The 57,671-nt window shown below is 71.8% G+C and carries 50 protein-coding genes, 1 tRNA gene and 1 pseudogene (1 of these 52 running past the window's edge); 25 read left to right on the top strand and 27 right to left on the bottom strand.

Features of this window, described 5'->3' with window-relative positions; genetic code table 11:
• From VFV89_RS14575 to VFV89_RS14550, 6 genes are all read right to left on the bottom strand, one after another.
• Nucleotides 1-776, bottom strand: partial view of a hypothetical protein gene (locus VFV89_RS14575; protein ID WP_329706675.1) — the 5' portion only. 547 nt of this gene lie to the left of the window's left edge; 776 of the gene's 1,323 nt are visible here — the first part of the coding sequence; its start codon is at nt 774-776; the stop codon falls past the left edge of the window.
• 126 nt (nt 777-902) lie between these two features.
• The gene (locus VFV89_RS14570; protein WP_329706674.1) at nt 903-2,309 is read right to left on the bottom strand and encodes a hypothetical protein; all 1,407 of its coding nucleotides are present in this window, start codon (nt 2,307-2,309) and stop codon (nt 903-905) included.
• A 53-nt stretch (nt 2,310-2,362) separates the two neighbouring features.
• Nucleotides 2,363-3,583 (bottom strand): acyltransferase, encoded by a 1,221-nt coding sequence (locus VFV89_RS14565; RefSeq protein WP_329706673.1) that lies wholly within the window; start codon nt 3,581-3,583, stop codon nt 2,363-2,365.
• Nucleotides 3,580-4,488 carry a glycosyltransferase family 2 protein gene (locus tag VFV89_RS14560; protein ID WP_329706672.1) on the bottom strand — a complete coding sequence of 303 codons (909 nt, stop codon included), beginning with the start codon at nt 4,486-4,488 and terminating at the stop codon, nt 3,580-3,582. Before VFV89_RS14560 ends, VFV89_RS14565 begins: the two co-directional genes overlap by 4 nt.
• Entirely contained in the window at nt 4,485-5,978 is a 1,494-nt protein-coding gene (locus tag VFV89_RS14555; protein WP_329706671.1) for an oligosaccharide flippase family protein, read from the bottom strand. Before VFV89_RS14555 ends, VFV89_RS14560 begins: the two co-directional genes overlap by 4 nt.
• Nucleotides 5,975-6,994 (bottom strand): hypothetical protein, encoded by a 1,020-nt coding sequence (locus tag VFV89_RS14550; RefSeq protein WP_329706670.1) that lies wholly within the window; start codon nt 6,992-6,994, stop codon nt 5,975-5,977. Before VFV89_RS14550 ends, VFV89_RS14555 begins: the two co-directional genes overlap by 4 nt.
• Before the next feature lie 193 nt (nt 6,995-7,187).
• Between VFV89_RS14550 and VFV89_RS14545 the strand changes: the two genes are divergently transcribed.
• From VFV89_RS14545 to VFV89_RS14530, 4 genes are all read left to right on the top strand, one after another.
• Nucleotides 7,188-8,243: a hypothetical protein gene (locus VFV89_RS14545; protein ID WP_329706669.1), complete on the top strand. Its 1,056-nt coding sequence runs from the start codon at nt 7,188-7,190 to the stop codon at nt 8,241-8,243.
• A gap of 113 nt (nt 8,244-8,356) precedes the next feature.
• Nucleotides 8,357-8,851, top strand: coding sequence for a hypothetical protein (locus VFV89_RS14540; protein WP_329706668.1), 495 nt, complete (start codon nt 8,357-8,359; stop codon nt 8,849-8,851).
• Nucleotides 8,852-8,862: 11 nt separating this feature from the next.
• Nucleotides 8,863-9,777 carry a hypothetical protein gene (locus VFV89_RS14535; protein ID WP_329706667.1) on the top strand — a complete coding sequence of 305 codons (915 nt, stop codon included), beginning with the start codon at nt 8,863-8,865 and terminating at the stop codon, nt 9,775-9,777.
• Nucleotides 9,774-11,159 (top strand): O-antigen ligase family protein, encoded by a 1,386-nt coding sequence (locus tag VFV89_RS14530; RefSeq protein ID WP_329706666.1) that lies wholly within the window; start codon nt 9,774-9,776, stop codon nt 11,157-11,159. The genes VFV89_RS14535 and VFV89_RS14530 overlap by 4 nt, the downstream gene beginning before the upstream one ends.
• A 22-nt stretch (nt 11,160-11,181) precedes the next feature.
• Here the strand turns inward: VFV89_RS14530 and VFV89_RS14525 are convergent, their stop codons facing one another.
• From VFV89_RS14525 to VFV89_RS14510, 4 genes are read right to left on the bottom strand one after another with little or no spacing between them, the layout of a single operon-like run.
• The gene (locus VFV89_RS14525; RefSeq protein ID WP_329706665.1) at nt 11,182-12,252 is read right to left on the bottom strand and encodes a GNAT family N-acetyltransferase; all 1,071 of its coding nucleotides are present in this window, start codon (nt 12,250-12,252) and stop codon (nt 11,182-11,184) included.
• The gene (locus tag VFV89_RS14520) at nt 12,249-13,172 is read right to left on the bottom strand and encodes a glycosyltransferase family 2 protein (protein WP_329706664.1); all 924 of its coding nucleotides are present in this window, start codon (nt 13,170-13,172) and stop codon (nt 12,249-12,251) included. Before VFV89_RS14520 ends, VFV89_RS14525 begins: the two co-directional genes overlap by 4 nt.
• Before the next feature lie 27 nt (nt 13,173-13,199).
• Nucleotides 13,200-14,240, bottom strand: a complete 1,041-nt coding sequence (locus VFV89_RS14515; protein ID WP_329706663.1) for an SDR family oxidoreductase — start codon at nt 14,238-14,240, stop codon at nt 13,200-13,202.
• Nucleotides 14,241-14,252: 12 nt separating this feature from the next.
• Complete coding sequence (locus VFV89_RS14510; RefSeq protein WP_329706662.1) at nt 14,253-15,170, bottom strand: hypothetical protein; 918 nt, start codon at nt 15,168-15,170, stop codon at nt 14,253-14,255.
• Between the two features lie 167 nt (nt 15,171-15,337).
• On the opposite strand from VFV89_RS14510, the gene VFV89_RS14505 reads away from it, so the two are divergent.
• The 6 genes from VFV89_RS14505 to VFV89_RS14485 all read left to right on the top strand — a co-directional run bounded on the left by VFV89_RS14505 (nt 15,338) and on the right by VFV89_RS14485 (nt 19,413).
• Nucleotides 15,338-16,123 (top strand): SDR family NAD(P)-dependent oxidoreductase, encoded by a 786-nt coding sequence (locus VFV89_RS14505; RefSeq protein WP_329706661.1) that lies wholly within the window; start codon nt 15,338-15,340, stop codon nt 16,121-16,123.
• Between the two features lie 168 nt (nt 16,124-16,291).
• The gene (locus VFV89_RS14500) at nt 16,292-16,594 is read left to right on the top strand and encodes a PqqD family protein (protein ID WP_329706660.1); all 303 of its coding nucleotides are present in this window, start codon (nt 16,292-16,294) and stop codon (nt 16,592-16,594) included.
• On the top strand, nt 16,591-16,776 hold the full coding sequence (locus tag VFV89_RS24860) for a lasso RiPP family leader peptide-containing protein (protein WP_414690390.1): 186 nt from the start codon (nt 16,591-16,593) through the stop codon (nt 16,774-16,776). The genes VFV89_RS14500 and VFV89_RS24860 overlap by 4 nt, the downstream gene beginning before the upstream one ends.
• Nucleotides 16,777-16,895: 119 nt before the next feature.
• Entirely contained in the window at nt 16,896-17,999 is a 1,104-nt protein-coding gene (locus VFV89_RS14495; RefSeq protein WP_329706659.1) for an asparagine synthase-related protein, read from the top strand.
• 26 nt (nt 18,000-18,025) lie between these two features.
• On the top strand, nt 18,026-18,445 hold the full coding sequence (locus VFV89_RS14490) for a lasso peptide biosynthesis B2 protein (protein WP_329706658.1): 420 nt from the start codon (nt 18,026-18,028) through the stop codon (nt 18,443-18,445).
• Complete coding sequence (locus VFV89_RS14485) at nt 18,442-19,413, top strand: hypothetical protein (RefSeq protein ID WP_329706657.1); 972 nt, start codon at nt 18,442-18,444, stop codon at nt 19,411-19,413. The genes VFV89_RS14490 and VFV89_RS14485 overlap by 4 nt, the downstream gene beginning before the upstream one ends.
• A 25-nt stretch (nt 19,414-19,438) precedes the next feature.
• Here VFV89_RS14485 and VFV89_RS14480 read toward each other — a convergent pair whose 3' ends face one another.
• Entirely contained in the window at nt 19,439-20,569 is a 1,131-nt protein-coding gene (locus VFV89_RS14480) for a nucleotidyltransferase family protein (RefSeq protein ID WP_329706656.1), read from the bottom strand.
• 132 nt (nt 20,570-20,701) lie between these two features.
• Between VFV89_RS14480 and VFV89_RS14475 the strand changes: the two genes are divergently transcribed.
• The 5 genes from VFV89_RS14475 (at nt 20,702) to VFV89_RS14455 (ending at nt 28,186) form a co-directional block, all read left to right on the top strand.
• On the top strand, nt 20,702-22,606 hold the full coding sequence (locus VFV89_RS14475; protein WP_329706655.1) for an ABC transporter ATP-binding protein: 1,905 nt from the start codon (nt 20,702-20,704) through the stop codon (nt 22,604-22,606).
• A gap of 147 nt (nt 22,607-22,753) precedes the next feature.
• On the top strand, nt 22,754-23,956 hold the full coding sequence (locus VFV89_RS14470) for an NAD(P)-binding domain-containing protein (protein WP_329706654.1): 1,203 nt from the start codon (nt 22,754-22,756) through the stop codon (nt 23,954-23,956).
• Nucleotides 23,944-25,941 (top strand): thioesterase domain-containing protein, encoded by a 1,998-nt coding sequence (locus VFV89_RS14465; RefSeq protein ID WP_329706653.1) that lies wholly within the window; start codon nt 23,944-23,946, stop codon nt 25,939-25,941. The genes VFV89_RS14470 and VFV89_RS14465 overlap by 13 nt, the downstream gene beginning before the upstream one ends.
• 175 nt (nt 25,942-26,116) lie before the next feature.
• Nucleotides 26,117-26,833, top strand: a complete 717-nt coding sequence (locus VFV89_RS14460; RefSeq protein ID WP_329706652.1) for a polysaccharide deacetylase family protein — start codon at nt 26,117-26,119, stop codon at nt 26,831-26,833.
• Nucleotides 26,834-26,956: 123 nt separating this feature from the next.
• Entirely contained in the window at nt 26,957-28,186 is a 1,230-nt protein-coding gene (locus VFV89_RS14455; protein WP_329706651.1) for a class I SAM-dependent methyltransferase, read from the top strand.
• A gap of 31 nt (nt 28,187-28,217) precedes the next feature.
• On the opposite strand, the gene VFV89_RS14450 is transcribed toward VFV89_RS14455, so the two are convergent.
• From VFV89_RS14450 to VFV89_RS14425, 6 genes are all read right to left on the bottom strand, one after another.
• Nucleotides 28,218-29,309, bottom strand: coding sequence for a methyltransferase domain-containing protein (locus VFV89_RS14450; protein WP_329706650.1), 1,092 nt, complete (start codon nt 29,307-29,309; stop codon nt 28,218-28,220).
• Nucleotides 29,296-29,847 carry a dTDP-4-dehydrorhamnose 3,5-epimerase gene (locus tag VFV89_RS14445; protein ID WP_329706649.1) on the bottom strand — a complete coding sequence of 184 codons (552 nt, stop codon included), beginning with the start codon at nt 29,845-29,847 and terminating at the stop codon, nt 29,296-29,298. Before VFV89_RS14445 ends, VFV89_RS14450 begins: the two co-directional genes overlap by 14 nt.
• A 183-nt stretch (nt 29,848-30,030) precedes the next feature.
• Complete coding sequence (locus tag VFV89_RS14440; protein WP_329706648.1) at nt 30,031-30,663, bottom strand: PIG-L deacetylase family protein; 633 nt, start codon at nt 30,661-30,663, stop codon at nt 30,031-30,033.
• 80 nt (nt 30,664-30,743) lie between these two features.
• The gene (locus VFV89_RS14435) at nt 30,744-31,394 is read right to left on the bottom strand and encodes a hypothetical protein (protein ID WP_329706647.1); all 651 of its coding nucleotides are present in this window, start codon (nt 31,392-31,394) and stop codon (nt 30,744-30,746) included.
• Between the two features lie 51 nt (nt 31,395-31,445).
• Complete coding sequence (locus VFV89_RS14430) at nt 31,446-32,291, bottom strand: glycosyltransferase (RefSeq protein WP_329706646.1); 846 nt, start codon at nt 32,289-32,291, stop codon at nt 31,446-31,448.
• 89 nt (nt 32,292-32,380) lie between these two features.
• The gene (locus tag VFV89_RS14425; RefSeq protein ID WP_329706645.1) at nt 32,381-33,031 is read right to left on the bottom strand and encodes a helix-turn-helix transcriptional regulator; all 651 of its coding nucleotides are present in this window, start codon (nt 33,029-33,031) and stop codon (nt 32,381-32,383) included.
• Between the two features lie 510 nt (nt 33,032-33,541).
• Between VFV89_RS14425 and VFV89_RS14420 the strand changes: the two genes are divergently transcribed.
• The 4 genes from VFV89_RS14420 to VFV89_RS14405 all read left to right on the top strand — a co-directional run bounded on the left by VFV89_RS14420 (nt 33,542) and on the right by VFV89_RS14405 (nt 38,024).
• Nucleotides 33,542-35,005 carry a HAMP domain-containing sensor histidine kinase gene (locus VFV89_RS14420; RefSeq protein WP_329706644.1) on the top strand — a complete coding sequence of 488 codons (1,464 nt, stop codon included), beginning with the start codon at nt 33,542-33,544 and terminating at the stop codon, nt 35,003-35,005.
• Nucleotides 34,980-35,678, top strand: a complete 699-nt coding sequence (locus VFV89_RS14415; RefSeq protein WP_329706643.1) for a response regulator transcription factor — start codon at nt 34,980-34,982, stop codon at nt 35,676-35,678. The genes VFV89_RS14420 and VFV89_RS14415 overlap by 26 nt, the downstream gene beginning before the upstream one ends.
• A 52-nt stretch (nt 35,679-35,730) precedes the next feature.
• On the top strand, nt 35,731-36,426 hold the full coding sequence (locus VFV89_RS14410; RefSeq protein ID WP_329706642.1) for a response regulator transcription factor: 696 nt from the start codon (nt 35,731-35,733) through the stop codon (nt 36,424-36,426).
• Nucleotides 36,427-36,551: 125 nt separating this feature from the next.
• Complete coding sequence (locus tag VFV89_RS14405) at nt 36,552-38,024, top strand: exopolysaccharide biosynthesis polyprenyl glycosylphosphotransferase (protein ID WP_329706641.1); 1,473 nt, start codon at nt 36,552-36,554, stop codon at nt 38,022-38,024.
• A 19-nt stretch (nt 38,025-38,043) separates the two neighbouring features.
• Here VFV89_RS14405 and VFV89_RS14400 read toward each other — a convergent pair whose 3' ends face one another.
• Nucleotides 38,044-38,838 (bottom strand): 3'(2'),5'-bisphosphate nucleotidase CysQ, encoded by a 795-nt coding sequence (locus VFV89_RS14400; protein ID WP_329706640.1) that lies wholly within the window; start codon nt 38,836-38,838, stop codon nt 38,044-38,046.
• Nucleotides 38,839-38,996: 158 nt separating this feature from the next.
• On the opposite strand from VFV89_RS14400, the gene VFV89_RS14395 reads away from it, so the two are divergent.
• Nucleotides 38,997-40,484, top strand: coding sequence for a HAMP domain-containing sensor histidine kinase (locus VFV89_RS14395; protein WP_329706639.1), 1,488 nt, complete (start codon nt 38,997-38,999; stop codon nt 40,482-40,484).
• Nucleotides 40,471-41,160, top strand: a complete 690-nt coding sequence (locus VFV89_RS14390; RefSeq protein ID WP_329706638.1) for a response regulator — start codon at nt 40,471-40,473, stop codon at nt 41,158-41,160. Before VFV89_RS14395 ends, VFV89_RS14390 begins: the two co-directional genes overlap by 14 nt.
• A 9-nt stretch (nt 41,161-41,169) precedes the next feature.
• Here VFV89_RS14390 and pth read toward each other — a convergent pair whose 3' ends face one another.
• The gene (gene pth, locus VFV89_RS14385) at nt 41,170-41,799 is read right to left on the bottom strand and encodes an aminoacyl-tRNA hydrolase (protein WP_329706637.1); all 630 of its coding nucleotides are present in this window, start codon (nt 41,797-41,799) and stop codon (nt 41,170-41,172) included.
• Nucleotides 41,796-42,488, bottom strand: coding sequence for a 50S ribosomal protein L25/general stress protein Ctc (locus VFV89_RS14380; protein ID WP_329706636.1), 693 nt, complete (start codon nt 42,486-42,488; stop codon nt 41,796-41,798). Before VFV89_RS14380 ends, pth begins: the two co-directional genes overlap by 4 nt.
• A 190-nt stretch (nt 42,489-42,678) precedes the next feature.
• On the opposite strand from VFV89_RS14380, the gene pepN reads away from it, so the two are divergent.
• Entirely contained in the window at nt 42,679-45,066 is a 2,388-nt protein-coding gene (gene pepN, locus VFV89_RS14375) for an aminopeptidase N (protein ID WP_329706635.1), read from the top strand.
• Here the strand turns inward: pepN and VFV89_RS14370 are convergent.
• The 6 genes from VFV89_RS14370 to VFV89_RS14345 form a co-directional block, all read right to left on the bottom strand.
• Nucleotides 45,063-46,253 carry an ankyrin repeat domain-containing protein gene (locus VFV89_RS14370; protein ID WP_329706634.1) on the bottom strand — a complete coding sequence of 397 codons (1,191 nt, stop codon included), beginning with the start codon at nt 46,251-46,253 and terminating at the stop codon, nt 45,063-45,065. The genes pepN and VFV89_RS14370 overlap by 4 nt on opposite strands.
• 140 nt (nt 46,254-46,393) lie before the next feature.
• The gene (locus VFV89_RS14365) at nt 46,394-47,374 is read right to left on the bottom strand and encodes a ribose-phosphate diphosphokinase (protein WP_329706633.1); all 981 of its coding nucleotides are present in this window, start codon (nt 47,372-47,374) and stop codon (nt 46,394-46,396) included.
• Nucleotides 47,375-47,411: 37 nt separating this feature from the next.
• Nucleotides 47,412-48,875 (bottom strand): bifunctional UDP-N-acetylglucosamine diphosphorylase/glucosamine-1-phosphate N-acetyltransferase GlmU, encoded by a 1,464-nt coding sequence (glmU, locus tag VFV89_RS14360; RefSeq protein ID WP_329706632.1) that lies wholly within the window; start codon nt 48,873-48,875, stop codon nt 47,412-47,414.
• A gap of 54 nt (nt 48,876-48,929) precedes the next feature.
• Nucleotides 48,930-50,816, bottom strand: a complete 1,887-nt coding sequence (locus tag VFV89_RS14355) for an HAD family acid phosphatase (RefSeq protein ID WP_329706631.1) — start codon at nt 50,814-50,816, stop codon at nt 48,930-48,932.
• Nucleotides 50,817-50,935: 119 nt separating this feature from the next.
• On the bottom strand, nt 50,936-52,441 hold the full coding sequence (locus tag VFV89_RS14350) for a Ppx/GppA family phosphatase (RefSeq protein ID WP_329706630.1): 1,506 nt from the start codon (nt 52,439-52,441) through the stop codon (nt 50,936-50,938).
• The gene (locus VFV89_RS14345; protein WP_329706629.1) at nt 52,438-54,096 is read right to left on the bottom strand and encodes an MFS transporter; all 1,659 of its coding nucleotides are present in this window, start codon (nt 54,094-54,096) and stop codon (nt 52,438-52,440) included. Before VFV89_RS14345 ends, VFV89_RS14350 begins: the two co-directional genes overlap by 4 nt.
• Nucleotides 54,097-54,249: 153 nt before the next feature.
• Between VFV89_RS14345 and VFV89_RS14340 the strand changes: the two genes are divergently transcribed.
• Complete coding sequence (locus VFV89_RS14340; RefSeq protein WP_329706628.1) at nt 54,250-55,476, top strand: arginine deiminase; 1,227 nt, start codon at nt 54,250-54,252, stop codon at nt 55,474-55,476.
• 59 nt (nt 55,477-55,535) lie between these two features.
• Nucleotides 55,536-57,053, top strand: a complete 1,518-nt coding sequence (locus tag VFV89_RS14335; protein ID WP_329706627.1) for a YfcC family protein — start codon at nt 55,536-55,538, stop codon at nt 57,051-57,053.
• A 24-nt stretch (nt 57,054-57,077) separates the two neighbouring features.
• Here the strand turns inward: VFV89_RS14335 and VFV89_RS14330 are convergent.
• Nucleotides 57,078-57,156 (bottom strand) — tRNA-Gln (locus VFV89_RS14330).
• A 239-nt stretch (nt 57,157-57,395) separates the two neighbouring features.
• On the opposite strand from VFV89_RS14330, the pseudogene VFV89_RS14325 reads away from it, so the two are divergent.
• Nucleotides 57,396-57,671 (top strand): annotated as a pseudogene (locus VFV89_RS14325) (ATP-dependent DNA ligase); the annotation flags it as partial.

Here is a 57,671-nt window from a genome sequence, read left to right as displayed (position 1 = left end):
CGCAGGACGTCGTAGTTGCCGCAGCAGACACCCGGGCCGTCCGCAGTGCCGGCGTCGACGGTGCTGTCGGCGATGCTCACCGACCACCCGCTCCGGCCCAGGGCGTGCATCTCGTCCTGGTCCAGCCAGACGTTCCTGAGCGAGGAGTTGCGGATGACGACGTTCTTCGCCTTCACCGTGATCGTGCAGCCGACCGTCCTGGAGTCGATGACGGTGTTGTCGGTGGTGATGGTGCAGGGGCCGGTGTAGGGCTTGAGGGAGATCCCCGCCGGCACGCCGGTGCTGCCGGCGTCGGGGAAGCCCGAGGGGCCACCGTCGCCGCCGGCGCCGCCCCTGACGACCATCAGCTTCTTGTAGCGCGAGCTCGCCGCGTCGAGGGCCGCGTTGCCGAGGAACTCTGCGCGCACCTTGTAGAAGCCCCGCGGCAGCTTCGGGAGGCCCACCACCGTCCGGTGTCCGGCCATGGTGGCGAGCACCTGTCGCGTCTTCCCGCCGCCCCTGACGACGACCTTCACGCGCCCGAAGGTCTTCTGCTGCATCGCTTCGGTCGCGTTCGTCACCCCGGCCGGCGTGTCGACCACGACCCTGACCCGCGCGTGCTGCCGCGTGGTGATCCGGCTCTTCTCCAGGGCCACCAACACCTTGGGCGTCGTCGCGGCCCGGCTCGCGTCGGCGCCGGCCGGCGCCGCCGCGGCTTCCTGCAGCGGGACCAGCGCCAGCAGTGCGAGGACACCCAGCAGGCGGGCCGGGTGGGAGGCGGGAGATCTGTGCACCATGACTGACACCGGGGTACCACCTCGGCGGGTCCAGCCGCTGCGGACCGAACAGGGTCACCAAGTCTGGGGAGCAGGAACGCGAGGCGACCCCGCCCTTCGGCGGGGTCGCCTGCTGACGTCAGGCCGTCAGTTCGACGGCGTGACCGCCGAACCGTCGTCCCAGATGTTGCCGGACCAGACGTTGCCGGACCGGCTCTTGTCGAAGTTCGTCACCGGTCCATAGGAGCTGCACTTGCGGTTGCTGCCCCGCTGGAACACGTTGTTGGTGAACTTCTGGTTGGTGCCGTTGGTCGGGTCGCCGGAGTAGGGCTTCCCGGTGGTCGCGCCGCCGTAGGCGCAGAACGCGCTGCCCGGGCTGGCCACGAACAGGTTGCCGTCCACGGTGTTGTTCTTGATCGGCGCGAAGTCGGCATAGCCGGTCAGGTCCGCGGAGCAGCCGATCTCACCGTTGACGAACGGGCCGGTGTAGGAGCAGTGCAGCGAGTTGTGCCGCAGGGTGAGGTTCTGCTCCTCGCGCACCGAGGAGGCGTGCGCCTCGTTGCTCGCGTCCGGCCACAGGTTCGTGCCGTGGAAGTAGCTGTCCCGGATCAGGCACGGACCCGGTGCCTCGCAGTAGGCGGCCCGGTTGGAGTTGATGATCTCGGTGCGCAGGATGGTGAAGTTCGACCCGGTCACCCCGCAGTCGGTGGTGGCGTTGCCGGTGTCGCCGCAGGCGTACTTCCCGGCCGGGCAGGATCCGTTGCTGCACGCGGGGTACTGCACCCCGCTGTCGATGAAGGAGTCCTGGACCGTGAACGAGGGTGAACCGTTCGACTGGACGATCCCGCCGTTGAGGTAGGAGTTCTTCAGCACGAACCCGCTCGCGCGGACGTCGATGGTGCGGCAGTTGACCACCTTGGAGTCGATGACGGTGTTCGCCGCGGTGATGGTGCAGGACCCGTTGTAGGTCGCCATGCTGCTCGCCGGTGCCTTCGGCCCGGTGTTGGCCGTGCCGGGGAAGCAGCCGCCCCGCCCGTCGGGACCGTCGGGCGCGTACGGCGTGGCGGAGGCACAGCCGGCGGCTCCGGCCGCGCCCGCTCCGACGACCCTCAGGGTCCGGACCTGCGAGCGAGCCTTCCCGAGCAGTGCATTGCCGAGGAACGTCGCGCGCACCTGGTAGACACCGCGCCGCAGCTTCGGCAGCCGGACCTTCGCCTTGCCCCTGACCAGCTTGGCGCTTACCTGCTTGTCCTGCTTGCCACCCTTGATCGCGATCTTGACGACCCCCCTGCCGAAACCGGCCGACCGCGTCGTCCCCCGCTCCTGGGAGCGCGCCGCGTGAACGCTCAGCGCCACCTTGACCTTGGCTCGCTGCTTCGTCGTGACCCGGTGCTTGTCCAGCTTCATGAACACCTTCGGCGTCCGTGCGGATCGGTCGGTCTCGGCTGATGCTGACCTCGCGCCCTCGATGGACCCCTGCAGTGGCAGGACGACCAGGACGAGCAGCACGAGGATGCTCAGGGCGCGACGGGATATGGGGATGTTGGGGGACATGGGGTACCACCTTGGCGATTCGGGCCGCTCCGGACCAATCGGCGTCACCAAGTTTAGGGAACCGAGGTGCCCTCCCCCTCGCGAATCGCGATCTCGTGGGACCGTCCGCCGGGCCCCCGCCGCAGCCGCGCGCGGGCCGCCGTCAGCAGTGCAGACCACGACTTGTGACGCTGGAACGGCAGGTCGAAGAGGGCCGCGAACAGCCGGGCCGCGACCAGCGCCAGCGGGACCGCCAGAGCCAGCATGACCAGCAGCGTCGACACGCCGGTCCCCATCCTCGGACGCACCACAAGGGTCGCCACTGCCACCACGATCGGCGCGTGGATCAGGTAGAGCGAGTAGGAGAACCCGCCCAGGCTGCGGATCGGCGCGACGTCCACCGCCCGGCTCACCCGCGGGGCCCGGCCGGCACCGATCGCGGCCAGCAGGAGCGCGATCGCCGGCAGCACCGCGAGGTCGACCCAGAAGTAGTGCTCGACGGTCCACACCGAGCCCATGACGGCGATCAGGGCAACCGCCGGCACCGCCGCGGCCACGGAGAGCCACAGGAGCGGCAGCCGGTGCCACCGCTCGTCCTTCGCGACGCCCGCGGCCACGACACCCATCGTGAAGCCGACGGCCAGCTGGGGGGTGAACCTGGTGAACAGGTCGATCACCGGCACCGACGGCGCGAAGGTCCCGATGACCAGCACCGGGACCGTGACGGCCAGCAGCATCAGCGCGAACCCGCTCCTGCGGACGAGGAGGAGCAGCAGCGGCAGCAGGATGTAGAGCTGGGCCTCGATGGCGATCGACCAGAAGGCGCCGTTGGGGCTCGGCGCGCCGGTGACGTCCTGGATCAGGAGACCGTAGACCACGGCCGACCGGGCCGTCGGCGTGCCTTCGCCCGGCTGCGGGACGAAGACCCAGGCCATCACGAAGCTGAAGACCAGGGCCGGCCAGTACGCCGACAGGATCCGCCACGCCCGGCGGTGGGCGTACTTCCCGAGGCCGTCGAGGTGCCATCCGTGGCGCGCCGGCCCGATGGCCAGGGAGAAGCCGGACAGGACGATGAAGACGACCACGGCAAGGTGGCCGTAGATCATCCAGCCCGCCCACCACGGTCCGGTCATCCGTGGGTAGCCGGGGAACGACGCGAGGAAGCAGTGGTGGACGACGACGAAGAGCGCAGCCAGCCCGCGGATGCCGTCGAGCCCGATGATGCGCCTCGACAGCGCCGGGCGGGGAGCCGGACGCTCGAGGTCTCCGGTGGCGATGCCGGCCGTGGCGGTCATCGTGCGCCGCTCGGTGACAGGACCGGGCGGCCTGCCAGCCGCTCGAGCTTGGCGACTCCACGGAGCGCCTTGATCCGCTTGCCGCGCGCGTAGAACCGCGCGATCTCGGCCCGGGCCCGGCGCTGCTGCTCCGCATCGAGCCCGGACCGCCCGACCCAGTGGGACATCTCCCGGCACTGCAGCAGCACCCGCACGTGACGGTGCCAGGCAGGGACGCCGAGCAGCCCGGCTATGCCCGCCGCGGTGCCCTCCTCGCGGCGCCGGCCGGCGAGCGGGGCCGCCACGTGGCCCCAGGGCCCGGCGAGCGAGAGCCGGGCCGCGAAGATCTGGTCCTCGCGCAGCATGTTCCGCCTCGGGATGGTGGCGAGGTCCCGGCGCATCGTGCTGTAGAGCGGGTCGAGCATGGCGAAGTCGGTCGTGAGCAGCCGGAGCATCTCCGCGAACCGCTCGACCGGGTCGGTGGACGACAGCGCCGACGGGTCGTAGCCGGTGTCGAGGGTCTCGACGCCCGCGTCGTCGCGGTAGACGATCTGGGTGGTCACCACGACCCTGCGCTGGTCCTCCGCGAAGGCCTCCAGCACTCGCGCGACGTAGTCCGGCTCGAGCGAGTCGTCGTCGCCGATCCAGCGCACGTACCTCCCGCTGGTGTGGTCCGCTGCGCTCACGAAGTTGTTGAGCAGGCCGACGTTGGTGGCCTGCCTCAGGTAGACCACGCGCCGGTCCTCGCGAGCGAACTGCCGGCAGATCTCCTGGGTGCCGTCGGTGGAGGCGTTGTCGCTGATCACCAGCTCGATGTCCGGATGAGTCTGGGCGAGCACCGACTCGACCACGGCGGTCATGGTGTCGGCGCCGTTGTAGACCGGCAGCGCGATGGAGACCAGCGGGCTCCGCCGCGGCCCGGTCATGCCTGCGCTCCCCGGCGTGCGGCCAGGAACGACGAGACCCAGCGCCGCGCGGGCGCGCGCTGGTCCCGCGGCAGCGCGACCAGCGCGTAGACGACCATTCCCAGGCCGCCGCCCAGCACCAGCTGCGCGAACGGCGAACCGACCTCGTGGGCGACCGCGGCCATCGTCGCTCCGGCGGCGACCGCCGCGACGACGGGACGCACCAGCCTGCGCACGACCGGGCCCATGTGCACGCCGGCCCGGTGCAGCAGCCAGCCCGCCAGCGGGATCGCCACGGTCAGGGCGACCAGGGCGTGGCCGATCGCGGCCCCTCGGATGCCGTGGTGTGCACCGATCCACAGGGCCGGCAGCAGCGCGACCAGCCAGACGAGATTCAGCCCGACCGTGACCTTGGTGTTCCCGAGGCCGGTCTGGATGTCGAAGACCAGCGCGGTGAACATCCGGGCCACCATCACGAAGGCCAGGAAGCGGAGCGCCTCGGCCGCAGGCACCCAGTGCTCGCCGTAGAGGACGTGGATCAGCGCAGGTGACAGCGTCACCATCACGGCGGCGACGGGGGCCACGAACGTGAGGAGCATCGGCAGCGCACGCTGGACGCCGAGGGTGAACGTCTCGCTCTCACCCTCGGCGAGCCGGGAGAACGCCGGGATCGAGACGTAGCGGACGGCGGCGCCGACCATGCCGGGGACCCAGCTCGAGATGTTGAACGCCAGCAGGTAGAAGCCGAGTGCCACGGTGCCGAGCACGTGGCCGACGATCACCGAGTCGGAGTAGAGCACGACCGACTCCACGCCGAGACCCGCGGCGAGCGGGATCCCGAAGACGAGCAGGCGCCGGGCGACGGCCCGGTCGAGCCCCAGCCGGAAGGGCATCCGAGCGGCCCGCAGCACCAGGATCGCGACCACCACGGCCTGCACGAGCGAGCCGATGACGAAGCTGTAGGCGCCGGCGCCCGCGACGGCGAGGGTCAGGTTGACCACCGCACAGCACACGAAGCCGACGGCGATCGCCTTCATCAGCTTGTCCTGCTGGAACCGCCGCTGGATCACGCCCACCGAGACCGCGGTGACGCCGTCGAGGACGATCACCAGGGTCAGCAGCCGGATCAACGGTGCGGCGTCGGGGCTCCCGGCCGCGTCCGCGAGGATCGGGGCGCCGACCCAGAACAGCGCGTACCAGCCCACGCTGAACGTGATGGCCATGGTTCGCGCCGTCGCCGCCATCTCGTCCACGTCGCCGCGCCACTGCACGGTGGCCGCGATCAGACCCACGTCGTTGACGTGGATGAGGAACGCGTTCGCAGCCAACGCTACGGCGTAGAGGCCGAAGTCGTGGGGCGCGAGGAGGCGCACCATGGCCAGGCTCAGCGCGAACGAGCCGACCTTGAGCACCAGGTTGCCCGTCAGCGTCCAGCGCAGGCCCCTCCCTGCCCGACGTCCGATGGACGGGAGATCGTCGGTCACGACTGCCTGGGCCTGCTGGTCACTCACCCGGAGGCTCCAGGCTCCACCCGTTCCAGCCAGATCTCACGCCACCAGCAGACGAACTCGCGTGGGCAGTTGGCGCTGAACGCCCCCTCGCAGACGATGTCCTCGAGGATGATGCACGGGTTCTTCATCGTGAGCATCCGCCCGGTGCGCTCGTCCACGCAGCGGTTCGCCCGCGCCTTGACCCGGGCCGTGCGGCCGCAGAAGCGGGACATCTCCGCGTCGAACCCCATCCCGCGGTTGAGCAGGTTGGTGTCGAGCGTGGCGATGATCTCCTCGCGAGACTTGATCCGGACCAATTCGCCGGGGACGAGGTCGAGGTGCTCGGTCGGCGTCCGGCCGCTGACGACGCCGCCCTGGAGGAAGCCCCAGTGCAGGCCGTCCCGGAAGCGCAGGGCGCGCGGCAGGAACCGCCGGCTGAGGTCCTGGTAGCGGTTGAACAGGTCGACCAGGAAGGACCGGACGACCGCGAGGATCCCGGCGTTGCCGGAGACGACGTCTTCCTTGTACTGGCTGAGGTCCTTGCGGGGCAGGAGCTGCGGGGTGGCGCGGAGCATCTCCGTGGCCTGGCACGAGTAGCGCGGCTCGCCGTCCTCGAACGGCTCCTTCTGGGTCTTCTCCACGAGGAGCGGCAGGAGCGCGCGGTGGCCGGCGTCCGGGGTCGGCGTCACCGGGTCGTCGGGGTCGACCCGCTTGAGCCACTGCTCCTTCCAGTACAACGAGCAGGCGTTCTCACAGCCGCCGTGCGCGGACCCGTCGCAGCGCGACTCGGTCAGGTGGACCGCGTCGCTCATCCGGCGCAGCCCCGTCCGGCTGATGTTGTCGCACGACTTGTGCGCGACCTTGTGGACAGTCAGGCGGCGGCCGCAGTAGGCGAGCATCTCCGGCATGAAGGGCAGACCGGCCAGCTCGCCGTTCTCGTCGAGGGTGGCCCGGATCTCCTCGGCGCTGCGAACCTCCACGAGCTCGCCGACCTTCAGGCCGAGCAGAGCCGGCGCCGTGACCTCCGCCGTCGTCATCGATCGCTCCCCTTGTCGCCCGGGCGTCGCCGGGTCTCGCCTGGTCAGGACGTTTCGAGGCCACCCCGGTGGCCATCAGCACGCTAGGACTCGGTGGGTGGGCAACCCCTCCTGAGCGCACTGCCTCCCCTGAATAGGGGATGGCACCCGCGTTGGCCACCCTCGCCAAGGAGTCGTTGCGACCATCGGGAGCATGGGGCAGGAAAGCCGGATGGAGTTCTGGGTCACGATCGTCGGCCTGCTGCGGCGCAAGCGGGTGATCATCCCCGTCCTGCTGGTCGCGTTCGGGCTCGGCGCCGTCGCCTACGCCGGCACCCCGAACACCTACACGTCCCACACGACGATGGTGCTGACCCCGACCGAGTACGGCGGCACGTTGTCGCAGGACCCGACGAAGCCCTCCGAGCTGACCAACCCGATGCTCAACTTCAACGACAGCCTCAAGACCACCTCGGCGATCCTGATCGAGGCGATGAACACCAAGGGGGTCGCGGAGCAGCTCGGCGCCACCGGTGAGACGAGGCTGGTCATCAACGACGGCCGCACCAACCCGGACCTGCTCGGCCTCAACGGCCCATTCGTCTACATCGTCGGCGAGAGCACCTCGCCCGGCGCGGCCAAGGCGGTCGTGGTCAACGCGCAGAAGCTGATGGAGGCGAAGCTCAGGGAGTGGCAGAGCAACCTGAACGCGCCGCAGAAGACCTATGTCGGCCTCAGCGACGTCGTGGAGCCCACGACTCCGGTGGTTCAGCACTCGATGAAGCTCGGTCTGGTCGCGTTCGTCTTCGGCTTCATGGTCAGCCTGGGCATCGCCTACTTCGGCCACCAGGTTCGGGCCCGGCGGCGGGCACGCGCGGCAGCGCGGCGAGCCGAGGTGGGCGCCCGACCGCTCGGTGTGGCTCCCACGCGGCCCCGGCGACCGCGCCGGAGTGGTCCGCCGGTCGGGTCTCCCGCGGCTCACGACGCGGTGCCCGACCCGGCGCTGGAAGCTGTCGGCGAGCCTGTGGACGAGGCCATCCACGAGGAAGCCCACGAGCCTGCCGTCGACCCCGATCGCGCGCAGGCCCCCGACCAGGGTCCTGAGCAGCCGGGTGAGGACGAGGCCACGGCAGTCGTGGCTCCCACGCCCTTGAAGCGGCCGGAGCCGACCGCGGCGCCGATCCGGCTGGGGCCGGCGCCGTTGAAGAAGACCGCGCCTCCCGTCGTCCCGGTGCCCGTCAAGCTGAGGGTCAGGTCCAGGAACCGGTGACCGTCCGGTCCCACCAGCCCTCTTCCCCCGACAACGGAGCGGACGAGCGCTCAGGCACGACCGCACGCAGGGGACACCGAGCCCGGATCGCGAGGCGCCTCGCGGCGGTCGCGGTGGTGCTGGTCGTCGTCCTCGCGGCGGCCACGTTCCGGGTCTTCGTCCGGCCGAGCCTGCCCCCGTTGCCGGACCACGTCGACGCGATCATCGAGCTCGCCGGGCCTGGAGACAGGGACGCGGTGACCATGGCACTCGCCGAGCAGCACCTGGCGCCAGTGGTGATCCAGTCGACCCTCCCGCAGGACGTCACAGCCGAGAGCTGCCTGCCACCGGTCCCCGACGTCACGATCGAGTGCTTCACCCCCGAGCCCCCGACCACGAGGGGCGAGGCCCGCTACATCGGCGAGCAGGGCGCCGCGCAGCACTGGCACTCGGTCGTCATCGTGACGACCCCCGACCACGCCTGGCGGGCGCGGCTGCGTGTCGAGCGCTGCTTCCCGGGCCAGGTCTACGTGGCGACCAGCCCGTTGCCGAAGTGGGACTGGCTGCGCCAGATCCCCTACCAGTGGGCGGCCACCGTCAAGGCAGAGCTGTTCCAACGTGATTGCTGAGTGAGGAACCGATGGACTTCTGGCGGACCGTGATGGTCCTCTTCCGGCGCTGGTACATCACCCTGCCCGCGTTCGTCGCGACCCTGGCCATGGCCTTCGCGGCGGGCGGCGCCGTTCCCCTCCAGTTCTCGTCGGTGAGCGTCCTGGTCCTCACGACGCCCCTGTCCGGCGGGACCGAGTCGACCCAGCCGGCGACGCACCCGAACCCGCTGACCAACCCCCTGCTGAACTTCGACCAGAGCCTCGCCCTGACGGCGTCGATCGTCATCCAGCAGCTCAACAGCACCGAGACCGCCCAGTCCCTCGGCGTCGAGCCGGGCGCTCCGACGACCTACGAGGTGAACAACGGAAGCACCAACCCCGAGCTGCTCCAGTCGGGGCCGTTCGTGTTCGTCGAGGGGACGGGCCCGACACCCGAGGCGGCTCAGCAGATGGCCGAGGACGTCTCCCGGAAGGCGTCGGAGATCCTCGCCCAGCGACAGAGAGAGCTCAACGCCCCGGAGTCGACCCACATCGAGATCCAGGAGGTCGTGCCGCCGGTGGCGGGCAGGCCGCTGACCGGGAGCCCGTTGCGGGCGGCGGCCGCCGCCGGTGCGCTCGCGGCCCTGGCCAGCCTCGTCGCCGTCTTCGGCTTCGAGAGCCTGATGACCTATCGCCGTCGGCGCAAGGCCGAGAAGAAGGCCTCCGCCGGTCACGACGACCCGTTCGTGCTCACCGCACTGGACCTCACCGCGCGCACCACGCTGCCGGCGCGCCCTGACCTGTCACGTTCGGGGCGCCTCGGACGCGGGACCGGGCCGGGGGCCACCGACCACCGCGTCAACGGCATGACGGTCCACCCGGTGGCCACCGGTGGGGTCGGCGTGCTCGAGACCGAGGAGCCGGCCGACCCGTCGGCGCACGGCCCGGCGACGGAGGAGCGATGACCCTCGTCGGCCACAGGGCCGCACCGGCTCGTGGCGCCGACGAGCCCACCTCGAGGCTCCCGCGCTCCGCGGACGCGACGACCATCCTCGCGTTCTTCGTCGTGCTCCAGCTCGTGCTGCCTGCACGGCTGGTGATGAACTACCTCCCGCTCTCGCTGTCCGCGGCGTCGCTCGTCGCCCTGGCGCTGGGGACCCTGTGGCTGTGCGCGCAGCTGACCACGACGCTCGGGGCCGCGAAGGGGCGCAACCCGGTCCGGACCATGCTGTTCGCCTACTCGTGCGCGCTCCTGGCGTCCTACGCGAGCGCGGCGTTCAGCTTCCTGCCGCCCGACGAGCGTGCGATCGGCGACCACACCATGGTGATCGCGTTCGCGCTGATCTTCGTGAGCCTGGCGGTCTGCGACGGCGTGCGCAGCCGGGAGCGCATCTACTTCCTCCTGCACGTCGTCGTGGTGTGTGGCGCGATCGTCGCCTTCGTCGGCATCCTGCAGTTCCTGCTCCACTTCGACCCGACCCCGCTCCTGCGGCCGCCGGGGATGCACTTCGGCTCCTTCGACCCCTCCACGGGCAGCCGCGACGGCCTGACCCGAGCGGCCGGGACGACGTCGAACCCGCTCGAGTTCGGCGTCTTCTGTGCGATGGTCCTACCCTTGGCCATCCACGTGGCCTTCCGGGCCTCCAAGGCCGGTCGCCGGGCCGCCTTCTGGTGGACCTGCGTGGCCCTCGTCGGGGGCGGCCTGATGTTCTCGGTGTCACGGTCGGCGATCCTCGGCGTGGTCGCCGCGGGACTCGTCCTGTTCGCCGGCTGGCCGGCTCGGCGGCGGGTGTGGATGGGTGTCGCGGCCCTCGGGTTCCTCGTGGTGATCAAGTTCGCCTCGCCGGGCCTGCTCGGCACCTTCTTGAGCCTGTTCCAGAACGCGAACCAGGACAGCAGCGTGCAGTGGCGCACCCACGACTACGCGACGGCCAGGGAGCTGATCGCGCAGCACCTCTGGCTGGGCAGGGGGATCGGAACGTGGTACGCCCCGAAGCACGAGGTCTTCGACAACCAGTACCTGTTGACCCTCGTGGACAGCGGCGTGGTCGGGCTGGTCACGTTGCTGGGGATCTTCCTCGCGGCGCTGTACGCCGCGGCCCGGGTGGGGCAGCTGTGCTCGCGGTCGACCGGGCGGCTGCCGACCGCCGCGACGGACCGTGACCTCGCCCTGTCCGTGGCCGCGTCCATCGCGGTCGTCCTGCCCACCTGGGCGACGTTCGACTTCCTGGCGTTCCCAACCGTCTCGGCGCTGGCGTTCCTGGTGGCCGGGATCGCCGGAGCGCTGCTGCGCGTCGTCAGCGCCGAGGCGGCCGGCGAGGAGCCCGACCCCTACGCGATCGTCTGATCCGGCTGGAACGCGGTCGAGACTAGGCCCGGCCCGCCTCGGCCCTGCGCCGCCGCCGCGCGTGCACGGCACGGCGCAGCAACGGCGCCAGCCGTGACGACTTCGCGGCCGTGACGGCCCTGCGGCGGGCGGTGTGCCCGACCCGCCGCACCGCGCTGGCGGTGACGACGCCCGCCGCCACCTCGACCTCGCCGGTCCGGGCCCGCCGCTTGTACTCGTCGTCGCCGCGGCCGAGGTCGATCCTCTCGAGCCCGAGCTCGGGCGCGACGATCGCCAGCTCCCGGAGGAGGATCCAGCCGGGCGCGAAGCTCGCGAACGCGGGGTCGTAGACGGGGAACCACCAGTGCAGCACTCGCTGGGACCGGATGCCGAAGTGTGCCGCCACGAGGGTGTCACCGAAGTGCAGCGTCGACATGATGCCCTCGCAGCCCGGCTCGTGGGTGTCCAGCAGCAGCGCGAGCAGTGCGCGGCGGTCGGCCGATGCGAGGTGGTCGCGCGCCCCCGTGGCGGCGTACTGCTCGCGCTTGCGGTCGATGAGCCAGGCGAGCGCCTCGGCGTCCGAGGACTGCGCACGGAAGGTCACCGGGCCGAGGTCGCGCTCGGCCCGCGCGGTCCTGCGGCGCGCCTGCCCGATGTTGTCCTTGCCACTCTTCGAGGCCCGGGACAGGTAGCCGTCCAGCCCTCCCGAGACCTCGACGTACGGCGAGACCGCGCGCGACTCGATCCAGGGCTCGACCGACGGGCACGGGGGCAGCCAGTGGTCGAACTCGAAGCTGCGCACGCCGTCGACGAGCAGGTCGCGCGGGTCGAAGACGGCGCCCGGGGCGAGCACGGGACCCTGGAAGTCCGCTCCCGGCCAGCCGACCGGCCGCAGCACCGACCCGTCCCGCTGGCAGGCCATGAGCACGGAGAGGTCGTCGCCGCGCGCGTCGACGGCGACGGTCACGTCGACACCGCTCGCGTGCACCGCTGCGGCGAACGCAGGGTCGAAGTAGGCGCTGTCGAGCACCGGGTCGCCGGCGCGCAGAGCTCGCCACCTGTCCAGCTCGGCGCTGGTCAGGTCGGCGAAGCCGACCAGCCGGAGCGCGGTCACCGGAGCTGCGCCAGGCTGGTGATGCGGCGGGACGGGAGGAGCAGGGCGGCGACCGACGCGCGGGCGATGCGCTGCCCGGCCGCGGCGCGGAGCAGCATCCCGAGCAGGACGCCGGCGGAGTAGGCCTGCCCCCGGAACCAGCCGTGCCGCCGTCGGAACAGCCTGACCTTGTTGACGGTCAGCAGCGCGGCCAGGCTCGGCCGGGTGCCGGACTCACCGCCCTTGTGCTCGATGACCGCAGCAGGCTCGTACCAGGTCGACCAGCCGTGGTCGGAGGCGCGCAGCATGAACTCGGTCTCCTCGCTGTACAGCAGGAAGCTCTCGTCCCATGGCCCGAGGTGGTCCAGGAGCTCCCAGTCCATCAGGAGTCCCGCACCGGTCACCCAGGCCGCCGGTCCGGCGGCCTGATGCGGCCCTTCGGTGAAGATCAGCTCGCCCAGCCCCAGACGGTCGGCCAAGCGCCCACCCAGGACCGCCTCGGCGAACGCACCCACGACCGTGGGGAGCCGCCGGAGGGTGGGCTGGAGAGTCCCGTCGGGGTTGACCAGCCGCGGCGCGACGATGCCTCGCCCGGGCACGCTCAGGGCCCGGACGAGTGTGGCGAGCGTGCTGGGGCGGAGCCGGCAGTCGGGGTTGACCACCATCACCGCGTCCGGCGGCCGGACGCGCAGCTCGGTGACCCCGGCGTTGAGCCCGGCCGCGTAGCCGGCGTTCTCGGTCAGCTGGACGACCGAGATCGGAAGTCCGTCGGTCGCCTTGGCGATCTCGGTGGAGGCGTCGTCGGAGGCGTTGTCGACCACGACGACGTCGGTGAGCTGGACGCCGTCCGCTCCGCCGTCGCGCAGTGACTCCAGGCACTCGGGAAGGACGTCAGCGCTGTTGTAGGTGACCACGACGACGGCCACCCGGGGAGTTCTCACCGCTGCGCTCCTGTGGTCCTGCGGAGCTCACTGCGCGTTCGACGGCTCATCACCCACGCTTCTCAGCTCGTCGTCGAGCCGACCGGCGGCCTTGAGCCGGTTGACCTGCTCGAGTCGCACGAAGGTGTGCTGGAACTGCTCGTCGGTCAGCCCGAACCGGGTCATGTCGGTGACCAGCTGGTCGATGCCCGTGGGCACCGTCCAGGCCGGCTGGAAGGCCGGCAGGAGGCGCTTGATCTTCCCGAAGTCGACGCGGTAGTCCCGCTTGTCGGGCGAGGCACCTTCCGCGAAGGTGACGGGTGCATCGGTCCGCTCGGCGACGGCGGTCGCGATGGTGCGGATCTGGACGACGTCCTCGTCGCGGCCGACGTTGAAGGCCTGGTCGTGGATGACCTCCCGGTCGGCGCCGAGCACCGCGAGGACCGCCCGTGAGATGTCCTCGGCGTGCACGAGTGGACGCCATGGCGAGCCGTCGCTCTGCAACCGCACCTCGCCCGCCGTGAGCGCCGCACCGGTCAGGTTGTTGACGACGATGTCGGCCCGCAGCCGCGGGCTCGAGCCGTACGCCGTGGCGTTGCGCAGGTAGGTCGGGCTGAAGGTGTCGTCGGCGAACTTCGCGATCAGCTGCTCGGCCATCACCTTGCTCTCGCCATAGGGCGTCACCGGGTTGAAGCCGCTCTCCTCGGTGACCGCCTCATCGCCGGCCGCGCCGTAGAGGCTGCACGAGGAGGAGAAGACGTAGCGCGGGACGCCGGCCTCCCGGGCGACCTGGGCCAGGTGCGCAGCCCCGTGGGCGTTGACCGAGTAGGTCGTCTCCGGGTTCAGGTGGCCGACCGGGTCGTTCGAGATGGCGGCCAGGTTGACCACGGCGTCGAACCCCGCGACGTCGTCCGGGCGCTGGTCGCGGATGTCTCCGGTCCGCGACACGTACCCGCCGGGCTGCGGACCGAAGTCGCAGCCGTCGTACCAGCCGGCGTCGAGGCCGACGACGTCGTGCCCGGCCTCCAGCAGCATGGGGACCAGCACCGCACCGATGTAGCCGCGGTCGCCCGCGACGAGGACACGCATCGAGACCGTCCTTCAGCTCGTGAAGATCGCGTACTGGAGCAGCTCATCGGGGACGCCCTCGTCGTAGGGCGCCACCACCTCGGCGGGCAGCCGCTCGAGGTCGGAGACCCGCAGGTAGTCCCGCATGGTCGTGCCCGTGCAGTGCGAGTCGACGTTGACCGCACCGCGGCCCGCCTCGACGTCGCCGCGGTGGACGACGCGGAAGTCCACGCTGACCCGGGTCCGGCCCGAGGTGTTCGGCACCGACGAGTGCAGCTGGGCACCGGAGAACACCATCACCCCGCCGACCGGTGGCACCGGCCTGATCTGCGGGTCGAGGTCGATCGGCTCCTCGGGCTTGGGCTGGTCACGGGTGTCGACGCCGATCTGGGACGCCGCGATCGCCCGGCTGTCGCGGTTCCAGGCGTAGTAGTTGTACCGCTCGCTGCCGTTGGCGATGCCCTTGTCGAAGTACTGCGGGTGGAAGGCGACCACGTTGTCCGGCGAGACGCCGTAGATCGGGAGCCACCAGTTCAGCTGCATCATCGGCGCGGAGTACCACGTGTCCCGGTGCGGGTGGAAGGCGTAGGCGATGCCGGTGGTCAGGTAGTTGTCCGAGGTCGACGTCCGAAGCCGGGGCACGTCGAAGTACGTCAGCTCCGGGTCGGCGCCGTGCTCGACCAGGATCTCGCGCAGGTGGATCTTGGACTCGGGGTGGTGGATGAACGCCGGCTTGAGCTCTCCCAGCACAGCGGCGTACTCGTTGACGTCCATGTCGTACTGCGCGGTCTCGGGGTCGCGGCCGCCGAACGCGTCCTCCATCATCCCGCGGACGAACCCGACGAACGCCTGGATCGCCGGCGAGTGCGTGTGCACGAAGATGTCACCCGAGTAGAGCGCGTGGCGCCGTTCGTCGTCGGAGCACGTCGGGTCGACGATCACACTGGTCACGGGGAGCCTCCAAGGCGTGGCAGGAACCTGGGTCAACGGATCGATGACACCGGAGACCGGACCGTCAGGAGAGAGAACCATCGGGGCATACCTGACATTGGGGACCGGCTGGACAGGCCGCGGAGATTGCTTGGTCGCGGTCGGAACCGTCGCGATACTCCTCACTCGTGGACCTTCACCTGTCCGGCAAGAGGGCGTTCGTCACCGGCGCGAGCAGAGGCATCGGCTTCGCGATCGCGCGCGGGCTGGCGCTCGAGGGCGTCGCGGTGTCGATCTGCGCCCGGGACCCCCGCGGTCTGTCGCAGGCCGTCGAGCGGCTCGACCAGGAGGGGCTGACGGTCCATCCCTACGTCGTCGACGTGACCGATGCCGCCCAGCTCGAGGCCGCCGTGGCCCGGTCCGCGGCCGAGCAGGATGGGCTGGACCTGGTCGTGGCCAACGCCGGAGGATCGCGCGGTGGGGGCCTGCAGACGTCCACCGCGGAGGACTGGCTGCACACGTTCAACGTCAATGTCGTGCATGCCGCCACCGCCATCCGCGCGGCGGTGCCCTGGCTGGCGGCATCGGGTCACGGTGCAGCACTGGCGATCGGCTCGATCAGTGGCTGGAAGCCACGCGCGAGCTCGGCGTACGCCGCCGCGAAGGCTGCGGAGATCCACCTCGCCCCGGCCCTGGCCGTCGAGCTGGCCCGGGAACGGATCCGGGTGAACACGCTGAGCCCCGGATCGGTGATCTTCGAGGGGGGACGCTGGGCCAGGACCCGGGCCGAGGACCCCGAGGCGCATGACCGGTTCGTCGCCGACAACCTGCCCGGCGGCCGGTTCGTGAGCCTGGAGGAGGTGGCGGACGCCGCGTGCTTCCTGCTGAGCCCGCGCGCGGCCGGGATCAACGGCGCACACATCCCGGTCGACGGGGCCCAGGACCGGCCGACCGACCGCCCGGTCTACCCCTGATCCCGGCCGACCGCCCGTCCGCCTTCGCCTTTCCGCTGCCTCATACCCAACTCGTGGGTCCACGTACACCAATCTGAGTACGCGCGGACCGGGCCGCCCGGCAAGCGACGACTTCTACCTACGCTCCGGGCACACATGGGGCATCGTCGAGCTTCTCGGATGGGGACAATGAAACTACGCGCGGACGACATCACCTGGCGTGAGATCGACGGCGACCTGGTGATCCTCGACCTACGGTCGTCCACCTACCTCACCGCGAACGCCAGCGGCACGGTCCTGATGAGGCAGCTCGCCGAGGAGCGCACCGCGCAGCAGCTGGTCCAGTCGCTGGTCGACGCCTTCGGCATCCCTGAGCGCCGGGCGCAGCAGGACGTGCAGGCGTTCCTCGACGAGCTCGCCGGGCGCGGGCTCCTGGAGAGCAGTGGCCACGAGCGCCACCGAGACCCGGTCGCCGCTTCCGGCGGCAGGTGAGTCCCGGAACGCAAAGGAGGTGTAACCAGGTGCACGAACAGTACGAGTCGCCGAAGCTGACGGCGGTCGGCTCCGTCCGAGGTCTGACGATGGGTCAAGGTTTCCGTGGAAGCGACGACCATCTCGTCTTCACGATCCCCGGGTGGGGCACATTCGACCTCCCGTACGGCCAAAGTTCGTGAAGCTCGGCGGGGACCAGGGGGTGCGTCGGGAGTACCGGCGTCCCCCTGGTCGTCGTCGAAGTGCCACTCTCGCCGACCCTTTCCTCCGGCCGAGCCCGCTGGAGGCCGCCGCGGGCTGGGTGTACGGATCCCTCCCAGCGACTCAGCCACCTGAGTCCATCGGCACGCCTCGCGAGGCCCTGGACGACGCCATCCGGCCGGCCCTGGTCGACGGCCCCTGCTACGTCACGTTCTCCGGTGGTCGCGACTCCTCGGCAGTGCTGGCCGCTGCGACAGCGCTCGCCCGCCGCGAGGGCCACGAGCTCCCCGTCCCGGTGACGCGCGTCTACCCAGACCTGCCGGACACCGACGAGGACGACTGGCAGCGTGCGGTGATCGACCACCTCGGCCTGACCGAGTGGATCCGTCTCGAGCTCCGCAACGGCGAGTCCGACCTGCTCGGGCCGGCCGCTTGCGACGCGCTCGAGCGGCGTGGCGTCCTGTGGCCACCGGCGCTGCAGACGACGGGTGTGGTCTTCGAGCAGCTGCGCGGTGGGTCGCTGCTGACCGGCGAGGGCGGCGACGCCGTGCTCGGTGCCCGACGCATCATGCCCCTGGCGGTCCTGCGCCATCGTCGTCGTGTCGACAGGGCGATGATCCGGTACGGCGCCCTGGCCGTCCTCCCGCGCCGGGCCCGGCAGCGGATCGCCCGGCGGACGATCCGCACCACCGTCCAGCGCAGGTGGCTGCGCCCGGCCGCCTTCGAGCAGCACGTCGGCCTCCTGGCGGTCGATGCCTGCGCCGAGCCGCTCGACTACGGCGCCGCCACCTGGTCGATCAGCCGACAGCGGTCCTTCGCCACCATTGCGCACAACCACACGGCGGCAGCGGCGGAGTACGGCATCCGGGCGTCGGAGCCGTTGCTCGACCACCGCTTCCTGGCCGCCCTGGCACGGGCCGGCGGCCACGCCGGCTTCCCAGGACGCACGGCCACCATGCACGCCCTCTTCTCCGACGTCCTGCCCCCCGCCGTCCTGGGCCGGTCCACGAAGGCGTCGTTCAACCTCGTCAACGCCGGCGCCGCCACCCGCGAGTTCGCCCGGACGTGGGACGGGAGCGGCGTGGACGAGGAGCTGGTCGACGTGGAGCGGCTCCGGAGCGTCTGGCTCTCGGACGAGCCGACGATGGCTGCCGGGGTCCTCCTCCACGGCGCCTGGCTGGCGAGCGCGGGCGGCCCGCGATGACCCGTCGACGGATCCCGCGAGTCCGCATGGCCGAGCTCCCTGGCCTGTGCGTCGCGCTGGTCGTGGCCCTCGTCGTCGAGGTGGGGCTGCGGACCACGACGCTCCCCCGGCTCGCCGGGGCGCTGGGCACGCCGCTCGCGTTGGACGGCTTCGACTCCTACGCCGACCCGGCCCACGCCGTGCTACTCCCCGACTGGGCGGCGCGCCGGATGCACGCCGTTCGGCGGGTCCTGCGGCACTGGCCCTACGGCGACACGTGCTTGCGTCAGGCGCTGGTCTGCGGGTGGCTGCTGCGCCGCCTCCGGCCCGCGCTCCAGCTCGGTGTGGCCAAGGTGGACGGTGAGGTGCGCGCGCACGCGTGGCTGGTCGTCAACGGCACGGTCGTCGACCCGCGCCGCGCCGTGTCGTCCTACCAGCCGCTCACCGCGGTCCGGGCGGCACGATGACCGACCTCACCCGCATCTACGGACTGACGGTCAGCTCCGAGGTCCCGCTGCACCATCACCGAGCCGTTCCTGCCGGCACCCAGGTCGACCTCGACGTCGTGCTCGGCGGCAGCGTGAGCGCCGACGACGCCACGCCGCCCGGCCGGGTGCTCCTCGAGCTCCGCGGCAACCAGAGCTACTACGCCGCAACCGTCGACGGCGAGGTCGTCCGGCTCCGCTTCTTCGGGTCCTGCGACGTCGTCCTGGACCGCTGCCTCACCCGCGCCACGGTGCACCCGGTTGCCGGGGTCGACCCGGACCTGCTCTCGGTGCTCGTGACCGGGACCTTGCTGGCGTTCGTGCTGACCCTGCGGGGAGAGACCGTCCTCCACGCGAGCGCGGTGCAGATCGGCGACGCGGCCCTGGGGTTCATCGGCGGCTCGGGCATGGGGAAGTCCACGATGGCCACCCTGCTCTGCGCGGCGGGGGCCCGCCTCGTCACCGACGACGTGCTCCGCCTCGACGCGACCGCTTCGCCGCCGACCTGCGCCCTGGGTGCGACCGAGCTCCGGCTGCGCAAGGGCGCCGACCTCCTCTCCGAACGGTTCGGGGGCGCCCCGGCGCTCCGCATCACCGGCGACGCCCGCTCCGCGCTCGCTGCCGAGGCGTCGACCGACGAGGACCTTCCGCTCGCCGGTCTGGTCGTCCCCCTGCCCGACCACTCGCCCGAGCGGCGCATCGCCGAGCTGCGACGCCTGTCCTCCCAGGAGGCGATGGTGGTCCTCTCCCAGTTCCCGCGCCTGGTCGGATGGCAGGACCACGAGGTCCTCCGGGCGAGCTTCCACCGGCTCGCCGACGTCATCGACCGGGTGCCGGTGCATGCCGCGCTGCTGCCGTGGGGCCCGCCGTTCCCTGACGACATCGCATCCTGCGTGCTCCGCGCCACCGGCCTCGTCGCCGACGAGCCGGAAGGGGCCGGGGTGTCGTGAGCCCAGGGGTCCGACGCGCCACCGCTCAGCGGTTCGCGGAGGTGCCGCCCGCGACCCGCTCGACAGCCGTCAACCACGCCTCGACGTCGTCGTCCCCGGCCCGGTCCGGCCGCGTCGGGGCAGCCGCCGGCCGCGCCCGGTTCACCGCCCCGAGTGCCGCGTTCTGGAGGGCATGGGACGCCGTGGCCAGCACGCCGGGGCGCGCGGCCCGCGCCACCAGCCGCGGCCACGAGGCCTCCCCGCGCACGGACGGCACCGGCCGGAGACCGTCGACCGCGGACGCGAACCGGCTGAAGGCGCGGGAGAGGCCGAGCCGGAGGTCGAGGTCAGGTGGCAGCGATGTGCTGAGGACGCGTCGCGTCCGCGCGAGCACGAGCCCGACCTGCGCCGCGGCGCCCCAGGCGCGCGCTCGCTGGACGACGCGGTCCCAGTCCCCGATCCGGCGGGCCGCCTGGTCGACGTCGACCAGGTGGACCAGCCGCACGGCGCCCGAGAACGCCGCGTGGTGGCACAGGTGGACCAGCGTGTCCGTGGCATCGAAGGTGCGGACCCCGACGTCGCCGATCTTCAGCGGGACGCTGCGCGCGAGCAGGTCGTCGGTCGGGACGTGGAACCGGCGGCGCAGCGTCTCGGACAGCACGAGCGACCAGTGCAGGTCGATGACGGCTCCTCCGGGGCGGCCGAGCTCGATCTCACCGGTCACCTCCCCGTTGAGGAGGTCGTCGGGGGTCGCCAGGACCCGCCAGCCCGCCTCCATCAGGCGGTCGCCGGCCTCGCGGAGGTCGGTGGGGGCAACCAGGAGGTCGAGGTCGCCGTACGACCTCAGCCCGGCGACCGGGTGGAGCGACTCGGACAGCACCGGGCCCTTGAAGGTGGCCCACGAGAGGTCGCCCAGCGTGCCGCTGATCGCGGCGAGCGTCGTCGTGACCCGCACGTGGTGCATGAGCGCCTGGTCGCGGTCCTCGCGCAGGAGCGCCGCGAGGTCGGGCCTCTCCTCCCGCAGCGCGACGTGCACCAGCGGTGCGATGCGGTGGAAGCGGGCGGCGGCGACGAGCTCCTCCCCCACGCCGGGCAGGTCGGGCACGTCCGGACTCCGGCCGAGGCAGGCGTCGACGCACGCCGCGTCGACTGCCCGCCGCAGGGTCGTGTGCCGCACTCCAGTCCCCACCTCCGCCCCGCGGGTCCTGCGGAGCGCTCGCCACGCTAGCCGAACGCGTCCGGACTGCGGACCCGGACGATTGAATGTCCCGGAGCAACCACCGTGCCGGCCGGGAGAGGAGCGACGGCGATGAGTGCCGACATCGACCCGCTCGACCCGCTCGCCCTCCGGGCGGCGGCACGGTCCGAGCGCAAGTCGGTGGGCCGGCTCCGCACCCTCGTCGGCAGCAGCCTCGCGCTGGTCTGGTCGTCGGGGCGGCGGGTGCTGCTCGCGCTGGTGGCCGTGCAGCTGGTCGCCGCGGCCGCCATGGCCGGCCAGGTCCTCGCCGTGGAACGCGTGCTGAGCGGGATCCTCGCCGCGCAGGCCGACCCCGGTGCCGAGGTGATGGACAAGGTCCTGACGCCGGTTCTGGCGCTGGCCGCGCTCTCGGCGCTCGCCGCCGCGGCCGGCGCCGTCCAGGTCCAGCTGCAGCGGCTCCTCGGCGAGTCGGTGGGACGGACGATGTGGAGCAAGGTGCTCGGCGTCGCGACCGGGGTCGGGCTCAGGTACTTCGAGTCCTCGGAGTTCTACAACCGGCTCAACCGGGTCCAGACCAGTGCGTTGGTGCGGCCCTACCAGGTGACCCAGGGGCTGCTGTCCATGGCCAGCGCTCTCGCCGCCAGCATCGGCCTGGGCATCACCCTCTACCTCATCTCACCCCTCCTGCTGCCGCTGGTCGTCGTGGCGGGCATCCCGCTCCTGATCACCAGCGGCCGGGAGTCGCGGCTCGAGTTCGACTTCTCGGTCCAGCAGACGCCCGCCATCCGCCTGCGCAGCTACTTCACGATGCTCCAGACCGGGCGGGACGAGGCCAAGGAGGTGCGCGCGTTCGGTTTGGCGGGCTGGCTCGCCGGGCGGTTCGACGGGCTGTACGCCGCCTACCTGCGCGACCTCAGGGCGCACGTGCTCCGCCGCGGACTGCTCAGCCTGGTCGGCCAGCTCGGCGCGGCCGTCGTGCTCGGCGGCACCCTGATCGCCCTCGTCGCGCTCATCGACCACGGCGACATCGGCGTCGCGGAGGCCGGCGCGGCGATCGTCGCCATCCGCCTCCTCGCGACCCAGGTGCAGGGGTTGTTCCGCGGCGTGCAGTCGATCTTCGAGTCGGGACTCTTCCTCGACGACCTCCGCCAGTTCCTCGCGCTCGGCGAGGCCGCGATCGACGAGGACACAGGCACGGAGGCACCGGAGCGGTTCGCGCACCTGCGGGCCGAGGACGTCCGGTTCCGCTACCCCGGCGCCGACCGGGACGCCCTCAAGGGCGTGGACGTCGAGCTGCGCGCCGGCGAGGTCGTCGCCCTGGTCGGCGAGAACGGCTCCGGGAAGACCACGCTGGCCAAGCTGCTGGCGGGCCTCTACCAGCCCGACGCGGGCCACGTGCTGTGGGACGAGCAGGACGTGTCGTCGTTCCGGCCCTCCAGCCTTCGCGAACGCATCGCCGTGGTTTTCCAGGACTTCGTCCGCTACGCGCTGCCGGCCACCGACAACATCGCGCTGGGCCGGGTCGACGAGCCGGCCGATCCGGCGAAGGTGCGGGCCGCGGCGGCCGCCGCCGGCGCGGAGACGATGCTCGACCGGCTTCCGAACGGCTTCGACACGGTGCTCTCCCGGCTGTTCGCGGGAGGCACCGACCTGTCAGGCGGTCAGTGGCAGCGGGTGGCGCTGGCGCGGTCGTTCTACCGCGACGCACCCCTGGTGATCCTCGACGAGCCCAGCGCCTCGCTCGACCCACGTGCGGAGCACGAGCTGTTCGACACGCTCCGGGACGCGTTGCGCGCCCGTACGGCGCTGTTCATCTCCCACCGGTTCTCCACGGTGCGGGGCGCCGACCGCATCTACGTCCTCCACGAGGGCGAGATCGTCGAGCAGGGCACCCACGACGAGCTCGTGGCCAGGGACGGGCGCTACGCCGAGCTCTACCGCCTGCAGACCCAGCTGCAGGTCAAGGGCGAGCCGACCAGACCACCCTCGCCGTCTTCTACCCAATTGAGGGGTTAGACGACCGAGGTTCGGCGAGGTCCTGCGCTGCCGGACGGAAAGTCGTCCTCAACCGGACGGGGAAATCCGCACGTACGTGAAACCCCGAGACCGATGCGTTCGATCGGTCTCCTTACCTACGTCGCATTGATCCCTGAGGAGCATGCTGTGATCTCGGAGACTGACACCGCAGTCATCGGTGCCGGACCGTACGGCCTCTCGGTCGCGGCGCACCTGCACCACCGCCGGGCGGACTTCCGCGTCTTCGGCCGGCCGCTGGACACGTGGCGGACCGCGATGCCGCGCGGGATGTACCTGAAGTCGGACGGGTTCGCCTCCAACCTCTCCGCGCCGGAGCCCGGCGCGACCTTGGCCGACTACTGCCTCGAGCGCGGGCTGCCGTACCACCCCACGGACGAGCCGGTGCCGCTCGAGACGTTCGTGGACTACGGCCTGGACTTCCAGCGCCGCTACGTGCCCGACCTGGACGAGCGCACCGTCACCTCGGTGGTCCGCAACGGCCGCGGCTTCCGGCTCGCGCTCGACGACGGCGAGGAGCTTCGCGCCAAGCAGGTGGTCGTCGCCGCGGGGATCACCCACTTCGCCTCGATGCCGCAGCTCGTCGACGGCCTCCCGCCCGAGCTGGTCAGCCACTCCAGCACTCACCGCGACCTCGAGCGCTTCGAGGGCCAGCAGGTGACCGTGATCGGCGCCGGTGCGTCGGCGGTCAACCTCGCCGTCTGGCTGGCCCGCGCCGGCGCTCGGAGCCGGCTCGTGACCCGGGCGCCCTCGGTCCACTTCTCCTCCCCGCCGACCGGCGGGCGCCGCGGCCTCCTCGCGAGGCTGCACAAGCCCGGATCCGGCCTGGGGCCGGGGTGGCGCTCCCGGGCGAGCTGCGACGCTCCCGACCTGTTCCGACTGGTGCCGGCGCGGTGGCGCCCCGAGATCGTGCGGCGTCATCTCGGCCCGAGCTCCGCCTGGCACCTGAAGGAGCCGTTCGAGTCCTCGGTCGAGGTCATCACCTCGCGCTCGCTCCAGCGGGTGACGGCCGTCGACGACGGCGTCCGGATCGTGTTGGCCAGCGCCGACGGCAGACCGCCCCTCACCCTGGAGTCCGACCACGTGATCTGCGCGACGGGCTACCGGGCTGACCTGCAGCGACTGGGGTTCCTCGACCCCGCCCTCCGGTCCGAGGTGCGCGCGCTCGCGAAGACGCCCGTGCTCTCCCGCCACTTCGAGTCCTCCGTCCCCGGGCTCTACTTCCTCGGGCTCTCGGCCGCGGTGTCGTTCGGACCGATGATGCGCTTCATGTTCGGCGATTCGTTCGCCGCGCGACGGATCACCCAGGACCTGGTCCGGTGTGCCGCCTGACCGCTGAGGAGCTGCGTCCCGGAAGCGACGACATCCTGTTCGTCCTCGGAGGTGCGGGCGGCGCCACCGACGAGCTCGGTCTCGTCGCTGCCGGGCTCACCGGCGACCCGCGGGTCGTCGCCCTCGCGGTCGCAGCCGAGCCGGGCGAGGCCGACACCATCGAGTCGATGGCCGCAGCGACGGTCGAGGTCATCCGTGCCGAGCAGCCGAGTGGTCCGTACCGCCTGCTCGGCTACTCCTTCGGGGGGCTGCTGGCCCTTGAGGCGGGGCGGCTGCTCACCGACGCGGGCGAGGCCGTGACGTTCGTCGGGCTGATGGACTCCCTCTTCGACCAGCGATACTGGCCGACCGCGCTGTTCGTGAAGGCGACCGTGAGCCGGGCCCGGCTCCACGCCCGGGGCCTCGTCGGCAAGCCGCCGACGGTGGCCATCCGGGAGCTGGCGGGCCGGTCGGCACGGCTGGCGACCCGGCTGCGCGGCCGCCAGGGGGCGGCGAACGCCGACCCGGGTGGTGCCGCCGGCGGTGCGGCCACGGTCCAGGACGCCAACCTCGCGGTGATGGCCACCTGGCGCCCCCGGGTCCTCGACCTCCCGGTCACGCTGTTCGCGGCCACCGAGTCCGACTTCGGGTGCGACCTGGCCGAGCTGTGGCGGCCCTGGCTGACGCGTCTCGACGTACACCGGGTCGAGGGCAACCATCTCGACCTGACCCAGACCGCCGCCGGTGCGGCCCGGCTGGCGCGAGCGGTCAGCGGTGCGCTCGAGGTGCCCGCACCGCGGCTCAGGGTGCTCGTCGCCACCACCTTCCGCTGGCCGGGCGCGGCCCGGCTCGCTGTCGACCTCCACGAGGTCGGGTGCACGGTCGAGGGCGTCGCACCGAGGGGAAGCACCCTGCACGCTCTCGCAGCAGTCCAGCGCACGTACCGCCTCGGCCTGGCCGACCCTGTGCGCTCCCTGCGAAACGCGGTCGAGGCGTCCGACGCCGACCTGGTCATCCCCGTCGACGACCGCACCCGCCACGCCCTGGGGTTGCTGCACGCCAGTTCCGACCCCGGCACCCGGTCGGGGGCCCGGATGCGGGAGCGGCTCGAGCGCTCGCTCGGTTCGCCGGACAAGGTCGGCGGCGTCTACGCCCGCGCCTCCGTGCTGGCGATGGCGCGCGACGCTGGGGTCCTGTGTCCCGAGACCGAGACCGTGCGCTCGGCGAACGACATTGCCGCGTGGTTCGGGCGCCACCCCGGTCCCGCGGTGCTCAAGACGGACGGCAGCTGGGGTGGACGCGGCGTCGCGGTCCTGTACGACGAGGCCGACGGCCGCAGGGCCTGGCGCGAGCTGCGCCGCCGCCTTCCGCTGGCACGCGCGCTCAAGCGCCTCGTCGTGGAGCGCGACCCGTGGCCGCTCCGGGACCGGCTGGCCGGGACCCGCCCCACCCTCTCGATCCAGGCCTATGTGGCCGGCCGGCCCGCGAACGCGGCGGTTGCCTGCTTCCGGGGCGCGGCGCTCGGGGCCGTCCAGGCCGTCGTCGTCGAGAGCGACGGGCCGACGGGGCCCTCGACGGTCGTTCGCGTCGTCGACAACCCCGACATGGCCTACGCCGTGAAGTCGATCGTCAGCAACCTCGAGCTGTCGGGTCTGTGCGGGCTCGACTTCATCCTGGACGACGAGGGCCGCGCGCACCTGCTCGAGCTCAACCCGCGAGCGACACCGACATCGCACCTGCTCGCAGCTGACGGGACCGACCTGCTCACCGAGCTGCGCACGGCGTTCGGCTTCGAGCGGCCGGCGGCACGGTCGGCGACCTACGCCGGCGGGCTCGTGGCACTGTTCCCGCAGGAGCTGCGCCGGGACCCGTCCAGCCCCTACCTCCGGCTCGCCCACCACGACGTCCCGACCCACGCCCCGGATCTCGTCGCGCACGTGCTGTCCGGGCGGCGTACCGGGAGGAGAATGGTGGCCCGGCCCGAGGCCGAGCCGGCCTCGTCATGAGGGTCCTGATACCCAATTGAGGGGTATGCGCCCCCGAACGGCACGCCGGCACGACCGAGGACAGGAGAGTCCCTCCAGCAACAGGCAAGAGTGCTGCTGGATGGCACGCGTGCCCTGAGGTCCAGACGAGCGCCGGAGGCACCCGACCCAGATGGAAGAAGTGCGACTGACACGCATGGACCGACGCACGGCTCCCGGGAACGTGCTCGGCCGGTGGGTCGTCAACGTCAACGTGCACGGGGTCGGGCCGCTGCCGGCGCGCCCGCTGGAGGACGGCGAGGACCAGGTGTGGACCTCGGTCGAGCAGCTCGAGCGGGTGCTGGACGCGGCCGTCGGACGACACGACGTGGTCATCACCTTCGACGACGGCAACTCCTCCGACGTCGAGATCGGCCTGCCCCGGCTGCTCGAGCGCGGCCTGAAGGCCCGCTTCTACCTCTGCCCGGGGCTGCTCGGCGAGCCCGGACGGCTCGACGAGTCGGCGGTACGCGAGCTGCACGGTGCCGGCATGACGATCGGCTCGCACGGCTGGACGCACCGGGACTGGCGCACGCTCGACTGGGGGCCGGGTGGCGCTGCCGGCGTCCACGACGAGATGGTCCGCGCCCGGCGGCACCTCGAGCGGCTGACCGGCTCGGAGGTATCCGAGGTCGCGGTGCCGTTCGGCTCCTACGATCGCCATGTCCTGCGCTGCCTGCGCCGGACCGGCGCCTCCCGGGTCTACACCAGCGACGGCGGCTGGGCCCGCCCGACGGCGTGGCTCCAGGCGCGGACGAGCATCCGCCGCGACGACGGGCCGGACTGGGTCGCGAGGGTGATGGACGAGCGTCCGCCACTCGCGCGGCGAGCGCGATCGCGCGCCGCCCGAGCCGTCAAACGGCTGCGCGGCTGAGCACCTTCTCCTCCCCCAATTCAGGGTACGTCGCGGGCGGCCGGGCCGGCACCGGTGATGTCGCCCGTAGCGTCCACCACAGTCCATGATCCGGCGGATCCGCCTGACACCGAGAGGTTTCGGATGAACTTCCCGAAGTGCCGTCTGTGCGGCAGCGACCTGACGCAGACGTTCGTCGACCTCGGCATGTCACCGCCGTGCGAGAGCTACCTCGAGGCGGACCAGCTCGACCGTGGCGAGGTGTTCTACCCGCTGCACGTCCGGATCTGCTCGACCTGCCTCCTCGTCCAGCTGCCGGCCTACCTCGCGGGTGAGGAGATCTTCAGCCACTACGCCTACTTCTCGTCCTACAGCGACTCCTGGGTGGCCCACGCGAAGCGCTACGTCGACCAGGCTGTCGCGCGGCTCGGCCTGACCGAGGAATCCTTCGTCGTCGAGGTCGCCAGCAACGACGGCTACCTGCTCCAGCACGTCCGCGACCGCGGCATCCGCCGGCTCGGGATCGAGCCGGCCGCGAACATCGCGGACGTGGCCCGGGCCAAGGGCATCGACACGGTCTGCGAGTTCCTCGGCGAGGCCACCGGCACCGCCGTCGCGGCCGAGCACGGCAAGGCCGACCTGGTGGTCGCCAACAACGTGTTCGCGCACGTGCCGGACATCGTCGACTTCGCCCGTGGGCTGCGCGCCCTGCTCGAGGACGACGGCACGGTGACCATCGAGATCCCGCACCTGCTGCGGCTGATCGAGGACCGGCTCTACGACACGATCTACCACGAGCACTACTCCTACCTCTCGCTGCTCACGACCCAGCGGGTGCTGGCCGAGGCCGGCCTGGTGGTCGTCGACGTCGAGGAGCTCACGACGCACGGCGGGTCACTGCGGACCTGGTCGATGCCGGCCGAGACCGCGACCGAGCCCAGCGAGCGGGTCGCCAAGGTGCTCGGGGACGAGCGGGCCGCCGGGCTCGACACGGTCAAGGGCCACGCGGGCTTCGCCAAGGTGGTCAGCGCCGCGCGCGACGACCTGGTGGAGTTCCTGATCGCGGCGCGTCGCAAGGGCAAGGCCGTGGCGGGCTACGGCGCGCCGGGGAAGGGCAACACGCTGCTCAACCACGCGGGCGTGCGTGAGGACCTGCTCGACTACACCGTCGACCGGAGCACCTTCAAGCAGGGGATGTTCCTGCCCGGGACCCACATCCCGATCCACCCGCCGGAGACGCTGGCCGCGACCCGCCCGGACTACATCCTGATCCTGCCGTGGAACCTCCGTGAGGAGATCGCCGCCCAGCTGGAGTACACCCGCCAGTGGGGCGCGCAGCTCGTGGTCCCGTTGCCGAGGCTCGAGATCTTCTGAGCGTTCCGGGGTCGCCGACCGCGTGTGGGAGTCAGTGGCTCCCGTAGACGACCCAGCGGTCGGCCATCGACGGCCAGGCGTCGCGGAGCTCGTCGGCGAGGTCGGGGAGCATCAGGAGGATGTGGTCCGGATCGGCGGCCAGCAGCGCCTCGGGCGCGACGACCGGGATGTCCGTCCCGGGCATCCTCCGTCCCTGCTTGGCCGGCGCACCGTCGGCGATCCCGGCGACCGCACCCGGTCGCAGGCCGGCCGCCGCGAGCACCGCGACGGCCCGTGACCCGGCGCCGTAGAGCCAGGCGCCGCCGGGCTGGTCGTCGACCCAGCGCCGCAGCCGGGAGACGTCGTCCTCGAGCGCGGCCCCCAGGGCGGCCATCGCCGTCGGGTCCAGGACGCCGGCGGCCAGCTCGGCTCGCTCCAGCTCATCGAGCGCCGCGGCCTCGGTCGCAGGCCCGGCACCGCTGCGCGAGGCGAGCAGGAGGACCGAGCCGCTGTAGAGCGAGTACGTGCGTGCGGCGAAGGCGGTCAGCCCGGCAGCGTCCAGCAGCCGCCGGGCGGCCGGGACGCTGTGGTAGGCGAAGTGGCCGTGGCGCAGCGCGTTCCACTCGCGGCGCCGCACGGTGGCGGCGTAGGTCGGGAACTGCAGGACCAGCGTCCCGTCGTCGGTCAACGCCGCGGCCCGGGCCCGCAGGCCCGCGGCCTGGTCGCGGTCGTGCATCAGCCCGTAGACGTCGATGACGACGCCCGCCCGGTCGCCCTGCGCCGGGCGGAAGCCGCACTCCTCCAGCGCCCCGCGCCAGGAGCCGCCGTGCGGGCTCGCGAACTCGATGAACCCACCGGGGACGAGCAGACCCGCGCCGACGAGCTCCGCGACTGCCTCGTGGGCCTGCCTGACCGCCGCCCGCGGCTCGATCGCACGGGGCTCGTCGGGGACCGTGGCGTCGGCGAGCAGCTGGGCCAGGCCACAGTCGGCGCACCACCACATCGCGAGCGGGTGGCGCGGATCCGGCCCCGGGTCCGTGGCGAGCGGGAAGTGGTCGGCGGCCGGCTGGTCGCCGAGGTCCAGCACGACCTGGCCCCTGGTCGACCGGCAGCCCCGGCAGAGGTGGGCCTCAGCCGCTGACATGGCTCGAGGTGAGCTCGCGCCAGGAGCCGGCGGACCGGTCCCGCGGGCTGAGCGTGTCGACCGGCATCGGCCAGGCGATGCCCAGGTCCGGGTCGTCGTAGCGCACCGAGAGGTCCTCGGTGGGGTCGTGCGGCCGGTCGATCCGGTAGCAGATGTCGGCGACCTCACTGAGCACCTGGAAGCCGTGCAGGAGGCCGCGCGGGACGTAGAGCATGCAGAAGTCCTCGTCGTCGAGGCGGAAGGCCTGGTGCTGCCCGAACGTCGGGGAGCCGGGCCGGGCGTCGACGATCACGTCGAGGATCGCGCCGCGGGCGCAGCGGACCAGCTTGGCCTCGCCGGCGCCGCCGCGGCCGTGGAGCCCGCGCAGGGTCCCGCCGCCTGAGCGCGACTGGGAGTCCTGGACGAACGCCGCCGGGTCGAGGCCGTACGCCGCCGCCACCTCGGCGTCGAAGGTGCGGGTGAAGAAGCCGCGCTCGTCGCGGTGCGGCGAGGGCCGGAACAGCAGCACGTCGCTGAGCTCCGCGGTCTCGACATGCATCAGTCCTGGACCTCCACCGGCCTAGATGACTGATTCCGAGGGATCGTGCAAGCGAGCGGCGTTCAGCGCCACGCTGGCAAGGCGCGGGCGCGACGTCGTACTTGGTCGTCCAACGAGCGTCCGCAACGCCGCCAGCGTGGATGCTGAGCGTCGCGTAGCGTGCGAGCCCTTGGAATCAGTCATCTAGACCTCCACCAGCGCCTTGGACACGTGGAAGGCCTCGGCGTAGGGGCGCCGGCACTCCATGCCCCGCAGCCGCATCAGCCCGAGGAAGACCTCGTCGTCCCACCAGTCGTGGGCGTGCTGGCTCGGGAAGTGCCGGTTGAGCAGGTCCACCTTGCGCCGGGCCTGCTCGGCGGTGAGCCCGACGTAGTGCGACGGGGAGCTCATGTCGCCGTCCCACTTGGGGATCTCGAAGTGCAGGACCAGCGCGTCCCGCCAGACGGTGGTCACCATCACGCCCAAGGTCCGGTGGTCCTGGTGGGCGTCGTCGACGCGATGGGTCAGCACCAGCTGGGGCCGGCAGTGCCGGGCGAGCTCCTCGAGCTGCTCCTTCGCCGCCTCCCAGTGGGTCGGCAGCCGGCCGTCGGGCAGTGCCGCGAAGTGCGTCTTGACCCCGGGCAGGATCTCCTGGAGCGCGCCGGCCGACTCGGCGGCCCGGTCCGGCGTCCCGGTGAGCACGGCGACGGTGAGGCTCAGGTCGGCCCGCTCCGCGAGGCGCAGGAGGGTCCCCCCACACCCGATCTCGACGTCGTCGGGGTGGGCGCCGACGCACAGGACCTCCAGAGGTCCGTCGGGCAGTCGCAGCGCATCCATCGTCCGGGATCATTCCTGCCCTCGGTCGGGCACCCCTGGTGGACGCCGGCACGTACCACAAATTGGGGGTGGCCGCCGCTTCACCCCCGGCGCCGCCAGCGGTCGATGTCGCGAGCCAGGTGCCGGCACAGCGAGGCCTCGACCGGGTCGCCCTCGTGCGCCGCCACCCGGGCCCTGCTCCGGGCACTGCGCGCCAGGGCGCGGTAGGCGGAGGAGCGCAGCCGCGCCTGGTCGCGCAGCGGCGCGAAGGACCCGAACAGGTCCCGGAACGCGTGGGCGCGCTCGTGCAGCTCGGTGAGCTCGCCGACCCGGGCGGTGAGGCGGCTCGCGGCACGGAAGGAGCCGACCGGCAGCGGCTCGGCCACGTGGGCCACGTCGGCCAGCGCTGCGGCCCGCAGCCACAGGGACAGCTCGCCGCTCCTCGTGCCCAGCCCCTGCTGGCTCGCGGCCTCGAAGGTCGTACGCCGCATCACCGTCCAGCGGCTGCCGATCGTGTCGGGCCCGTGCGCGGCGGCCTGGCGCAGCCAGCGGTGGCCGGACTCCACGGCGTCCCGGCGCCCCTCGCCCGGTGAGACGAAGACGGTGCCCACCGTCGGTTCGTGGTCGAGGAGGGCAACCGCGCGGGTCAGCGCGCGCCCGCTCAGGGTGGTGGTCTCGTCGAGGACGGCGACACACTCGTGGGCGACCGCGGACGTGGTGGTGAGGTCGTCCTGGACCACGACCGCGTGCACCGTCAGTCCCCCAGGACGCCGCTCTGGACCGACCGACGCGCGGTCGTGCGGTCACGCACGAGAGCTCTCGTCCCTCAGCCAGGTGGTGAAGTCGCCGGACCGGACCGCCCGGCGCGACTGCAGCCGCGCGACGACGCCGACGAGCAGGAACAGGGGGACCCGCGGAGCCAGCGACGGCTTCCGCAGCGACAGCCGGGCCAACGTGGCCAGGGTCGTCGACGACTCGGGGCGGCGTACGTCGGCCTGGACCGCCTGGGCGTTGCCGGTGGCCACGCGCACCCGCCGGCGGATCAGGTCGCGGAAGGTCCCGGGAGCCCGGACCTCGGCGAACGCGGTCCACACCACCCGCCGCTCACCCGGCTCGAACACCTCGGAGATGGCCAGGTCGTCGCTCATCAGCCGAGGCAGCCCGTCCACGCGGCGCTGGCCCTCCTCGGAGACGGCGACGACGCCGCGCCCGAACAGGCCGGTGCGCACCTGGGGCAGCTGCTCCCAGACGTCGTAGAACCAGCGCACGAGCCGGCTGGACCGGTCGCGGACCAGCACCCTCTGTGGCGCCGTGGCCAGCACGCCCGGCTCCCGCAGCGGCTGGACGAGGTTGAGCACGTCGGCGCCCGAGATGGCGACGTCGGCGTCGAGGTGGACCCGCGGGAAGACCGTCCCGGCGGCGTTGCCCACCCGGACGGCCTCGACCTTCGACGGCTTCGGCACGTCCAGGACCCGGGCCCACGGAGCCGCCGCCCGGGCCACCGTGGCGGTCCGGTCGGTGCAGCCGTTGCACACGACGACCACGTCGAGGTCGCCGGGCGAGACGCCGTCAGCGAGGCGCTCGAGGGTGCGCGCGATGACGCGTTCCTCGTTGTGTGCGGGTATCACGACCCCTGCCACAGCAGCCACGTGTCGAATATGCGCAAGGCGTGAGCCGGGTGTGCGCAGCCGTGCCCGACGCTCACCCATTTCGGTGACGGGGGCCGGGCAGGCGGGGTTCAGCAGACGTCGGCGTACGTCGTCGAGTCGGTCAGCACGTTCTCGTAGACCGCGACCGCGGCCATCTGCGAGTTCACGTCCAGCTTCTTGAGGATCGCCTTGACCTGGCTGCGGACGGTGGCCTCGGCGACCTCGGACTGCTCGGCGATGTTGCGGACCGGGAACCCCTGGTGCAGCTGCTGGAGGATCGCCTCCTCCCGGTCGGTCAACGTCTCCAGCCGCGCGGTCAGGTCGCTGCGTTGCGTGGCGAAGCTGCGCCACCCCTGGATCAGCTCGCGGCGGTCGCGCCGCTGGGCACCCGGCTTGCGGCCCGCGGACAGGTCGGTCAGCAGGTCACAGGCGTCGACCAGCCCGGTGTCGCTGGGCACGACCAGGTTCGCGCCGCCCTCGTAGAGCGCGCCCCAGGCGGGTCCACGGGCGACGCCGGCCATCACCAGCCACGGCAGCGGCAGGCCGCTGACGATGGTCTGGGCGGCGAGCACCTGATCCATCCGCGAGAGGTCGCTGAGCAGGAGCCCGACGTCCGGAGGCGGTCCGATCGAACGCCGGAACGCCCGGCGCCGGCGCGACTTCGCCGACGGGCCGGGCCTGCTCGGCGGCCATCGGACCAGCAGCGGCTCGAAGGAGCGGTTGCGCAATGCGGCAACCACTGCCTCTGCTACGAGCTGGTGGTCACTCGCCACCGCTACGCGGACGGGCTGACGGAGCCACGAGGGTGCAGCACTCGGGGACACCGTGAGCGACACCATGACCAACCCCCTACCTGGAACCGGTTCAGACCGGACATGTCCGACACCCCCGCTCGCTCAGGTTTGCCTGTCGGAGGCCCGGTGGTCCAGAGCAGTCAGGCGCGCTCATGGATATTGGGGACGGCGAACAGGAGGTGAACGCTGCGCGGAGAGCGTGAGGTCGTGCACAGAACCCACGCTCGCAAATGGCCCGATCGGGCCATTCGCGTCCCCCAGATCTGGTATAGCGTCTGGTCCCGATCCCCCAGCAAGAAGTCAGCAACAACTTCCCCGACTTCTAGTGCTCCTCGTTTTCCAAGGGGCTCTCGTAGGCGGGGCCAACATGTCGGTCCGTTCGCACTCGATGCGGGTCCGCGTGTTGCTCGGGCAGGACGCAGTCTGGTCGCCGACGGACCTGGGGGGGTCATCCACATGGGCGTTGCACGCCTGCACACCTCGGACACCCGGATGGGTGCCTACGTCGGTGTCATCTCGACGCTTCCGTCGATCGCGATCCTGCTCGGCGCCGGCGACGAGGAGAGCCTGGCTCGGCTGGTGCACGTCAGCGGGCTCGTCTCCTACGGGCTGGTGCTCGGAGCGGCAGTGCTCACCTACTTCCACTGGCGGATGGTCTCCGTCACCCAGGGAGGTGAGCTCGACGAGCGGCTCGCCCGCTGGCTGACGGTCGGGCTGGCCGCCTACGGCGTCAACGGGCTGCTGCTGGTCGCGGTGGGCGAGCCCGGCCGGGACAGCTGGGCCGTCGTCGGACAGCTCGCGCTCGTCCTGGTGCTGTGCGCGGCAGCCGCGGTCGCCGACCGCGTGGACGTGCCCGGCGAGCCGGTGCTGGTCTGCACAGTGGCGGCGGTGCTCATCCCGGCGGCCTACGGCCTGACGCGGGTCGTCGCACCGCCGTTGAGCCTCGGCACCTTCGACGGCGCCATGCTCGACCTCCTCGTCGTCGTGGCGAGCCTGCTCCTGGTCTGGGTCGTGCTCGGACGGACCAGGGTCTCCCTGCGGGTCCGCCGCCGCCTCTCGGCCGCGGCCCTGCTCCTCACCGCCGCCCAGTGCACGGCCAACCTCGGCCAGCACCACACCGTGCTGCTGGCCGGCGCCATCGCCGCCTACCTGCTGGGTGCGCTGCTGCTGTGCTCGATGGCCCAGCAGATGCTGCGCCGCTCGGTCATGGACAGCCAGAACGAGATCAAGCACCTGCAGCGATCGCTCGAGGAGGTGCGCGCGGGGGTCCTCGAGGACCGTGAGCTGCTGCACGAGGTCGGGGCGACGCTCGCCGGCATCACCACGGCCTCACGGGTCATGCGCCAGCCGGGCGCGGTCACCACGCACCGCCGCCAGCGGCTGGAGAGCATGCTCACCGCCGAGCTCGCTCGCCTCGAGCGGCTCATGCAGCGACGGGTGGAGGGGCTCCGGGGCGGCGAGGACCGCGCGATCTGGCTGGACGACGTCATCGAGCCGGTGGTCGTGAGCCACCAGGCGCGCGGCCGGCACGTCTCGTGGCAGCCGTGCGGCGAGGAGGCCTACGGCAACCCGGACGAGCTCGCCGAGGTGTGCAACATCCTGCTCGAGAACGCGGCGCGACACGGCGGCGGCGGTCCGGTGACCCTGGACGTCAGCGCCTACTCCCGAGGCGTCGAGATCGTCTGCTCCGACCAGGGCCCCGGGGTCTCGCCGGAGGACCGCGGCCGGATCTTCGACCCCGAGGTCAAGGGCGCCGACTCCCAGGGCCAGGGGCTCGGGCTGGCGATCGCGCGCCGGCTCGCCACGGCCCGCGGCGGCCGCCTCGAGCTGCTCGACGACGGCCGGGTGGGCGCGACGTTCGTGGCACTCCTCCCCACGAAGGTGGTGGTGGCCGGTGACCAGGCCTGCCACGTCGCGTAGCAAGTTCCGGATCGTCATCGTCGAGGACCACGTCCTCTTCGCAGAGTCGCTGGAGCTCGCGCTCACGGTCGAGGGGTACGACGTCCGGCGGGTGGCGATCCCGGACAAGGAGCAGGCGCCCGGGGCACTGATCACCGCCGTGACCCGCCGCCACCCGCGGGTGGTCCTGCTCGACCTCGACCTGGGCCGGTTCGGTGACGGCGAGAAGCTGATCGCCCCCCTGGCCCGCGCCGGGATCAACGTCGTCGTCGTGACGGCGTCGGTCGACCGCGCGCGGTGGGGCGAGGCCGTCCGCTACGGCGCGCGCAAGGTGCTCGCGAAGTCACGGCCGCTCAACGACATCCTGGCCACCGTGCGGCGGATCAACCAGGGGCTGCAGGTGATGACCCGCGAGGAGCGCGAGGAGCTGCTGCGCACCTGGGCCGAGGAACGGTCCGGACTGGTCGAGCTGGAGGCGCGCCTGGACCAGCTCACCGTGCGCGAGCGCGAGGTGCTCGCGCACCTGATGAAGGGGCACACGGTCCGCGAGATCGCCGCCTCGAGCGTGGTCTCCGAGGCGACCGTGCGCACCCAGGTGAAGTCGATCCTCGCCAAGCTGGACGTCACCTCGCAGCTGGCCGCGGTCGGGCTCGCGCACAAGGTGGGCTGGCGCCCGCCGGTCGTCACCTCCTGATCCGGCGTCCGCCCGCGCGTATCTGGATCCCGTCCGGGGGCTCTTGTCGTGCATGACCACTGGGGCAGGGTCACCCTCCCGCAAGGACTACCGGATCGTGCTCGTCGACGACCATGCGCTCTTCAGTGACTCGATGGAGCTCACGCTCACCATCGAGGGCTACGACGTCCGCCCGGTGGCGGTCCCGGAGGACAACGCGACCCCAGCCGCGCTGGTGTCGGCGGTGCTGCGCCTGCGGCCCCGTCTGGTGCTGCTCGATCTCGACCTCGGCCCGGCGGGGGACGGAGCGGCGCTGATCGAACCGCTGACGCGGGCCGGGGTCGACGTCGTCGTCCTCACCGCGAGCGCAGATCGCAGCCGGTGGGGAGAGGCTGCGCGGTGCGGGGCGCGGAAGGTGCTGAGCAAGGCCGCGCCGCTGCGGGAGTGCCTCGCCACGGTCCGCCGCCTCCAGCAGGGGCTCGCGGTGACCACCGTCGAGGAGCGCGAGTCGCTGATCCGGCACTTCATGGCGGACCGTGCGCAGGCGCACGAGCAGCGCCGCCGGCTCTCGGCCCTCACCGCACGCGAGGCGCAGGTCCTGGGCCAGCTGATGCTCGGCCGGACGGTCCGGGAGATCGCCCAGGCCTGGCTGGTCTCCGAGGCCACGGTGCGCACCCAGGTCAAGGCCGTGCTCGCGAAGCTCCATGTCTCCTCGCAGGTCGCCGCCGTCGGCGTGGCGCGGCAGACCGGCTGGTCGGCACCGGCCTAGACAAGCCGGCCCGGAGATTAGTCCGGAACATGCCCGAAATGCGTGATGAACGCGTCGCACAAGCCTTTCTAGGTTGAGCGCCTGTTCAGATCGAAGTCCTATTCGGTCCACTGGGGGGTGGCGGGATGACGCTGACGACGGGGCTGGGTCCGGTCGCCACGACCTTCCCGAGCCATCACGACGTCGTCGTCCCGCGACGGACCTCTCGCCGAGGGCTCGGATGGTGGGTCGTCGCCGCGCTCGACCTGTTCGCCGCCGGGGCCGCACTGCTGGTCACCGCGGCCCTCACGCCGGGCGTCGGGCTGCCGCTGTTCTTCGTGGTCGTCCTGTCCGCCTGGCCGGTGGCCGTGGCCCTCACCGACGGCTACTCGCGGATGTCCGAAGACCCCTACGCGCTGCGGGTGCGGCCGCTGCTGGCCGCCGGCGCCGGCATCGCCACGGCGGCGTGGGCGACGCTGACCGTCGCGCCGCACGTGGCCGACGGCCAGACCCCGCGCACCCTGGCGGCGATGACCCTCCTCTTCGCCGGCGGCTCGGTCCTGGCCTCGATCGGCGTGCGCCTCCTGCTCCCCCTGGTCTCGCCGCCACGGCCGGTGTCGGTGGTCCTGGTCGGCCCCGAGCCCGACGTCCGTGAGCTGCTCGCAGAGGCAGAGCGGCCGGCCCGGCGCACGTTCGCTCCGGTCGCGGTCTGCCTCCACGGCACGGACCGGGACGAACAGGGCGCCGGCGAGCCCTGGCCGGTGGACGTGCGCCACGGCGTGGAGGACAACCTGCTGGACGTGATCGGGAGCCACGATGCCGACGCCGTCGTCGTCGTGCCGGGTGACGGGATCGGCCACCGGGAGCTGCGCCGGTGGGCGGCCTGGCTCCAGGACCGCAAGGTGCAGCTGCTCGTGAGCCCGAAGCTCCGCGACGTCGCCGACGCGCGGCTCGGGGCGACCAGGCTGGGTGGCGCGCAGCTCCTGCAGGTGCGACCCGCCCGCCTCGGCGGACCGGGCCAGCTGCTGAAGGGTGCGGTCGACCGGGTCGCCGCGGCCGTCCTGCTCTTCCTGCTGGCACCGCTGCTGCTGCTGGTCACGGTGCTGATCCGGCTCGACTCGCCCGGCCCGGCGTGGTTCCACCAGACCCGAGTCGGCCGCAACGGCCGGCCCTTCACCGTGCACAAGTTCCGCACCATGACCGTCGACGCGCACGAGGTCCGCCACCACCTCGCCCAGGAGAACGAGTCCGACCGCAACGGCGTGCTCTTCAAGATCAGGCAGGACCCTCGGGTCACCCGCGTCGGTGCGGTCCTGCGGAAGTACTCCCTCGACGAGCTGCCGCAGCTGGTCAACGTGCTCACCGGTGAGATGTCGCTGGTCGGTCCCCGGCCGGCCCTGCCCGAGGAGGTGCGGGGCTACAGCCCGGACCTCTGTCGCCGGCTCGTCGTGAAGCCGGGCATGACCGGCCTGTGGCAGGTCTCCGGCCGCTCGGACCTCTCCTGGGAGGACACGGTGCGGATGGACCTGCAGTACGTCGACAACTGGTCGTGGTCGCTCGACCTGAGCATCGCGGCTCGGACCCTGGGCGCGGTGCTCGCGCACAAGGGCGCCTACTGAACCCTCCCGTCGAGACCGGTCACCCGGTCCCGTGCGCGGCCAGGTGGGCCAGGATCGCGTCGGCGAGCTCGGGGCGGCATACCACGAGGTCCGGCAGGTAGACGTCGTCCTGGTTGTAGCGCAGCGGTGAGCCGTCCACCCGCGAGGTGAACAACCCGGCCGCGCGAGCCACCGCCACGGGCGCGGCGGAGTCCCACTCGTACTGTCCGCCGGCGTGCACGTAGGCGTCGGTGACGTCGCGGACCACCGAGATCACCTTCGCGCCCGCCGAGCCCATCGCGACCAGCTCGCCGTCGAGCGCCTCGACCAGGGGCCCGATCCACTCCGGCGGCCGGCTGCGCGAGACCGCGATCCGGGGCTTCTGCGCGGTCCGGGGAGGTACGACGGCCGGGGCGGCGGTCGTGAAGGTCCGGCCGAGCGCCGGCTGGGCCACCGCGCCGGCCACCAGGTCACCCTCGCCGTCCGGCCCGGCGGCCGCCTCCCAGAGCGCGACGTGGACGGCCCAGTCGTCGCGCGGCGGCTCGGAGAACTCCCGGGTGCCGTCGAGCGGGTCGACGATCCACACCCGTGCGCTGCTCAGCCGGACCTTGTCGTCCTTGCCCTCCTCGGACAGCACCGCGTCGCCGGGGCGGTGCTCCCCGAGCAGCTCCATCAGCAGCTCGTGGGCGGCCCGGTCGCCGGCGTCCTTGAGCGCCCGGCCCTCCAGCCCCTCCTCGCGCACCCCGAGCAGCCGGCGGCCGGCGGTCTCCGCCAGCCACCCGGCGAGCACGTGGTCGTCGGCGTCGGTCGGGGGGCGGCCCGGGTCGAAGTCCACGGGTTCACCCTAGGGCCGTGCCGGGGTGCCCCGACCGGGGCCGCGCAACGCGAGTTCTCCTGCAACGCGAGGGACGGATGTGGTATAGGCTCGTGCCGCGCGAGAGCGGGGTGCCCGGGAGTCTTCATGTCGCCATGGCGCGACGGTTTGGGGGCCGAATGACGCTACGTCCACCGGACGGACTCTGGTCCACCCGTGGCACCGTCCTCGTGTTCGCAGCGGTCGTCGGACCGACCCTCGGATCGCTCGCACTCGTGCACAACGGGGACCTGACCCACACGCTCGTCGCCGTCCGCACTCTCCTCGTCGCCTGCGGCGCCCTGGTCGCGACAGGGCTGCTGATCGGCCACGGCCGGCTGGCCGGCAACGACCAGAGCCTGTGGCTGGCGACAGCCATCGGCATCCTGGCCACCACCGGCCTGGCCCGCGGAGGCTACGGGCTGACCCATCCCAACGGGCTCGAGATGCACACGGCCAACGTCCTTGTCGGCGGCGTCGCGCTCACCGTCGTGCTGACCGCCCTGCTCCTGTGTGCGCGTCGTTGGGGCGGCCCGGTCAACCCCCTGGTCGTGGGTGTCCCGCTGGCAGTGGCCTTCCTGGTCGGCCAGCAGCTGCTCATCATCGCCGACCCGCAGATGGACGCGGGACTCCTCCCGGTGTTCGCCGTCCTGCTCTGCCTCGCGGTGATCGGGCTGGCCGTCGCGGTGCAGCGCCTCGACACCCTGCCGCAGTGGGCTCGCGACCGGTTGACCCTCGCGGTGTGCCTGTGCGTGGCCAGCCGGATCCTGCTCCTGCCCTCGGCGCCCCTCGACGAGGCCGCCCAGGGAGTCATCTCGATCGCCGTCGGCCTGGCCGGCTCGCTCCTGCTCGCGACCACCGCCGCGGCGCTGCTGCGCGAGGTCATGACCGACGGGCAGCGTCAGCTCGTCGAGCTGCAGCGGCGGCTGGCGGCCGCCGAGGCCGAACGCCGGATCGACAGTGCGCGCCTCCACGACATCAACAGCCTGGTGGCCGGGATCGCCTCCGCGTCGAGGCTGATCCGCGACCTGCCGCCCTCCGACCACCGGGCCGGGCTGGAGGTCATGGTGCTGGCCGAGCTCGAGCGGCTGCAGCGACTGCTCGCCGACCGGGCCCCGAAGCCCGGACGGGTCCGTGGCTGGGCCCGGCGCGGTCGCCCCACGGGCTACGAGGGCACGTTCAACGTGGCCGAGGTGACCGGCCGGATCGCCCTGGTGCACCGCGCCCGAGGCCGCGAGGTGGCGTGGGAGGCGCGCGACGTACGGGTCGCGGGTGATCCCGACGACCTGGCGGCGATCCTCGACATCCTGGTCGACAACGCCGCCGCGCACGGCAACGCCGACGACATCTCGATCAAGGTCCGCCGGCTCCAGCACCAGGTCGAGATCTCCGTGGCCGACGACGGGCCGGGCATCCCCGCCGAGCTGCACGAGTCCCTGTTCGACTGGGGCACCCGCGGACCCGAGTCGGAGGGCAGCGGCATCGGGTTGGCCTCGGCAGCCGCGCTCGCCAGCCGGCTCGGCGGCCGGCTCGAGCTGGACGCGACGGCACCTGGCACCCGGATGGTGCTGACGCTGCCCGAGGCCGTGATGCAGGCGTCGGAGGAGCTCGCCGTTGCCGGGTTCTGAGGCCAGCGTCGTCATCATCGACGACCATCAGCTGTTCGCCCAGGCACTCGAGCTCGCGCTCAATGCGGCGGGGCTGAGCGCCGAACGGGTCGAGCTCCCCGTCAGTGCGTCCACGGCACCCCTGATCAGCAAGGTCCTGCGCCGGCGTCCCCGGGTGCTGCTCCTCGACCTCGACCTCGGTCCGCACGGCGACGGCTTCGCACTCATCGAGCCGATCGCCCGGGCCGGCACCGACGTCCTGGTCGTGACCGGCACCGAGGAGCCCGGACGGTGGGCGCGGGCCATCATGTCGGGCGCACGCAAGGTCCTCGCCAAGACGACCCCGTTGTCCACGGTGGTCGGCACCGTCGACCGGCTCCTCAAGGGGCTGCCGGTCATGACCAAGGAGGAGCGGGAGGAGCTCCTCGACGCCTGGGCCAGGCAGCGTGAGGGCAACGAGCAGCTGTGGGCCAAGTTCGACCAGCTGACCCTGCGGGAGTCGGAGGTGCTCGGCCTGCTGATGCAGGGGCACACCGTCCGCGACGTCGCCCGGCACAGCAACACCGCCGAGACCACCGTGCGCACCCAGGTGAAGTCGGTCCTGGCCAAGATCGAGGTCTCGTCGCAGCTGGCTGCGGTCGGCCTCGCCTACCAGATCGGCTGGCGCGCGCCGTTCGACCTGCCGCTCAAAGGGTGAAGACCCCGTCTAGGAGTTGAACCGCTGCTGGGTCTCGGCCAGGCCGAGGGTCAGCAGCGACTCGACGGCGTCGGCGGCCCGGTCGACCTGGAACGGCAGCTCCTTGCGCTCGGCGCTCGAGTAGTTCGAGAGCACGAAGTCGGCCGGGTCCTGCCGGCCGGGCGGGCGGCCGATGCCGACCCGGAGCCGGTAGAACTCACCCGTCCCGAGCGAGGCCCGGATCGAGCGCAGCCCGTTGTGCCCGTTGTCGCCGCCGCCGAGCTTGACCCGCATCGTGTCGAAGGGGAGGTCCAGCTCGTCGTGGATGGCGACCAGGCGCTCCGGCGCGACCCCGTAGAACTTCAGCACGGCCTTCGTCGGCCCGCCGATCTCGTTCATGTAGCAGCGCGGCCGGACCACGACCACACGGGGGCCGGGCGCGCCCGGGACCTGTCCTCCACTGGCGAGCCGCGCCTCGGCCACCTCGGACCGGCTGGCCCGGTGCGCCTTGAAGGGCGTACCGAGCCGGCGGATCAGCTCGTCGGCGACGAGGTAGCCGACGTTGTGCCGGTGGCCGGCGTAGGCCGGACCGGGGTTGCCGAGCCCGATGACCACCCAGGGCTCGGCCCCCGTCACTGCGTCGGCGCGGCGCTCACTCACTCCTCGGAGGAGCCGCCCTCGGCAGCAGGAGCCTCGCCCTCGCCCGAGGTGTCGGCGGCCAGCTCCTCGTCGGTCGGCGTGTGCTCCTCGCGCTCGATGCCGGCCTCGGCCTCGGCCTCCTCCAGCTCGGCCTCGACCTCCTCCTCGGTGCGCTCCTGGACGATGTTCACGACCAGCGTCTCGGGAGAGGTGAGCAGCACCGAGCCCTCCGGCAGCGTGAGCGAGCCGGCCAGGATCTGGGTGCCGACCTCGGCGCCGGTGATGTCGATCTCGATGCGCTCCGGGATCGCGGTGGCCTCGGCCTCGATCTGGACGGTCGCGTGCTCGGTGACCACCAGGGTCTCCGGCGCCGCGTCGCCGTGCAGGTGGACCGGTACGTCGACGGTGACCTTCTCGCCGCGGCGCACGGCGACGAAGTCGATGTGCTCGATGATCCGGCGGATCGGGTCGATCTGGACGGCCTTGGTCAGCGCCAGCTGCTCCTTGCCCTCGATGACGAGCTCGAGCAGCGCGTTCGCGCCGCCGTGCTTGATCGCCATCATCGTGTCGTGGCCGGGCAGGGTCACGTGCACGGTGTCGTTGCCGTGGCCGTAGACGACCGCGGGGATCTTGTGCTCGCGCCGGATCCGGCGCGCGGCGCCCTTGCCGAACTCGGTGCGGGTCTCGGCGGCGATCTTCTCGGTGGCCATGCTGGGGGTGCTCCTCGGTGTCTTCGTGGGTCCGGGGCCTCGACGCGATCGCGGAGGCACGCCCGCCCGAGAGCCGGAGCGCCTGCCCTGTCGATCACGGAGCCCTGACCTGCAGTGGGCTCCCTCGCCGAGGCAACCGCAGCAGTTTATCCGTGGTGCCCGCGCATCGGCCAATCCGTAGGTTGAGTCCGTGCCCTCCCTCACGCTCGCCGAGGCCCGCGCGCGGGCCGCGCAGCTCTCCGACGTCTCGTACGCCGTCGAGATCGACCTCACCGACCCGGCGTCGTTCCGCAGCCGCGCGACGGTGCGGTTCGCCTCCCGCGCTCCCGAGACCTTCCTCGAGCTGCACCGCGGCCAGGACGTCCGGGTCAGCGTCAACGGCGTCGCGGTCGATGCGGCGTACGACGGCACACGGATCCTGCTGACCGGGCTCGTGGACCGCAACGAGGTGGTGGTCGACACGCGGCTCCCCTACGTGACCGACGGCGACGGGATGCACACCTTCACCGACCCCGCCGACGGCGAGCGCTATGTCAGCGCCTACGTCGGGATCGACATCACCCAGCGGGTCTTCGCCTGCTTCGACCAGGTCGACCTCAAGGCGCCCGTCGCCGTGCGGGTGGTGGCCGACCCCTCGTGGACCGTGCTCTCCAACGCTCCCGGCACGCAGGGGGCCGGCGCCTGGGAGTTCGCGCCGACGCCACCGATCCCGATCGACCTGTTCGTGCTCTGCGCCGGCCCGTGGCACTCGCGGACCTTCGAGCACGCCGGCCTCCCGATGGGCTGGCACGCGCGCGCCTCGATCCGGGGCGAGCTCGACCGCGACTTCGACGAGCTGCGGCGGGTCACCGAGCAGTGCTTCGACCACTTCGGCGAGCTGTTCGACGAGCCGTTCCCGTTCGACACCTACGACCAGGTCTTCGTGCCGGGGCTCAACTGGGGCGCGATGGAGAACCCGGGCTGCGTCACCTACCGCGACGAGATGCTCCCCCGCGGCCGGGTCACCGAGGTGGAGCGACGGCAGCGGGCGATGGTCATCGCCCACGAGATGTCGCACATGTGGTTCGGCGACCTCGTGACGCAGACGTGGTGGGAGGACCTCTGGCTCAACGAGTCGTTCGCGGAATACATGGGGTTCCGGGTCAGCGAGGCGGCGGCCGGCTTCGAGGGCACCTGGGTGGGCTTCCAGGTGACCCACAAGCCGCGCGCCATGGTGGCCGACCGGCGCCGCTCGACCCACCCGGTCGCCCCGCTGCCCGAGGACGTGCCCGACGTCGACACCGCGTCGACCAACTTCGACGCGATCTCCTACGTGAAGGGCGCCTCGGCGCTGCGCCAGCTCGTCACGTGGATGGGCGACGAGGACTTCCTGGCCGGCGTGAACGCGCACCTGACCCGCCACCGGTTCGGCAACGCGACGCTGGCGGACCTGGTCGACGCCCTCGACGACGCCTCGCCGCGCGACGTGCGCAGCTGGGCGGACGTGTGGCTGCGGGACGCCGGGCACGACACCATCCGCGTCGAGCGCGACGGAGGGGTGGCGGTGCTGGTCCGCGAGGGCAAGCGTCCGCACCGGCTCCTGGTCACGGCCTACGACGACGCGCTGGCCGAGTGTGACAGCCGCTGGGTCGACCTCGACGACGAGCCGGTCCGGCTGGACGACTGGCCCGGCCGGGTCGTCGTCCCCAACTCACACGGCGAGACGTTCGCTCGCGTGGTCCTCGACGAGCGGTCGTGGGCCGCGGTCGAGGACGGCCTCGGCTCCCTGGAGGACGACCTGGCCCGGTCGGTGCTGTGGTGCACCGCGCTGGACGCGGTCTACGCCCGCGACCTCCCGGTCGAGCGCTATCTCGACCTCGTCGAACGGCACCTGCCGGCCGAGCGGAGCTCCAGCATCGTCACCACGGTCCCGCAGTCGACGCTCGGCCCGGTCCTGTCCCGGCGGGTGCCCGCAGCGCAGGCCGCGACCGTCCACGAGCGGGTGGCCGCGGCGTGCAGGGCGGGGCTGGACGCGGGCTCCGATCCCGAGGGGTTCACCCGCGGCCTGGCCAGGGCCAGCCGGGACGTCACCGAGCTGGGCCGCTGGCTGACCGAGGGACGCACCGACCACGACGTGGAGCTGGACCCGCAGCTGCGCTGGCAGGTCGTGCACCGGCTGGCCCTCCTGGGCGCTCTCGACGCCGGCGCGATCGAGGCCGAGCGCCGCCGCGACGGTACGGCGGACGGGGACCTCGGCGCCGCCACCGCGCTGGCCGCCCGGCCCACGGCCGACGCCAAGGACGAGGCGTGGGCATCGTTGGTGGGCGAGGACGTCTCGAACCGGCAGTTCACCGCCGTCACCAGCGGCCTGTGGCCGGCCGAGCAGGCCGGGCTCGCGGCGGCGTACCTGCCCCGCTACCTCGAGGCCGGTCCCCGCTGGGCGGCGCGCGGGCCGGCCTTCGCACAGACGGTCGGGGTGGGCTTTCCGGCGTTCCACCTCGACGAGGCCCAGCTCGACCTGCTGCGGGAGGCGCTGGCCGGCGAGCTCCCGACGGTGCTGCGCCGGCAGTGGGAGGACGTCCTGGACGACAGGGTCTAGCGGGAGCGGTCGCCGAGGAGGGCGGCGACGTCGTCGTGCCCGAAGTGCTCGGCCCAGCCGGCGGGGGTCGCCCGGAACCGGGTGTCGGTCACCGCCGGGTCGGCGCCGAGCTCCAGCAGGAGTCTCACCAGCCCGGTGTCCCCGTTGCCCGCCGCGGCGTGCAGCCCGGTCTCCCACTCCTGGTCCGAGGGGACGTCGATGCGGGCCTTGCGGTTGACGTCCCAGCCGAGCCCGACCGCGCGGTGGACCGCGTCGCGGTCGCCGAGCTCGGCCGCCCACGCCACCAGTCCGGGCCGGGCCGCGACGGCCGCGGCCACCGCCTCCGGGTCGACGGCTGCTCCCGTGAACACCGCGGCCAGGACCGCCTCCTCCGGCGACAGCACCGGCGACGCGCCGAGACGCTCGAGCAGCTCCGCGGTGCTGGGGTGGCCGCTGGTCGCGGCGGCGGCGTACGCCGAGCGCCGGGCGATCCCGTAGCGGCCGCCGACCTCGGTGTCCGGGTCCACGCCGTGGGCGACCAGGAGCCTGACCCGCTCGTCCATGCCGTGGGCCACGGCCCAGGCCAGTTGGAAGGCCAGCTCGTCCCGGTCGTCCAGCCCGAACTCGAAGAGCAGCTCGAGATGGCAGTCGTCGGGGTCGAAGGTGCGGTTGTAGAGCGTCTGTGCGTCGTTGGGGTCGGCTCCGCCCTCGAGCAGGGCCCGCGCCAGCGCCTCCCACTGCGGGTGCGGCGGCTGGGCGGTCACCCCGCTCTCGCCGTGCCCGAAGGCGCCGGTGAGAGCGGTGAACGGCGGGTGGTTGCCGTGCCAGAGGTAGCCCGCGTCCGGGTCGGCGCCCGCCTCCAGCAGTGCACAGACGGCGTCGCGGACCGCCTCGGCGGTCACCTCCGGGTCGTGCCGGGCGTAGGCGAGGTAGAGCAGCGGCGGCCACCCGAACGGCCCACCCTCGGTGGCGGCCTTGGCCCGGTCGGCGGCCAGGAGCCGTCGCAGCGTCGTACCGTCCGCGCGGGCGGCGGCCACGTGCACGCTGTCCGACCCCAGGTCCGGACGGCCCACCAGCAGCGCCTGCGCGTTGGCCCACCGGGCCGGGGAGTCTCCGCCGTAGGTCAGGCAGGCCAGCCGCAGGAACTCATCGGCCGGATCTGCCTGCGGGCCGGCCAGGTCGGGCTCTCGTGTCGAGTACTCACGCATCGGCAGTCACGCAACCATCCGCTGGTCGAGCCTGTCGAGACCACCGCAGCCCAGACACCCGGGCCAGTCCCAGCGCCGGCGGCGGACATCTCGACAAGCTCGATGAGCGGTGGTCGAGACTCGGGCCACCGTGCGACTGACTATGCGTGCCCGTCGAACATCGAGGTCACCGAGCCGTCCTCGAAGACCTCGCGGATCGCGCGCGCGATGAGGGGCGCGATCGAGAGCTGGGTGAGCTTGTCGAACTCGCGGTCCGGGGTCATCGGGAGGGTGTTGGTGACGACCACCTCGGACACCGGGCAGTTCTTGAGCCGGTCGACCGCGGGCTCGGAGAGGATCGCGTGGGTGGCCGCGATGACCACGCCGGCAGCACCGTCGGCCATGATCGCCTCGGCCGCCTTGGTGATGGTCCCGCCGGTGTCGATCATGTCGTCGACCAGCACGCACATCCGGCCCCGGACGGCTCCGACCACCCGGTTGGCGACGATCTCGTTGGGTCGGTCGATGTTGCGGCTCTTGTGGATGAATGCCAGCGGCGCACCGCCGAGCCGCGAGGCCCAGCGCTCGGCGACCTTGATCCGGCCGGCGTCCGGCGAGACGACGGCGAGCGGCTGGTCGCCGTACTTGGCGCGGACGTGGTCGGCGAGGATCGGCAGGGCCATCAGGTGGTCGACGGGGCCGTCGAAGAAGCCCTGGATCTGGTCGGCGTGCAGGTCGACGGTGATCAGCCGGTCGGCCCCGGCGGTTTTGAACAGGTCGGCCACCAGCCGGGCCGAGATCGGCTCGCGGCCGCGGTGCTTCTTGTCCTGGCGCGCATAGCCGTAGAACGGCATGACCACGGTGATCCGCTTGGCGCTCGCCCGCTTGAGGGCGTCGACCATGATCAGGTGCTCCATGATCCACTCGTTGATCGGAGCGGTGTGGCTCTGGAGGACGAACGCGTCGCAGCCTCGGACCGACTCCTCGTAACGGACGTAGATCTCGGAGTTGGCGAACTCGTAGGCCGACTGCGGGACCAGCTCGGTGTCGAGCAGCGAGACGACCTCCTCGGCGAGCTCGGGATGCGCCCGACCGCTGAAGACCATCAGGTTCTTCTCGGTGGTGCGCTTCATTCCCGTCATGCGTGGAGCACTCCCGGCAGGTCGGCCTCGGCGGGTGTCACTCGCCGTCTTCCTCGCCCAAGTGTTCCACGCCGTCGAGAGCGGCTGCGGCGGCGTCCGCCTGGGGGGTGCCGGCACGCTTGGAGATCGCCCACCGCTCGAGGTTCCGCTGCGGCCCGCCGCTGACCGCGAGCGCACCGGGCGGCACATTGCGACGGACCACGGTGCCGCCCGCCGTACCGGCTCCGTCGCCGACCTCCACCGGCGCCACGAAGGTGTTGTTGGCGCCCGTCCTGGCGTAGCGGCCGACCTTCGTGCGGTGCTTCGCGACGCCGTCGTAGTTGGCGAAGATCGTGCCGGCCCCGATGTTGCTGCCCTCGCCGATCTCGGCGTCACCGACGTAGGAGAGGTGCGGGACCTTGGCGCCGTCAGCGATCTGGGCGTTCTTGGTCTCGACGAAGGTGCCGATCTTGCCCTTCGCGCCGAGGACGCTGCCCGGCCGGAGCCGCGCGTAGGGCCCGACGTCGGCGCCCGGCCCGATCACCGACAGCTCGGCGTGGGTGCGTACGACGCGGGCGCCCTCGCCGACCTCGCAGTCCTTGAGCGTGGTGTCCGGCCCGATGACCGCGTCCTCGGCCACGACCGTCGCGCCCAGTAGTTGGACTCCCGGCAGCAGGGTGACGTCCGGGCTCAGCACGACGTCGGCGTCGATCCAGGTGGTTGCCGGGTCCATCACCGTGACCCCGGCCTCCATCCAGCGGGTCACGATCCGCTCGTTCATCACCCGGCCGGTGCGCGCGAGCTGGACCCGGTCGTTGACCCCCTCGGTCTGCAGCACGTCGTCGAGCTCGTGCGCACCGACGTGCAGCCCCGCCTCGCGGGCCAGTCCGACGGTGTCGGTGAGGTAGTACTCGCCCTTGGCGTTGTCGTTGGAGAGCTTCGGCAGCGCCTGGGCCAGGAACGTCGCGTCGAAGGCGAGGATGCCCGAGCTGATCTCCTGGATCGTGCGCTGCTCGTCGGTCGCGTCCTTCTCCTCGACGACCCCCTCGACCTCGCCGTCCTCGTTGCGGACCACCCGTCCGTAGCCGAACGGGTCGGCCACGACGGCGGACAGGATGCTCACCGCCCGCTGCGCCGCCTCGTGCTCCTCGGCGAACCGCCGCAGCGACCCTGCCTCGAGCAGGGGCGTGTCGGCGTAGGCCACCAGCACCGTGCCCTCCGGCACCTCACCGGCCGCGGCCACCGCGTCCATCGCCACCTGCACCGCGTGGCCGGTGCCGTGCTGCTCCTCCTGCACGGCGAGCAGGACCTCCGGCGCGAGCGACTGGATGTGCGGTGCCACCTGGTCGCGCTGGTGGCCGACCACCGCGACGATCCGCCGCGGCTGCACCTGCTGGACGGCCGCCAGGACGTGCCCGACCATGCTCCGGCCGGCCACCGGGTGCAGGACCTTCATGGTCTTCGACTTCATCCGGGTCCCGCCGCCGGCGGCCAGGACGATGACGGTCAGCTCTCCGGGCACCGGCTCACTCTAGGACGTGTGAGCCGGTGCCCGGACGGGCAGTGCCTGCTCTGCTCAGGGCAGGTAGTAGGTCGCGTTCGGCAGCTTGTAGACGTGGTCGGCGAACCCACCGATCAGGTCCGACCACTGGTCGCCGAAGTTGCCGACGATGTCGTAGCCCTGGTCCTCGATGTGCGCGCGGGTGCCGGACTTGTACTCGATGGTCGAGCACGCGTTGTCGGAGCCGCAGTCGACCCACGGCTGGGTCGGGATCGAGGCGTTGCCGTTGGAGACCGTGACCGCTCCCTTGGTGAAGTAGTGCGCCGAGGTGAACAGCGGCTTGCCCGCCGCGTCCACGTACCCCTTCTCGGTGAGGTTCGCGACCGTGTCGGCCTGCTGGCTGGTGCCCCGGCCGGTCAGGCCGACCACGGTGCAGCCTGCCGCAGCCGCGGCCTTGACGAGACCGGGCATCCCGGGCGTGGCCGGGAAGAGGTGCTGGGAGACCCAGGTGCCCTGGAGGACCGGGTCGAAGACGAACTTCATCGCCCCGTCCTCCATGTCGTAGGTCCACAGCGTCGTGTCGTCGGCGTCGAAGACCACGGCCGGCTGAGCGGGCAGCGTGATCGCGTCGAGCGCGGCCTGGTCCTTCTTCAGCTTCTTCTTCGCCTTGTCGAGCTTCTTCTGCGCACGCTTGCGGGCCTCCGGGTTCTTCGCCTTCTTCACCGCCTTCTTCGCCTTCTTGACCTTCTTCTCGTCCTTGGCGACCTTGGCCTTGGCGGCGTCCTGCTCAGCCAGCGCTGCGTTGTAGGCCGTGGCCCGGGTCGTGCAGTTGCTGACCACCTGCGGCGTCCAGGCCGACTCCAGCGCGGCGAGCTGGGTGATGTAGGGCGAGGTCGTCTTGTTGGCGATGCCGCTCGAGTCGGCGCCGTAGTAGCCCCGGATCATCTTCCGCAACGGGTCGATGTTCGGGATGTCGTCCCCGGTGCGCAGCGAGTAGCCGCTGGAGCCGTCCGGCTGCATGACGTACGACGTGGGCGGAACCATCGAGTCATCGCTCGTCGGCGCGGTCAGGAGGTCGGGCGAGGCCAGGAAGTAGGTCGGGTTCGGGATCTTGGTCGAGCTGTCGGCGAAGCCGCCCTGGAGGTCGCTCCACTGGTCACCGACGTTCATCACGATGTGAACGCCGTCGGCATTCTCGATGTTCTCGCGGGTCAGCGCCTTGTACTCCACCGTCGAGCAGGAGGCCGGATTGCCGTCCGCGGTGCAGTCGACCCACGGCTGGGTCGGGATGGACGCGGGAGGACCGGCGACCGTCGGGTCCTTGGTGTACATGGTCGCGGCGGTGAACAGCGGCGTGCCGCCGGGCTGGCCGTTGTCGGTGAAGCCCTGCTCGTTGAGGTTCGCGATCGTGTCGGCCTCCTGGGCGCCGGGGCGACCCGTGATGCCGTAGAGCGCGTAGCCGCGCTGGTTGAGCTGCCTGAGCAGCCCTGGCATCCCTGGCACCTTCACGAACAGGTGGTCGGTGACCCACTGCGCGTTGAGCGCGGGGTCGAAGTTGAAGTTGGTGGCCTTGTCCTCGAAGTCGTAGTTCCACAGCAGCGTGTCGTCGACGTCGAAGGTGAGCGCCGCGTTGGCGGGCGCGGGGTCCGGCAGGCTGTTGAGGATCCGGTTCTCGATCGCGTGCACCTCGTCGATGTAGCGCGAGCTGGTCTTGTTCGCGATCCCACCGCTGGCGTTGTAGTAGGCGCGGATCGTCGACTTCACCGAGTCGATGTTCGGGATCGCCTCACCGTCGGTGGCGGCCGCGACGGTCCCGTCCGCCGGGTTGACCACCATGGTGAACGTCGTTCGGGGCGCGAGCGGGTTGTCCGCCCACGCGGTCCCGGCGGTCGACACGAGGCCGACTGCGAGAGTGACTGCGGAGGCGCCGGCGACGGTGCGCAGGAGTCGTGCTGAGGTCATCGTTGTCCTTCTGGAGCCGGGTGGACGGGTGGGCATATGTGACTCCCGACGCCGCCCGCTGTCAAGCATCGCCCGGAAGCACTCGCCGACGGCTCTGCTGTGTGCAGGTTGCGTGCAGGTCAGCGCGCCGCCGTTCCTCGCGTGCCGAACCGCTCAGCGAGCACGCCGTAGCGCAGCCCACGGTCGCTGACGGTGAGCGAGTCCGCGCCCAGCTTGTCGAGCACGGTCCGCACGATGCAGGCCCCGGCGAGGATGACCTCGGCGCGCGCCGGCTGCAGCCCGACGATGCTCCGTCGCTCGTCCGCGGTGCGGGTCCGGTAGAGCTCGATCTGCCGGTCGATCTCGTCCCGGTCGAGCACCGTGCCCTGCACGACGTCGGGGTGGTAGGCGGCGAGCGCGTGCTTGACCGCGGCGAGGTTGGTCACCGCGCCGCCCATCGCGATCAGGGTCTCGGGTGGGTCGCGCCCGTCGAGGCGGTCGAGGTCGCGGCCGATCGCGGCGAGCGCCGCGGCCAGGTCGTCGTCCGAGACCACACCGTCGAGGGCGAACTGCTCGGTGAACCGGACCGCGCCGACCTCGACGCTGAACCGCTCGTCCACCCGGTCGCGCTCGCCGAAGCTGAACTGGGAGCTGCCGCCGCCGGTGTCGAACACGACGCTCGGCCCGCGCACCGGCAGCCCTGTCGTGGCCGCCAGGTAGGCGAGGCGGGCCTCGTCCTCGCCGGAGATGACCTCGACGACGACGCCGCAGCGGTTCTGGACGGCGCGGACGAAGTCTGCCGCGTTGCCGGCGATGCGCAGCCCGGCCGTCCCCACCGCCGCGATCGCACCGACCCGCTGCTGCTTCGCCTCCTCGACCATCGCGGCGATCGCCTCGACCGTCCTCGCCGTCGGCTCGGGACCGAGCCGGCCGGTCTCCCTGAGTCCGTCGCCGAGCCGGGTGACCTCGGCGCGGTCGACGACGGTCCGCCAGTCGCCGTCCGCCGTCCGCTCGCCGATGTGGAACTTCACCGAGTTGGTCCCCACGTCGATGACGGCGAACCGCTCCGGCCCGAACCGCTCCAGCACCCTGAGACCGCGTCCGAAGTTCACGTTGGGATACGTGGCCAGCCCGAGGTCCCTGAGCACGGCCATGACGAGGGCCGGGTCCTCGGACTCGATCGCGACCGTGTTCGTCGCGGCACGCTCGGTGCGCACCTCGGTGAGCTCCGCCATGCATCCGCCGATCCGATAGCGGACCCGACGCTTGTGCACGTCGACGGCGAGCAGGTCGGGGTTCGGGCCGACCACCTCGTCGAGCACCACGTCCAGCGGGTACTCGTCACGAGCCGGTGCGGTCACGGCGACCCCCAGCGCGGTCGTGACTGCGTCGAGCTCGCTCGGCGAGAGCGGGAACCTCGCCTTCATGACCGGCGTCCACTGCTCGAGCCCGTCCTCGCTCACCTCTTGCAGGTGCTTGATGTCCATCAGGTCGTCACGCACCTTGACGACGTCGGTGCCCGTCGCCGACACGACGTAGAGCTCGGTGCTCTCGACGACCTGCTCGACCGGCAGCTCGGCGAAGACCGCGCCGGCTTCGCCGAGCTCCTGGCCGAAGCTGCGCCACTCCCAGCGCGGGACGATCACGTCGCCTCCGCTCCCGGCGGAGCGGACGCCGCGGCGCCGGCGGGCGAGCCGACCGCCCGGGTGGGCAGCAGCCGGGTGAGGAAGATCGCGAGGGCGGCGAGCAGGGCCAGGACCGCCAGGCTCAGCCGGAGCGCGGTGATCCGCGCGGACGTGTTCTCGTCGACGATCGTGGAAGAGACGTCATCGGGCACCCCGGCGTCCTCGAGCGCGCCCTCGAGGTCGGCATCGGAGACGAACGGCGCGCCGCCGGCCAGCTGGACCTGCGCCGACTCGCTGACCTGGTCCGGCACGTCGGGGTTGTTCTCGATGCCGTTAAGGAACGACGCCGTGAGCGCGCCGATCAGCACCGAGCCCGCGAGCGCCGTACCGAGCGAGGCACCGAGGTTGGTCGAGGTGTTCTGCAGACCGCCCACCTCTCCGCTCATCCGGTCCGGCACCGCCGAGACCGTGACCGCGCCCAACTGCGAGGAGAGGGCGCCGACGCCCAGCCCGGCCAGGAGCAGGGGGACGGTCACGACCTCCGGGCCGGTCCCGATGTCGAGCGCGGCGAGCAGGGCGATGATGCCCGCCAGCAGCGCGGCCAGCCCCCAGGCCACCACCTTCCGAGGGGATGCGGTCGGCCAGAACCTCGGGATCCCGATCGCGGCCACGAGGAGGGTCACCGAGAGCGGCAGGAGCCGGACCCCGGTGTCCAGCGCGCTCAGCCCGAGCGCGACGGAGAGGTAGAGGGGGATGGTGAAGAACAGTCCGGCCTGGAGGAGGAACTGGAAGAGGAACATCACCAGCCCGCCGGTGAGCTGGGCGTTGCGCAGCATGTCGAGGTCGACCAGGGGCTCGCGACCCTGGGCCACCATGTGCCGCTCCCAGGCCATGAAGAGCCGGAGCACGACCACGCCCGCGACGATGAGCCACAGCGTCAGCGAGAGGCCGGCGATGCTGGGGGCCCCCTCCTTGGCGTCCACCCAGCCCCAGGAGCCGGACCTGAGCACGCCGTAGACGGCGAGCCCGAGCCCGGCCGCCGAGAGTGCCGCACCCCTGATGTCCAGGTGGGAGCGGGCTTCCGGCGGCGCGTCCTGGATCCGGCGGGTGAGTGCGAGGATGGCGATCACGATCACGACCTCGCCGGCGAAGACCAGCCGCCACGTCCAGTACGTCGTGACCGCGCCGCCGATCAGCGGTCCGGCGGCGACGGCGATCGCGCCCGCCGACGCGACGAGCCCGTAGGCCCGGGGCCGGTCGGCAGCGCCGAAGTTGGAGGCCACGAGCGCGACGATGGCCGGCATGATCAGCGCGGCGCCGAGCCCCTCCAGCACCGACCAGCCCAAGATCAGCACCGCCAGGTTCGGCGCCAGCGAGGTGGTGAACGAGCCGGCACCGTAGACCACGCACCCGATCGCGAACGCCCGGCGTCGGCCGATCATCGTGCCGATCTTGCCGCCGGTGATCATGGTCGTCGCCATCACCAGGGTGTAGAGCGTGATCGCGGTCTGCACGCCGGTCACCGTCGTCCCGACGTCCTTGGCCACCTGGGCGATCGACACGTTCATCACCGAGCTGTCGAGGGTCATCAGGAACTGCGCCGAGGCCAGCGTCATCAGGACCAGGCCCGCGCCGGCACGGGCCTGTTCGCCCGCCAGGGGCTCCACTCGCGCCATCGCATCTCCCGTGCCGCCGCGACCTGCAAGGGTGTGGCCGGCCCAGCTCAGCGCGGAGCCATCCCGAGGGGACGTTCCCACCACGCCCGGCCAGTCGGCGTCCCCCGGTACGGGTGAGGCAGGCAGTACGTCGGCCCGTCTACCTTCACGCTCATGTTGCACGTCGATTCCGAGGTCGGCCGGCTTCACCAGGTGATCGTCCACCGGCCCGGGCTCGAGCTCACCCGCCTCACCCCGGCCAACGTCGACGACCTGCTCTTCGACGACGTCATGTGGGCCCAGCGCGCGCGCGAGGAGCACGACGCCTTCGCCCAGAAGCTCCGCGACAAGGGCGTCAAGGTGCATCTCTTCGGCCAGCTCCTCGCAGAGGCGCTGGACCAGCCGGACGCCCGAGAGTTCGTCCAGGACGAGCTCACCACCGCCACCCGGTTCGGGCCGGCGCTGGACGCGCCACTGGACGAGCTCGTCGCCTCCATGCCCGCCGAGACCCTCTCCGAGGTGCTGATCGGAGGGGTGCTCAAGCGGGACGTGCAGCTGGACGAGGCGTCGAGCCTGTTGATGGAGTACCTCGACCCGGACGACTTCCTCCTCGCCCCCCTCCCGAACCACCTGTTCCAGAGGGACAACACGGCGTTCGTCTACGACGGCATGACCATCAACCCCATGTCCAAGACGGCCCGCAAGCGCGAGACCATCAACTCCAGGCTGGTCTTCAACTTCCACCCGATGTTCCGGGACGCGGACCCGCCGCTGCACTTCTACTACGGCAACGACAACATCACCCACGACCCGGCCAATTGCGAGGGTGGCGACATCCTGGTGATCGGCAACGGAGCCGTGATGATCGGCATGGGCGAGCGGACCACCCCCCAGGGCGTGGAGTTCCTGGCCCGCGAGTACTTCTCGCACGGATCGGTCACCAAGATCATCGCCGTCGAGCTGCCCAAGACCCGTGCGTTCATGCACCTCGACACCGCGATGACGATGATCGACAGGGACGCCTTCAGCGTCTATCCCTACCTTCCCGACGACCTGCGCTCGTTCACGCTGACGCCCGTCGGCAGCGGAGGTGACTACCGCGTGGCCGAGAACTCCGAGCTCTTCCCCGTCGTCGCCGAGGCCCTGGGTATCGAGAAGCTGCGGGTGCTGCGCACACCCATCGACGTCCTCGGTGCCCAGCGCGAGCAGTGGGACGACGGCAACAACTTCCTCGCCGTGGCCCCCGGTGTGATCTTCGGCTACGAGCGGAACACGACGACCAACACCTTCCTGCGCCGCAACGGCATCGAGATCGTCACCATCGCCGGTGGCGAGCTCGGACGCGGTCGCGGCGGACCGCGCTGCATGTCCTGCCCCATCGAGCGTGATGCGGTGGAGTGAGCGCCCCAGCGACGTGAGCCGGATCTTGGCACTGCGACCACCACGAGGGAGGCAGGATCGTGTCCACCGAGACTCGTACCACCGAGGCTGAGCAGGCGCCCAGCGGACGGAAGTTCACCTTCCCGAGCGCCTTCACGGTGCTGTTCGTGGTGACCATCGCCGTCTGGCTGCTGGCGTTCATCATCCCGACCGGGGCCTACGACCAGGAGGACGGCGCCCCGGTTCCCGGGTCCTACCACCACGTCGACGCCGGCCTGTCCTTCATGGACCGGCTGATGGAGCTGTTCATCGCACCGATCAACGGCCTCTACGGTGTCCAGAACCTCGACACCGGCTTCATCGGGCCGTACGAGACCGGTGAGCTGTTCGGCGCGGCCGGCGTGTTCATGTTCGTGATCGCGATCGGCATCTTCATCACGATGTGCCTGCAGACAGGCGCGATCGACGCAGGGATCGCACGCGTCGCGATGCGCTACTCCACGCGCGGCCCGGTGCTGATCATCGTGCTGATGGTGCTGTTCTCCATCGGCGGCACGACCGAGGGCATGGCCGAGGAGACCCTGGGCTTCTACGCGCTCGTCGTACCGCTGATGCTGAGCCTTGGATACGACCGCATGGTCGCCGCCGGCACGATCCTGATCGGCGCCGGGGTCGGCACGCTCGCCTCGACGGTGAACCCGTTCGCCACCGGCGTCGCCTCCGATGCCGCGGGGATCTCGATCGGTGAGGGCATCGGGCTGCGGTTCCTGATGTACCTCGTGCTGGTGCCGATCGCGATCGTGTTCGTGCTCCGCTACGCACGCCGGATCAAGGCGGATCCCGCCCGCTCGCGGACCGAACCGCAGCCGGGGGACGACGAGGTCGCGGCCGCCGGCATCGGCGATGTCGCGGACCTCACCGCCAAGCAGAGGATCGTCCTGGCCATCGTCGGGCTCACGTTCGCGTTCATGATCTTTGCGATCGTCCCGTGGGCGCAGGTCATCGACGGCCCGGACGCCGACAGCTATGCATGGCAGCTCGACTGGTACTTCCCCGAGCTGGCCGCCCTGTTCCTCGCGATGTCGATCGTCGTCGGCTTCATCGGCGGCCTCGGCGAGAAGGGCCTGACCGACACCCTGGTCAAGGGCGCCGCCGACTTCGTCGGCGTCGGCCTCATCATCGTGATGGCGCGCGGGATCACCGTGATCATGAACAACTCACAGATCACCGACACGGTCCTGCACTCGATGGAGAACGTCGTCAACGACACCTCGAACGGCGTGTTCGGCGCCGCGATGTTCTTCGTCAACATCCCGCTGGCGTTCCTGGTCCCGTCGACGTCGGGACACGCCGCGCTCGCGATGCCGATCATGGCGCCGCTCGCGGATTTCGCGGACGTTCCGCGGTCGATCGTCGTCACGGCGTTCCAGTCCGCGTCCGGCCTGGTCAACCTGATCACCCCGACGTCGGCGGTCGTCATGGGTGGGCTCGCGCTCGCCAAGGTCCGCTACGACCAGTACCTGCGCTTCATCGCGCCGCTGCTCGTGGTCCTCTTCGTGCTCTGCACGGCGTTCCTCGCCATCGGCGCAGCCGTGTAGTGCGCCGAGGTCGCCGACCTCTTGCTCCCCGGGTAGGAGTCGAACCTACGTCGCTAATCCTGATTCAAAGTCAGGCGGGCCCTACCGGCAGACCAACCGGGGATCGATGCCCAAGGGTAGAGGGCCGAGCCGACCCACGACGGTGGCTGAGTCGCGAAGCACCCCAGAGACGACCGACCGACCACGATGGCTGAGGTGCGAGGCGCCCCGGCGCCGAGCCTCGAAGCCTCCACAGGAAAGGCACCTGCGCAAGCCCCAGCCCCGGCTCACCAGGCTTCGAGGCTCAGGCCTTGACGGCCTTCGCACCTCAGCCACCGCCGACCCGCGGCTAGTGTCGCCACCGTGGACCTGCCCGTCATGCCGCCCGTCCTCCCGATGCTCGCGAAGTCCGTCAAGGGCATCCCCGACCCGGCCAGGCACGGGAGCGGGCTGGTCTTCGAGCCGAAGTGGGACGGGTTCCGCTGCATCGTGTTCCGCGACGGTGACGAGGTCGAGCTCGCCAGCCGCAACACCAAGCCGCTGACCCGCTACTTCCCCGAGATGGTCGAGGCGGTCAAGCGGCAGCTGCCCGAGCGGGTGGTCCTCGACGGGGAGCTGTTCGTGGCGCTGGGCGACCGG

It is taken from the genome of Nocardioides sp. (assembly GCF_036274455.1).
Classification (GTDB): Bacteria; Actinomycetota; Actinomycetes; order Propionibacteriales; family Nocardioidaceae; genus Nocardioides.
Note: the sequence above shows the minus strand (reverse complement) of the source record. Positions and strands in the feature narration are given on the sequence as shown.

Bases quoted from the DNA above. Each gene is read 5' to 3' on its own strand.
- VFV89_RS14450 (WP_329706650.1), bottom strand. From the start codon at position 29,309: ATGTCAGCGGCTGAGGCCCACCTCTGCCGGGGCTGCCGGTCGACCAGG.
- VFV89_RS14395 (WP_329706639.1), top strand. From the start codon at position 38,997: ATGACGCTACGTCCACCGGACGGACTCTGGTCCACCCGTGGCACCGTC.
- VFV89_RS14565 (WP_329706673.1), bottom strand. From the start codon at position 3,583: ATGACCGCCACGGCCGGCATCGCCACCGGAGACCTCGAGCGTCCGGCT.
- VFV89_RS14455 (WP_329706651.1), top strand. From the start codon at position 26,957: ATGAACTTCCCGAAGTGCCGTCTGTGCGGCAGCGACCTGACGCAGACG.
- VFV89_RS14560 (WP_329706672.1), bottom strand. From the start codon at position 4,488: ATGACCGGGCCGCGGCGGAGCCCGCTGGTCTCCATCGCGCTGCCGGTC.
- VFV89_RS14410 (WP_329706642.1), top strand. From the start codon at position 35,731: ATGACCACTGGGGCAGGGTCACCCTCCCGCAAGGACTACCGGATCGTG.
- VFV89_RS14515 (WP_329706663.1), bottom strand. From the start codon at position 14,240: ATGCGTGTCCTCGTCGCGGGCGACCGCGGCTACATCGGTGCGGTGCTG.
- VFV89_RS14380 (WP_329706636.1), bottom strand. From the start codon at position 42,488: ATGGCCACCGAGAAGATCGCCGCCGAGACCCGCACCGAGTTCGGCAAG.
- VFV89_RS14365 (WP_329706633.1), bottom strand. From the start codon at position 47,374: ATGACGGGAATGAAGCGCACCACCGAGAAGAACCTGATGGTCTTCAGC.
- VFV89_RS14340 (WP_329706628.1), top strand. From the start codon at position 54,250: ATGTTGCACGTCGATTCCGAGGTCGGCCGGCTTCACCAGGTGATCGTC.
- VFV89_RS14570 (WP_329706674.1), bottom strand. From the start codon at position 2,309: ATGTCCCCCAACATCCCCATATCCCGTCGCGCCCTGAGCATCCTCGTG.
- VFV89_RS14445 (WP_329706649.1), bottom strand. From the start codon at position 29,847: ATGCATGTCGAGACCGCGGAGCTCAGCGACGTGCTGCTGTTCCGGCCC.
- VFV89_RS14550 (WP_329706670.1), bottom strand. From the start codon at position 6,994: ATGACGACGGCGGAGGTCACGGCGCCGGCTCTGCTCGGCCTGAAGGTC.
- VFV89_RS14440 (WP_329706648.1), bottom strand. From the start codon at position 30,663: ATGGATGCGCTGCGACTGCCCGACGGACCTCTGGAGGTCCTGTGCGTC.
- VFV89_RS14490 (WP_329706658.1), top strand. From the start codon at position 18,026: ATGGCCGAGCTCCCTGGCCTGTGCGTCGCGCTGGTCGTGGCCCTCGTC.
- VFV89_RS14370 (WP_329706634.1), bottom strand. From the start codon at position 46,253: ATGCGTGAGTACTCGACACGAGAGCCCGACCTGGCCGGCCCGCAGGCA.
- VFV89_RS14345 (WP_329706629.1), bottom strand. From the start codon at position 54,096: ATGGCGCGAGTGGAGCCCCTGGCGGGCGAACAGGCCCGTGCCGGCGCG.
- VFV89_RS14500 (WP_329706660.1), top strand. From the start codon at position 16,292: ATGAAACTACGCGCGGACGACATCACCTGGCGTGAGATCGACGGCGAC.
- VFV89_RS14535 (WP_329706667.1), top strand. From the start codon at position 8,863: ATGGACTTCTGGCGGACCGTGATGGTCCTCTTCCGGCGCTGGTACATC.
- VFV89_RS14475 (WP_329706655.1), top strand. From the start codon at position 20,702: ATGAGTGCCGACATCGACCCGCTCGACCCGCTCGCCCTCCGGGCGGCG.
- VFV89_RS14460 (WP_329706652.1), top strand. From the start codon at position 26,117: ATGGACCGACGCACGGCTCCCGGGAACGTGCTCGGCCGGTGGGTCGTC.
- VFV89_RS14420 (WP_329706644.1), top strand. From the start codon at position 33,542: ATGGGCGTTGCACGCCTGCACACCTCGGACACCCGGATGGGTGCCTAC.
- VFV89_RS14485 (WP_329706657.1), top strand. From the start codon at position 18,442: ATGACCGACCTCACCCGCATCTACGGACTGACGGTCAGCTCCGAGGTC.
- VFV89_RS14405 (WP_329706641.1), top strand. From the start codon at position 36,552: ATGACGCTGACGACGGGGCTGGGTCCGGTCGCCACGACCTTCCCGAGC.
- VFV89_RS14355 (WP_329706631.1), bottom strand. From the start codon at position 50,816: ATGACCTCAGCACGACTCCTGCGCACCGTCGCCGGCGCCTCCGCAGTC.
- VFV89_RS14530 (WP_329706666.1), top strand. From the start codon at position 9,774: ATGACCCTCGTCGGCCACAGGGCCGCACCGGCTCGTGGCGCCGACGAG.
- VFV89_RS14545 (WP_329706669.1), top strand. From the start codon at position 7,188: ATGGGGCAGGAAAGCCGGATGGAGTTCTGGGTCACGATCGTCGGCCTG.